This window comes from Haloferax gibbonsii ATCC 33959 (assembly GCF_000336775.1).
Classification (GTDB): domain Archaea; phylum Halobacteriota; class Halobacteria; order Halobacteriales; family Haloferacaceae; genus Haloferax; species Haloferax gibbonsii.
The window spans coordinates 224207-279313 of sequence record NZ_AOLJ01000022.1; the positions used below are offsets into that span (position 1 = coordinate 224207).

A 55107-nucleotide genomic window follows, 5' to 3' on the forward strand; every position below is an offset into this window, starting at 1 on the left:
CGGGCGGGCCATGCAGGTGAGGGCGAACCGCTCTGCCTCCTCGTCGGTCAGCCCGCGGGCGGCGGGCTGGGTGACGTCGCCTTCGAGAATCTCGGCGGAGCAGGCGAGGCACATCCCGACGCGGCAGGAGTACTCCTGTGCGATGCCCTCCTCGATACAGGCCTTGAGGATGGTCTGCTTGTCGGATACGGTGATGGTCTCGCCCGTGCCGACGAACTCGACGGTGTACTCGGTCATACCGCGGCGTATGAGCGACCGCACCAAAACTGTTTATCAAAGTCGCGGCGACCTCGTCGCCGACCGCGCGGTCGGAGCAGGCTGCCGAGCGAGTCGGGAACGCGCGACTCGCGCCCGAGTTCGGGCTACTCCGCGGCTTCGGCGTCCGCGTCCGCGCTCTCGTCAGCGTCGTCTTCTTCGTCCTCGTCGTCCAGCCGGATGGTGAGCACCGGGACCGGCGAGGTGCGGACGACGCGTTCGGTGACGCTCCCGAGGAGGTAGTGGCTCAGCCCCGTGCGCCCGTGGGTACCCATGACGACGAGGTCGATGTCGTGGTCGTCGATGTACTCCCGGATGGAGCGGTAGGCGGTCCCGGTGACGACCTCGGCCTGCACGTCGACACCGGCTTCCTCTGCGGCCTCGCCGACGTGTCGGGTCGCGGCGTCGCCCTCCCGTTCGAGGGCGTCGATGACCACGTCCGCGCCGGCGTCGAGCGAGGTGTAGATGCTGGTGTCGATGACGTACAGCGCGTGAATCCGCGCGTCGTACGTCGTCGCGAGGTCGAGGGCGTGGTCGATGGCGCGTTCGGCGGCCCTGCTTCCGTCGGTCGGGACGAGGATTTCGCTGTACATGATAAATTGTACTTAGTTCGGAACGCGGTTAATACTACTCCTCGTTCCCGTCGTCTCGGAACGACAGGATGGCCTCCTCGCACGCCCGCAGTCCGTCGATTCGCTCGGTCTCCTCGTCGAGTTCGACCGTCTCGACGACCGACCAGCCGGCGTCGTCCTCGTAGGCGGCGGCCTTGACCCACGCCTCGGTGGCGAAAAGCAGGCTGCGGGCGGGGCCGTCGTCCTCGACGGCGACGACGAGGTCGAACGCGTCGGCGCGGTTCAGAGACGTCAGCTCCTGCGGTTCGAGGGGGCGAGCGGGTAGCGACTCGATGAGCGACATATCCGAGTGCTACCGGTCGGCGGGGATGACGCTTTCGAAGGGGCGGGCCGCCGGCCTTCCAAGTCGTAACCTTTCTGCCGTCCGGCGCGCCACGTCATCCCATGATTCCCTCCCGCGTCGGGCGGCGACCCGACCGAACGACGCTCGCCGTCGTCGCGCTCGCCGCCGCGGCGCTCGTCGTCCGCCTCGTCGGACTCGGCGACCGGCCGCTCCACTGGGACGAGGCCCGCGTCGGCTACTGGAGCCTCCGGTCGCTCGAAACCGGCTTCTTCTCGTACCGCCCCGTCGCCGGCGGCCCGCTCGTCTATCACCTCTCGCGGCCGTCGCTCGCTCTCTTCGGCGCGACCGACTTCGCGCTCCGCCTCCCCTTCGCGCTGTTCGGCGCGGCCCTCCCGCTCGCGGCGCTCCTCTTCCGCGGCCGCCTCGCCGCCGACGAGACCGTCGGGTTCGCGGCCGTCCTCGCGGCGAACCCGATTCTCGTCTACTACGGCCGGTTCGCCCGCGGCGACGTGCTCGCGGTCGGCTTCGCGCTCGTCGCCTTCGGCTTCGCGGTCCGTCTCGTCGACGGCGCGGGGCGGCGCAACGCCTACGGACTCGCCGCGGCCGTCGCGCTCGCCGTCGCCTCGTCGGGGCTCGGCGTCGTCGCCCTCGGCTGTCTCGCCGTCGCCGGCCTCTTGGTGTTCGACCACGCGGCGCTTCTCCCGTCGGCGCGACCGGCCGCGATGCGCCTCGGCGAGTACGCCGCCCGACTCCGCGGCGCGGCGACCCCCGCGGCCCGCGCGCTCCTCGTTTTCGTCGGACTCTACGTCTTCGCGTTCGCCCCGCGGGCGGGCGACACCGACGGCGCGGGGCTCTACACGCCGGGGACGATTCTCGGCGCAATCGACGCGGCGCTGTTCGGCTCGGTCCGTCGCTTCGTCGGCGTCCGCGTCGTCGACCGCTACCCGGAGGGAACCCACGAGTATCTCCCGTACTTCGGCGACCTCCTCGGCGCGCTCGCGCTCGCGGCGCTCCCGGTCGTCCTCCTCGGCGCGGCGGTCTTCCTCGTCGACCGCTACACGGCCGGCGGGCCGCGTTCTGAGGTGTCGGCGGCGGTCTACTGGGCCGGCGCGTCGCTGGCGTTCGTCCCCATGCTGACCGAGGTGTCCGCGCCGTGGCTCGGCGTCTACGTCGTCGTCCCGCTCGCGCTCCCGGCGGGTATCGGCCTCGCGGCGCTCGTCCGCTGGGGTCGCAGCGCGTTCGACTCGCGGGACGTGCCCCGCGTCGCGGCCGCGGTCATCGTCCTGCTCGCGCTCGTCGCCCAGACCGGCGCGGTGGCGACGACCGAGGTGTACGGCCCGAGCGACCGCGACACCGAACTCGCGCACTTCGCACAGCCGTCCAGCGAGTTCTCGTCGTTCCGCGACAACCTTTCGGCGTGGGTCGGGCCGACCGACGACGAGGGGCCTGAGGTGCTCTACTACGGCAGTTCGATGTACGTCGCCGACGGCGCGGCCGACTATCCGCCGGTCCCCGACCCGTGGGGCGAACAGCTCCCGATGGCGTGGTACGTCGAGCGAATCGGCGCCGACTCGACGTCGGCGGCGACGCCCGAGGCGCTCGAATCTCGGTCGTCGGTTCCGCCGGTGGTCATCGCGCCCGCCGACGAGCGCGGGACGGTCGCGCCGCTCCTCGACGGCTACGTCGCACACCAGTACGACACCGGCCTCTGGGGCCGGCCGGTCGTGGTGTTCGTGAAAAACTAAAACTGCGTGTCGTCGACGTCGTCAGTCGGTGACGGTGAGCCGGGTCGCGGGTCGGGTCGGCGGGCCGACGCTCAGCGGAAGCCCATCGCTTCGATCTGTTCTTGGTAGCGGTTCCGGATGGTGACTTCCGTCACCTGCGCCACGTCCGCGACCTCGCGCTGGGTCTTCTTCTCGTTGCAGAGAAGCGACGCGGCGTAGATTGCGGCGGCGGCGAAGCCGGTCGGCGACTTCCCGGAGAGAAGCCCCTGCTCGGCGGACACGTCGATGATTTCGGTCGCCTTGGCCTGGACCTCCTCGGAGAGGTCGAGCGCGGAGGCGAACCGCGGGACGAACTGCTTGGGGTCGACGGGCTTGAGTTCGAGGCCGAGTTCCTGGGAGATGTAGCGGTACGTGCGACCGATTTCCTTCTGCGGGACGCGCGACACTTCCGCGACTTCGTCGAGCGAGCGCGGGATGCCTTCCTGACGGCAGGCGGCGTAGAGCGCCGAGGTGGCGACGCCCTCGATGGAGCGCCCCCGAATCAGGTCCTCGTTGAGCGCGCGGCGATAGATGACCGAGGCGACCTCGCGGACCGACCGCGGGACGCCGAGCGCCGAGGCCATGCGGTCGATTTCGCTGAGCGCGAACTGGAGGTTGCGCTCGCCGGCGTCTTTCGTGCGGATGCGCTCTTGCCACTTGCGCAGGCGGTGCATCTGCGACCGCTTCTCGGACGAAAGCGAGCGACCGTAGGCGTCTTTGTCCTTCCAGTCGATGGTCGTCGTCAGCCCCCGGTCGTGCATCGTCTCCGTGATAGGCGCACCGACGCGCGACTTCGACTGCCGCTCGGAGTGGTTGAACGCCCGCCACTCCGGGCCGCGGTCGATCTGTCGCTCGTCGAGGACGAGTCCGCAGTCGTCACACACCAGCTCCCCCTGGTCTGCGTCCGTGACGATCTGGTCAGAGCCACACTCCGGACAGTTGACTTGCTCGTCCTCTTGTGCCGTTGCCTCCTCCTCTCGTTGACGCTGCCGGCTCGGACGTTCCATTAAAAGGTTTCTGGTGGAGCGTGAATTTAAACCTTTGTAACAGAAATATGATACAGGCCGCTGTCTGGCGATTCGACGAGCTCGGATTCGGGCGACTCGGACGCAGCTACTTATACAGTTCCCTGACTAACGGTGAATCGAATGGTCAGACGTGCTACCGCGACACTCGTCGTCGTCGTTCTCGCGGTCCTCGCGGGCTGTCTCGGCGGGGGCGGCGCGGGGGCGGCGACGACGGTCGAATCGACCGCGACAGAGACGGCATCGCCGACGGCGCAGTCGGGGTCGCCGACGACCGCGGCCGCCGAAGGCGACGTGACAGTCGAGGTGGTCGACGTGGTCGACGGCGACACCATCAAGGTCGTCATGCCGGACGGCGCGCGCGAGACGGTTCGGCTCCTCGGCGTCGACACGCCGGAGGTCCACGCCGAGAACACGCCCGACGAGTTCGAGGGCGTCCCCGAGACCGAGGCCGGCCGGACCTGCCTCCGCACGGCGGGCGAGGACGCGAGCGCCTACGCGAAGTCCCGGCTCGCCGACCGGACGGTCGAGCTCCGATACGACGAGAAGGCGGGCGAGCGCGGCTACTACGGCCGGCTCCTCGCGTACGTCGTCGTCGACGGCGCGGAGTTCAACTACGACCTCATCACCGAGGGCCACGCCCGACTCTACGAGAGTTCGTTCGAGGAGCGCGAGCGCTACGAGCGCGCCGAGCGCGACGCCAGAGAGCGCGGGGTCGGCCTCTGGTCCTGCGCGACCGAGGGCGCGGCCGCGGGCGGCGCGGACGCGACCACCGACGACGGCCTCTCCGTCTCGGTCGTCGCCGACGCGCCCGGCAACGACAACGACAACCTGAACGAGGAGTACGTCACGCTCCGGAACGACGGCGACGACCCCGTCGACCTCTCGGGGTGGACCGTCTCCGACGCGGCGGGCGCGACCTACACGTTCGCCGAGGGGACCGAACTCGACCCCGGCGCGTCGCTGACGCTCCACACGGGCTCGGGAACCGACACCGATGAAGACGTCTACTGGGGTCGCGGCGGCGCGGTGTGGAACAACGGCGGCGACACGGTCACGATTCGGGACGCCGCCGGAACCGAAGTGCTCGCGTACGCGTACGAGTAGAGTCGCCGGCTCCGGGCGGAACCACCCCGCGGGGTCAGGGGGAATGGGGGCGGAGCGTGTGCCCCCACAAGCAGTACGGTACCAACGGACATTACTCTCTAGGCTGTCATGTCTGCGCGGCGAACCGCCCTGCCATCGGCGGATTCCACGCATAGGATTACTACTGGGCATTTACAAAGATATATACATAACCAAAGGAAATGTGTGTGCAACATGAGCACGCTCGAATCCTCGTCCGTCGAAGCCGGACTCGTCGCCGGCCGTCCCGCCGACCTGACTCCCGTCGTTCTCGACGCCGCGGGGCTGGAGTCGACCGCCCCGTCGCACCTCCGCGACCTGAAGGCCGGACTCGCCGAGGAGGGCTACCTCCCCGCCGAACTCACCGTCGAAGCCCGCTTCTGCGAGGACGACCCCCTCGCGGTGCAGTCGGAGTCCGACCGCCTCCGCGAGTACGTCCGCGCCGCCGCGTTCCTCGGCGTCGGGCGCGTCGCCGTCGACGTCGCGGAGTGCTGTCGCCCCGACGACGCCGAGTCCGCGCTCGCGGCGCTCGGCGAGCGCGCCCGGCGCGAGGGTGTCGCTTTTGAGCTTCGAGGTTCCATCGACGGCTGATGGCAACCAAGGCCGCGCTGGAGGCGCAGTTGGCGGTGGTCGCCGGCTTCGAGAACCCGAAGGTCTCGCTCGAACAGTACCCGACGCCGCCGGACCTCGCCGCGCATCTCGTCCACCTCGCGGACCTCCGCGGCGACATCGAGGGCGCGACGGTCCTCGATTTGGGCTCCGGAACCGGCATGCTCGGACTCGGCGCGGCGCTCCGCTCGCCCGCCCGCGTCGTCGGCGTCGAACTCGACGACGCGGCGCTCGAAACCGCGACGGACAACGCCCGCCGGGTCGGTGCGAGCGCCCCCATCGACTGGATTCGCGCCGACGCGACCCGCCTGCCGCTCTGTCTCCCCGACGACCGGCAGGTCACGGTGCTCATGAACCCACCGTTCGGCGCGCAGCGGGGCAACGAACACGCCGACCGCGCCTTCCTCGAATCGGTCGCGTCGGTCGCCGACGTGTCCTACTCGGTCCACAACGAGGGGAGCAAGGAGTTCGTCGAGTCGTTCGTCGCCGACGCGGGCGGCGACCTCACCGACGCCTTCCGGGCGACGTTCGACCTCGACCGCCAGTTCGACTTCCACGACGAGGACCGCCGACAGCTCGACGCCGAAGTGTTCAGAATCGAGTGGTGAGGCGACCGTGACCGCGCCGTCGTCAGCGCGCGCGTCGACCGCGGACCCAGACTAATTGTACGTCTCTTTTCGCGCGACTCGGACTTTCGTCCCCCGCGACTCGGCGAAGACGAACGACTTCTCGCGGACGAACCGGATGCCGTCGAGCGTCGTGCTCGCGTTCTCGGTCGGCATCGGTCCTCTGACGGTCCCGCTGTCCGACGACACCTGTATGTCGTAGCCCGTCGCCGTCGGCACGACCGAGATGTTCCGCCGGGCGACGACCGGTTCGGCTCGGACCGGCCCGGTCTCGTAGGCCAGTCGCGCCTCGCCGTCGGCGACGAGGAACACCCGGTAGGCGGTTCCCGCGCCCGAGACGACGTAGCCGTCGCGGACCGCCGTCACCTGGTCGCGCCAGCCGAGGCCGCCGAGCCTGACCGCCGACTCGCCGTCGAACGCCAGCCGACTCGTGGAGACGGCCGTCGTCCAGATACCGCGCCGCTCGCTTCTGACGATGACCCCGGAGGTGTTGGTCGTCGTCGACTCGCCGAACAGTTCGATGTCGAAGACGGCGGTCAGCCCGTTCGGCACGTCCTCGGCGTAGGTCACGTCGTAGTCCCTGACCGAGACGCTCTCGCCCGGCAGGTCGTCGCCGCTCGCGGTGAACGTGTTGTACAGCATCGCCGGCCCCGACAGGGCCGCGACGACGACGAGGAGAACGGCGAGGCCGGCCTGCCAGCGGCGGGCCGAAAACACCGAGTTGTCGGGCGCGTACTCGCGGAGCGGCTTGTCGGAGGCCGCGACGGTCAGCGCGACGATGGTCGCGAGCGCGACGACGAGCGCGAAGCCGACGGCGCGAAACAGCACGTAGGTCTCGCCGCCGCGGTACCAGTACACCGCCCACAGCGACTCGCTCACGGAAAACAGGAGGACGCCGGCGAAGCTCCGGAGGGCGGGCGGGTTCGACCCCTCGCGGCGGTGGCTGAGCCACACGCCGAGGAGGACGCCGAACAGGAAGCCGATGGCGTGGCCCTGAATGGCGATTTGGGACCACCACGGCGTCGAGAAGATGGGGCGGGCCGACGAGACGACTTCGGGCGACAGCATCGCGTTGTAAAACAGGCTGACGACGCGCCCGGAGACGAACGCCAAGATGGTCGCCAGCGGCCGGAAGACGAGCGCGAAGCCGGCGAACGCGAACACGACGCCGGAGAAGCCGACGACCGGGCCGAGCGCGAAGACGGAGGTCAGAAGCCCCACGCCGACGACGGCCGCGGGGAAGACGACGAGCGACCGGACGTAGGGGTTCTCGCGGGCCGACCCGAACGAGGTGGACCCGCGGCGCGTCGGGTAGTGTCCCCACGCGTACTCCGCGACCGGCGCGAGCGTGAGCGTGCCGACGAGGTTGCCGACGAGGTGGCCGGCGCTGGAGTGAGCGAACGCGGCGGTCAGCATCCCGGTCGGGTAGAAGTACGACCACGCCCGGAACGGGATGACGACGGGCCGGTACCACGACGACCAGCCGTCCTGCACGACGAGATAGACGAGGAGGACGCCGCCGACGCTGACGAGCGTTCCGAGCGGGAGGCCGAACAGGAAGCGCCGCCGGAGGGCCGCCGAGAGCCGAGTCGGTCTGTCGACGACGGCGAGCGCGACGGCGGCCGCGAGGAGCGCGAGGAGCGCGGCGAGTCGCTGGAACGGTATCCAGCCCGGTATCTCTAGCATTAGCTACCTGTGTCGTACGAATGGGTGATAAAGAAACCCGCGGAGAACTGCTTGAGAAGTGCTAGCGAGCGACACGAATCCGACGGCGGGAAGCGGCTCAGCGTCGGGCGGTCGGTCGCGGGGCGCGCTGCGGCGGACGGCCGCTCAGATTTTCCCTTCGGCGTCGTCGGCCAGTTCCTCCATGCGCTTGCCGACGCGGCCCGCGCTGGAGAACTCGTCGTCGCTCATCGCGGTCGCGAGGGCGTTCCCCAGCACGAACACGGCGTGTTTGTGCTCGCTTTTCGATTTGTGGACGTGGGAGGGCTCGACGGCGAGCTCGTCGTAGGGGTCGAACAGGCTCGAATCGACGTGGTCGCGGGCCGAGAAGTGGTCCTTGATGATAACCATCTGTTCGTGCAGCTCCAGCAGTTCGTCCTTGTGCATGAGCGTTGGTTAGGCGCGAGGGCGGTTTAAGCGTTATTGGGGGATACTGTCACTCGGCTCAGAAGACGTACTCGTCTTCGTGGCCCATCATTCCGTCGTCTTCGTACGCGCGGTCCTCGTCGGACATCGGACCGCTGGTCTTGTACGCGCGGATACCGGTCGACAGCAGGTCCTCGATGGCCTCGTCGCGGTTGACGAACTCGCCCTGTTCGACGAGTTGGACGATCTGCATCTCCAGGTGTTCCGGCACGGTAATCTCTACTTTGGGCATCTGAACGTCCGTCGCTTTGGAAGGGCCGTATATAACTCTACCGGGGGAATACTCGGGTTTTCCGAAGGTCGTTCCGGCGAACGCGAATCTCCGCTTACGTTCGGTTAGTGCGGCTGCCGCCCCGGTCGCCGACGGGTGTCCGGAGTCGTTAGTGATAGGTGCGTCGGGCCGAAGATTCGACCATGGCCAACGACGTGACCCACCTCTACGAGGAGTTCGGCGACGACCGACTCCCGCCGGGCCAACGCGAGACCCAGCGGTTTCCCGTGCTCTCCAAGAGCGGCACGCCCTCGTGGGACCCGGAGACGTGGTCGTTCGAGGCGTGGGGCGCGGTCGAGACCGAACTGGACCGCTCGTTCGACGAGTTCCGCGACCTCCCCTCCGAGACGCAGGTACAGGACTTCCACTGCGTCACCGGCTGGAGCAAGTTCGACTGCGAGTTCGAGGGCGTCACGTTCCCGACGCTCGCTGACGCGGTCGGCGTCGACGACGACGCGGTCCACGTGATGTTCCACGCCATGGACGGCTACACCACGAACCTGCCTCTCGACCAGTGCATGCGCGACGAGGTCATGTTCGTCTGGGGCTACGACGGCGAGGACCTGCCCGCCGACCACGGCGGCCCCCTCCGGGTCGTCACCCCGCACAAGTACGCCTACAAGGGCGCGAAGTGGGTCTCGGGCGTCGAGTTCCTCACCGAACCCGAACGCGGCTACTGGGAGAAACGCGGCTACTCGAACACGGCGAACCCGTGGAACGAAGAGCGGTACAGCTGAGCTGATTTTCCAGCGTTTTCGGCGGTCGCTTCGCGTCCGAGCCACCAGCGTTGTCGTTCGGTGGACGGATGTGCGCGTCCCGCTGTCTCCCCGGGGCGGCGCGCGGGACAGAAGGGAGAGTTTCAAGCGTCCCCGGTCCTGACCCACGGTCGATGGAACCGTTGCGGACAGACGAGGTGGGGGACCATCTCGTCAGCAGGTCGGTTCGACTGTCTGCGCCGCCCGTCTCGGCGTCGCTCGCGACGATGCGCCGCCCGCGGGCGCTGTGGACCGCCCCCGACGAGCCGACAGTCGTCGGCGGCGGCGTCGCCGTGGCCGTCGAGGCCGACGGCCCCGAGCGACTCGCGCGCGTCCGCGAGACGGCCACGTCGCTGTTCGACGGCGCTGACGTTGACGCCCCCGACGCCGCCCGCCCGCGATTCTTCGGCGGCCTCGCCTTCCACGAGGAGGCGACCGGCCGCGACCCGTGGGCCGACTTCCCGGCCGCGCGCTTCGTCGTCCCCGAGGTGCAGGTCGCCTTCGACGGCGACGACGCGTGGCTCACGGTCACCGCCGTCGGCGCGGACGCCGACCCCGAGGGCGTCGGCGACCGACTCGACGAGGTCCGCGAGACGCTCGAATCGCTCGACGACGCTCCCCCCGAGGGACCGCCGGGCGTCTCGAACCGCCACCGGACGACCTCGGTCGAGGCGTGGCACGAGAGCGTCGACGCCGCGGTCTCTCGCATCCGCGCCGGCGACCTTCAGAAGGTCGTCCTCGCGCAGGCGCTCGAAGTCGAACTCGACCGCCCCGCCGCCGCGCCCGACCTGCTCGCCCGCCTCGGTCGGACGTACCCCGACTGCCACCGCTTCCTCGTCGAACCGAACGGCGGGGCGAGTTTCCTCGGCGCGACGCCCGAGCGACTCGTCTCGCTCCGCGGCCGCGAGGTCGAGACCGGCGCGCTCGCCGGGACGACCGGCCGCGGCGACACCGACGACGAAGACGAGTGGCTGGCGAACGAACTGCTCGGAAGCGAGAAGGACAACCACGAACACGAACTCGTCGCGGAGACGATTCGGGAACAGCTCGCCCCGCTTTCGGCCGAGATTCGCGTCGGCGACCGCGGGATTCGGAAGCTGGCGACCGTCCAGCACCTCTGGACGCCCATCGACGCGACGCTCGAACGCGACGAACACGTCCTTTCTCTCGTGGACGCGCTCCACCCGACGCCCGCGGTCGGCGGCCTCCCGCCGGAGGCCGCCCTCGACGTGATTCGAGACACCGAACCGTTCGACCGCGGCTGGTACGCCGCGCCGGTCGGCTGGTTCGACGCCGACGGCGACGGCAGTTTCGCGGTCGCCCTCCGCTCGGCCATCGTCGAGGAGACGCTGGCGACGCTCTTTGCGGGCGTCGGCCTCGTCGCCGACTCCGACCCCGACGCGGAGTGGGACGAGGTGCAACTGAAGTACCGACCCATCCTCGACGAACTCGAACGCGACGACTGAGTTCGAGGCTGGCGACCGACGCCGACGACCGACTCCGACTCGATTCACCCCGATTTGACGACCCAGACGAGATGACAGCACCGAACCGAAACGCCCTCTGGGCACGGACCTTCGCCGACGAACTGGCACGCACCGGCATCGACGCGGTGTGCATCGCACCCGGCAGTCGCTCGACGCCCCTCACGGAGGCGTTCGACCGCCACGACGACATCGAGACGTTCTCGCACCTCGACGAGCGCTCGGCGGCCTACTTCGCGCTCGGCCGCGCCCGGCGCACGGGCGAGGTGACGCCCGTTCTCTGCACCTCGGGCACCGCCGCGGCCAACTTCCACCCCGCCGTCATCGAGGCGTCGCAGGCCCGCGTGCCGATGCTCGTCCTCACGGCCGACCGACCGCCGGAACTCCGCGACAGCGGGGCCAATCAGACTATCGACCAGGAGAAGCTCTACGGCGACGCCGTCCGCTGGTACAAGGACATGCCCGAACCGGAGGCCACCGACAGGAAACTCCGGAGCCTCCGAACCACCGCCGGCCGCGCGGTCTCCGAGGCAACCGGCGTCGACGCCGGTCCCGTCCACCTCAACTTCCCCTTCAGAAAGCCGCTCGAACCGACGTACGTCGAGGGCGACGTGCCCGCCGACCTCGACCCCGAGGCGCTCGACGGCCGGAGCGGGAGCCGACCCTACGTCAAGACGACCGCGGGCGCGCCGGAACTCTCCGAGGACCACCTCCGAAAGCTCGCCGACGACCTCGCGGTCGACCGCGGACTCATCGTCGCCGGTCCCGCCGACCCGCCCGGATTCAACGCCGAGGCCGTCGCCGCGTTCGCCCACGCGACCGGCTTCCCCGTCGTCGCTGACCCGCTTTCGGGACTCCGCTTCGGCGGCCACACCCGGACGACGACCGTCCTCGGCGGCTACGACGCCTACCTCGACGAGCGCGTCACCGCCGACTGGCCCGACCCCGAAGTCGTCGTCCGCATCGGCGCGTCGCCGACCTCGAAGGCGCTCCGGAAGTACCTCGCGCGCACCGACGCCCGGCAGTACCTCGTCGACCCGACGGGCCGCTGGCGCGAGGCCGAGTTCGGGGCGACCGACCTCGTTGAGGCCGAGCCCTCGGTACTCGCGTGGCGGCTCTCGCAACTCATCCGCAACCGCCCCGACGAGGCGTGGAACGCGCTGTGGTCCGACGCGGAAGACGCCTACTGGAGCCTCGTCGACGACGAGACCGACGCCTTCGAGGGCCGGCTCGCGGCCGACGTGGCCGACCTCGCGCCCGAGCCCGCGACGCTGTTCGTCTCGAACTCCATGCCCGTCCGCGACCTCGACCGCTTCGCGCGACCCTCGACGAAGTCCCGCACGGTCCTCGGGAACCGCGGCGCGTCCGGCATCGACGGTATCGTCTCCTCGGCGCTCGGAGCCGGCTCCGCGGCGACCGACCATCTGACGCTCCTGACCGGCGACCTCGCGTACTACCACGACATGAACGGCCTGCTCGCGCTCGGCCGCCTCGGGGTGGACGCGACCATCGTCCTCGTCAACAACGACGGCGGCGGCATCTTCCACATGCTCCCCATCGAGGGGTACGAGCCGCCCTTCACGGACCAGTTCAAGACGCCCCACGGTCTCGACTTCGCGGCCACGGAGGACCTCTACGACCTCTCGTTCGCGTCGGTCGACCCGGACGACTTCCGCGACGCCTACGCCGAGTCGGTCGCCACCGACGGCACCGACGTCATCGAGGTCCGGACCGACGCCGAGTCCTCTCACCGCGTGCGCGAGCGCATCGCCGAGCGCGCCAGAGAGCGACTGTCCGACTAACCGAACCAGTCGACCGACTGACTTTTCTCCCGCGCTCCGAATCGTGGCGACATGCCCTCCGAACTCTTCCGCCAGTACCGCGGCAGCGTCTACGCCGTCGCCGGGTTCCTCGGCGTTCTCGCGTTCGCCTACGCGACCGTCGTCGCGTACGAACCCCTCGCCGGGGTCTTCGCCGGCGGGACCGTCGTCTTCGGCGTGGTGCTTCTCTCGGACCTCGCCGAGCGCGGCTATCCCCCGGCGCTCGGCCGCTACTGGACGCTCGCGCTCGTCGCGGTCGTGGTCGCCTTTCCCGTCCTCTGGTTCGTCGTCCAGCGGCCCCTGACGGGCCTCGGCCTCGCGCCGCTCGTCGCCGTGGTCGCTTGGGGGCTCGCGCGGTTCAAAGCCGGCGGCTACCCCGAGTCGATGGGCCGCCGCCGGTCGCTCGCGACCGCGTTCGTCGGGACGGGGCTCGTCGCCTACGGCTCCGTGGCCGGAACGACCGCCTTTCTCGTCGGCATCGCGGCCGCGGTACTCGTCGGACTGGCGTCGTGGCTGACGAGTCCGCGCGGCCCGCTTCGAGACTGACTGACCCACTCACTCCGCGTCGGAAGCGTCGGCCGAGACAGCTGACTTCGCCCACGGCCCGACGAGCCGCCCGGCCGCCCAGTAACAGCCGGCGTCGAGGACGACCGACAGGCCGCCGATGACTCCGCCGACGACGCTCGCGGCCGCGACGCCGATGAGCGCGATGAACGCCAGCGAGAGGAGCGGGGCTCCGTTCAGAACCGCGCCGACGAGGACCACTCCGAGGAGGAACGCCGCCCCGATGAGCGCGCCCGCCGCGAACCCGCGGAGGACGAGTCGCCAGAGTCCGCGGAGACCGTTCCGCAGGTCGGCCAGCCCGCCGTCAGCCAGCGCCCGCCGGGTCGCGGCCGCGGTGAGGAGCCACAGGTAGGCGAAGACGGCGACGCCGGGGAGCGTCCCGAAGTTGGCGAGTTCGCCTTCGAGCGCGCCGCTCGCGTGCGCCGCGACGAGTCCGACGAGGCTCAGGGCGACGAGGTTGAACGACGAGACGACCCACGCCTCGAAGCGGCCGGCGGCGGCCTCAGCCATGGGCCAACACCTCCGCGAGCGCGACGAGGACGAGGAGCGCGGCGGCGGTCGCGCCGTAGCTCTTCGCGAGGAGCGAGCGCCCGGCACCCGCCGGATGGTCTCGTCGGACCCTGAGCGCGACGAGCGTCCGGACGAACGACCCGAGGACGAACGCGGTCACCGCGAGGAGCTTCACCGTCAGTATCGTTCCCCAGCGGCCGGACGGGCCGGGCGGACCGAGCGCGCCGAGGTTGCCGACGCCGGTGACGACCATCGCGCCCATCGCCGCCCAGAAGACCCACTCGTAGGTGGTCGCGAGAGGCGACGGGTCGCCGACGGCCCCGGCCGAGCTATCTGCTCTCTTGCTCCCGGAACCGGGCGCTCTGAGCGTCGCCCACGCGAACACTGCGCCACCGAAGACGAGCGCCATCCCGACGATGTGAACGAATCTGACGAGGAGGCTGGTCGCGGCCGACATACGCGAGAGTAGTTCGTCGGCTGACAAATAGTTCCGGGCCGAGCGGGGAACGCGCCGCCACTCGGCCCCACCATCGCCGCAAGCGAATCTTTTTGCGCCGCCCGCGCCGCCACTCGGTATGGTCTCGGAGATTTTCGACCCCGACCGCTGGGAGCCCGTCCCGGGGTCCGACGAGTTCGACGACATCACCTACCACCGCGCCGTCGACGTGCCGGCGGTCCGCATCGCGTTCGACCGCCCCGAGGTCCGGAACGCCTTCCGACCCGGAACCGTGGACGAACTCTACGCCGCGCTCGACGACGCCAGAAAGCGCGCGAACGTCGGGTGCGTCCTCCTGACCGGTAACGGTCCCTCCGAGAAGGACGGCGGCTGGGCGTTCTGTTCCGGCGGCGACCAGTCGGTCCGCGGCGGCTCGGGCTACGAGTACCGCGACGACGACGAGGCCGACGCCTCCGACGACCCGCTCGTCCGCGAGGCGAAGGCCGGTCGCCTGCACATCCTCGAAGTCCAGCGGCTCATCCGCTTCATGCCCAAACCCGTCGTCGCCGTCGTGCCGGGGTGGGCCGTCGGCGGCGGCCACTCCCTGCACGTCGTCTGCGACATGACGCTCGCGTCCGAGGAGCACGCGAAGTTCCTCCAGACCGACCCCGACGTGGCCTCCTTCGACGGCGGCTTCGGCTCCGCGTACCTCGCCAAGCAGGTCGGCCAGAAGAAGGCCCGCGAGGTGTTCTTCATGGGCAAGACCTACTCCGCCGAGGAGGCCGTCGACATGGGCATGGCGAACGAGGCGATTCCCCACGAGGAGCTAGAGGACGTGGCGCTGGAGTGGGCCGACGAGATGACGAAGAAGTCGCCGACGGCCATGCGCATGCTCAAGTACGCCTTCAACATGACCGACGACGGCATGGTCGGCCAGCAGGTGTTCGCCGGCGAGGCGACCCGGCTCGCCTACATGACCGAAGAGGCCCAAGAGGGCCGCGACGCCTTCCTCGAAAAGCGCGAGCCGCGCTTCCGCGACTACCCGTGGCACTACTGAGGGTCTGACGCCGACTCTCGCCGGACGCCGGACCCGCAACCGCGATGCGGTCCCTCCCGTCGGGCCAAGACACGTCGCCTCGCCAATGTTTAGGCCGGCCGAAAAATAGGAACGCTCTTATACATTTAGGTTAGCCTAAACCCCATGGAAGAGAAATCAACCGGGCGGGAGGGACTCACGCGACGCAACTACATTCGGTACGGCGGCACGGCTCTCGGGGCCGGGATGCTCACCGGCTGTACGTCGGACTCGTCGGGGAGCGACGAGACGACCACGGCGGCCGAGACGACGACCGAGGAAGCGACTGAAACGGAGACCGCGACCCAGACGACCGAGGCGGACTCCTCGTACTCGGTGACGATGGAGCCGATGGGCGAGGTCGCGTTCGACTCGGTCCCCGAGTCGTGGGCCGCCTACGACGGCGGCTACGCGGACATGGCCGTCGCGCTCGGCGTCGGCGACGGGCTGACCGGCGTCGGCGGCGCGGGCCGGTACTACACCTACGTCTACGACGAACTCCCCGGCGTGAGCGTCGACCGCGAGCAAATCGAGGCGTACCCCGAGGTCCGGACGAAAGAGGAGTTCTACGAACTCGACAGCGACGTCCACCTCTACGACCCCAACATGCTCGTCAACTGGTTCGACTGGGACCAAGCCGACGTGGACGAAATCGCGGAGAACGTCGCCCCGTTCGTCGGCAACCTCGTCTTCCGCCGGTCGGACGGCTGGCACGACTACCGCTACTACACGCTCTACGAGGCGTTCGAGAAGGTCGCGCAGGTGTTCCAGCGCGAGGACCGCTACGAGGCGTTCGAGGCGTTCCACGACGAGTTCATCGCGGAGATACAGGCGGAACTGCCGCCCGCGGACGAGCGCCCGAACGTCTTTCTCACCTTCGAAGGGACGACCGAACCCGAGACGTTCTCGCCGTACCGCCTCAACGACAAGGGCACGAGCAAAAAGCAGTGGAACGACCTCGGCGTCATCGACGCGCTCTCGGGGACCGACATCGAGAATCTCAGCACGACCAATCGCGGCGAACTCGACTACGAGAACCTCCTCGAAATCGACCCCGACGTGATTCTGGTCCGCGGCCACGAGCGCAAGACGCCCGAGGAGTTCCGCGACACCGTCCTCGCGTACATGGAGGACCACCCCGTCGGCGGCGAACTGGCGGCCGTCCAGAACGGTCGGGTCTACCGCGGCGGCTACCTGTTCCAGGGGCCGATTCACAACCTGTTCCTGACCGAGCGCGCCGCAAAACAGATGTACCCCGACGTGTTCGGCGACGTGACGGACGACGCCGAACTGTTCGACCGCCAGCGCGTCGCGGACATCGTCAACGGGGAGTTCTGAGATGGCGGACGCCGAGCGCTCGGAGGGGACGACGACGGCGACAGCGACCGACCCCGAAGCGGCGGCGTTCGACTACGACGTGGCCATCGTCGGCGGCGGGCCGACGGGCTGCTCGGCGGGCGTCTTCACCGGCCGGTACGGCCTCGACACCGTCGTCTTCGACCGCGGCCGGTCGTCGCTCCAGCGCTGTGCCTATCTGGAGAACTACCTCGGCTTTCCCGGCGGCGTCGACGTCGAGACGTTCTACGAACTCATCCACGACCACGTCGAGGCGGCCGGCTGCGACCTCGTTCCGGAGCTCGTCGAGGCGGTCGAACCCGCCGGCGGCGACGGGAGCGAGACCGCGGACGCCGCCGGGCCGAGCTTCGAGGTCACGACGCAGGACGGCGAGACCGTCACGGCGAGGCGGGTCGTCGCGGCCGCCCGCTACGGCGGCGACTTCCTCGAACCGCTCGGCGACGACGAGATGTTCGTCACCTACGAGTACGACGGCGAGACGCGGACGAAGTTCGACCGCGACTACGCCGACGTCGAGGGCCGGACAGCCATCGACGGCCTGTACGTCGCCGCGCCGGTGAGCGAGGTCAACGTGCAGGCCATCATGTCGGCCGGACAGGGCGCGCGCGTCGGCCGGTCGGTCATCACCGACCACCGCCTCGAACAGGGGTATCCCGAGGACCTCGCGGCCCACTGGGACTGGATACGGCCCGAGGCGGAACTCGCCGACGAGGAGACCGCCCGCGACGACTGGCGCGAGCGGTTCGACAGCCGGGTCCCCGATGACTGCGACCTCCCCGAGGAGCGACTCCACGAACTCCGCGAGGCCGACGTGGAGCGCCAACGCGAGATGTACGTCTCCGAGGAGACAGTCGAAACCCGGGCCAAGCGCGGTCGCGAGCGACTCGCCGACCACCTCGGCGTCGACGCCGATTCCGGTCCCGCCGCCGATTCCGCTTCCGACTCCGAATAGCGAGTCATCGACGACCCCGGTCGGCGACGGCGATGACCACGTCGTCGCCGACACCGGGGGCGCGACCGGCTCGTCAGGACCGACGCGCACGCCGGGGGGCCGTCGTCTCCCACCCACCGCCCCGGCGTCGCGCGCTTTCGGATAGGAACTTACTCACTGCTTCGGCCCTCGTGTGCAGACAATGAGCACGCAGGACATCTCTCGCAGGCGGGCGTGGGTGATGGCGTCGCGGCCGCAGACGCTCCCGGCGGCCGCCGCGCCGGTCGTCGTCGGCACCGCGGTCGCCGTCCACGCCGACCTGTTCGCCCCGCTCCCCGCGCTCGCGGCGCTCGTGGGCGCGCTTCTCATCCAAGTCGGGACCAACTTCGCCAACGACTACTACGACGCGGTGCAGGGCGCGGACACCGAGGCCCGCGAGGGCTTCACCCGCGTCACCGCCGGCGGGCTCATCCCGCCGGCCGAGGTCAAGCGGGCGATGTATCTGACCTTCGCCGCCGCCATCCTCCTCGGCACCTACCTCGTCTACGTCGGCGGCGTGCCCATCCTCGTCATCGGCCTGCTCTCTGTCGCTTCGGGCATCGCCTACACCGGCGGCCCGTACCCCCTCGGCTACCACGGCCTCGGCGACCTGTTCGTCTTCGTCTTCTTCGGCCTCGTCGCCGTCGTCGGAACGTTCTACGTGCAGGCCGCGAGCGTCCTCGCCGCCCCGCTCACGGTCGGAATCCCGGAGGGAACCGTCACGCTCGTCGCCGTCGTCGCCAGCCTCCCAATCGCGGCCATCTCCACGAACATCCTCGTCGTGAACAACGTCCGCGACAAGGAGGAAGACGCGACCACGGGCAAGCGGACCCTCGCGGTCCGGTTCGGCTACGGTTTCGCCCGCGCCGAGTACGTCGCCATGCTCGCGCTCGCCTACGTCGTCCCCGCCTACCTGTGGACCCGCGCGGGCTTCGACTGGTTCGTCCTTCTCCCCATGTTCTCGATGCCCGTCGCGGCCCGCATCGCGCGGACGGTCGTCACCGAGACGAAAGGCGAGAAGCTCAACCCCGCGCTCGAAGACACGGGCAAACTCCTCGCGCTCTACGCCGTCCTCTTCTCGGTCGGCCTCGTCCTCGCGTGACGATGCGCCTCCGCGAGTTCGCCGTCGACCTCGAAACGCCGCTTTCGACCGCCAAGGGCGACATCGAGCGCCGCGAGGGATTCCTCGTCGCGGTCGATGCCGCGGGCGAGACGGGCGTCGGCGAGGCGACGCCGCTTCCGGGCTGGACCGAGTCGCTCGGCGACTGCCGCGACGCGCTCGCCGACCTCGCCGAAGGCGACGCCGCGGCCGACGCCGACTCCGTATCCGCACTCGAAGACGGGACGCTCGCGGACGCGCCCGCCGCGAGACACGCCGTCTCGCTCGCCGTCGCCGACGCCCGCGCTCGCGCCGCCGACCGACCGCTCGCCGCGTCCCTAGCCACCGACTCGCACACCTCGCTTCCGGTGAACGCGACTCTCGGCGACGACGGTCCCGAGGCGACCGTCGAGGCCGCCGAGGCCGCCGTCGAATTGGGGTACGACTGCCTCAAACTGAAGGTCGGCGCGCGGGACCCGACCGACGATGTGGCGCGCCTGCGGGCCGTCCGCGAGGCGGTCGGTCCCGACGTGTCGCTCCGGGCCGACGCGAACGCCGCGTGGGACCGCTGGACCGCGGACCGCTTTCTCGACTCGGTCGAGGAACTGGGCCTCGACCTCGACTACCTCGAACAGCCGCTTCCCGCCGACGAACTCGACGGCCACGCCGTCCTCCGGCGGCTCCACGACACGCCCATCGCGCTCGACGAGTCGCTGGCGGCGGTCCCGCCGCAGCGGGCGCTCGCCTCGAACGCGGCGGACGTGCTCGTCTGCAAGCCGATGGCGCTCGGCGGCCCGGACCGCGTCCGCGACCTCGCGGCTCGCGCCCGCGACGCCGGCGTCGACGTCGTCGTCACGACCACCATCGACGCCGTCGTCGCCCGACTCGGCGCGCTCCACGTCGCGGCGTCGCTTCCCGGCGAACGAGCCCACGGGCTGGCGACCGCCTCGCTCCTCGACGCCGACCTCGCGGCCGACCCGGCTCCCGTGCGCGAGGGCCGGATGCGCGTCCCCGAGGGTCCGGGCCTCGGTATCGACGTGTCCGCGCTGTTCTCCTGAGCCGGTCGGCGACGATTCAACTCTCCACGGTCCAAACGTTTTTCACGGTTCTGCACGTCGAACCGGGGGATGACCGAGGTCGAACTCGACTCCGACGCGGTACGGCTCGCGCTCGACGACGGCGTGGCGACGGTGACGCTGGACGCCCCGGCGGTTCGGAACGCGCTGACGGTCGAAGTCACCGCCGGCGTGCGCGAGGCGCTGGGCTCGCTCCCCGACGAGGCGCGCTGTGTCGTCCTCCGCGGCAGCGACGAGGCGGGCGCGTTCTGCGCCGGCGGCGACGTGAACGCCATGCTGGAGCTACAGGCCGACGCGATGACGCTCCCCGAGGCGGTCGACCACGTCGTCCGCGACACCGCCGACTGCGTGCGCCGCGTCTACGAGTGCGACCTGCCGACGGTCGCGGCCATCGACGGCCCGGCCGTGGGCGCGGGCGGCGCGCTCGCCATCGCCTGCGACCTCCAACTCCTCCGCGAAGACGCCTCCGTCGGCTTCGGCTTCCGCCGGGTCGGCCTCGCGGTCGACTCCGGGCTGTCGTACCTCCTTCCCAGACTCGTCGGGCGCAACGTCGCCATGGAACTCGTCTACACGGGCGAGAAACTCGGCCCCGAGCGGGCGCTGGAACTCGGCGTCGTGAACCGCGTCGCCGACGAGGACGAGTTCGAGGCGGAACTCGACGCCCTCACGGAGCGCATCGCCGGCGGCCCGACGAAGGCGCTCACCGCCTCCAAGCGCCTGCTGCGCCGCCCCGACGACTCCATCGAGGCGGCCATCGAACACGAGGCGTCGGCGCAGGCGGTCATGTTCGGGACCGACGACCACGCCGAGGGCGTGGAGTCGTTCATGAGCCGGCGGGAACCGGAGTTCGAAGGCAAGTAGCCGACTCGGCGGGGGACCGCCACGGGCCGCCCTCGCCCTCGCCTTCGGCGCATTTCGCTGTCGGTGCATACTTGTCGCCGCCCGGCGACGGCGGGAGTATGGTCACCGTCACCGTCTGGAACGAGTACCGACACGAGAAGGAAAACGACGAGGTCGCCGAAATCTACCCCGACGGCATCCACGCGACGATAGCCGAGGGGCTCCGCGAGGCGGGTTACGACGTGCAGACCGCCACGCTGGACGAGCCCGAACACGGCCTCACCGAGTCGGTCCTCGACGACACCGACGTGCTGGCGTGGTGGGGGCACAAGGCCCACGACGAGGTGGACGACGCAATCGTCGACCGCGTGGTCGACCGCGTCCGCGACGGGATGGGCCTGCTCGTCCTCCACTCGGGCCACTACTCCAAGCCGTTCAAGCGCCTGATGGGGACGACCTGCTCGCTGAAGTGGCGCGAGTCGGGCGAGAAAGAGCGCGTCTGGGTCGTCGAGCCCGGCCACCCCATCGCCGACGGACTTCCCGAGTCGTTCGAGGTCCCCCGCGCCGAGATGTACGGCGAGCGGTTCGACATCCCCGCGCCGGACGAACTCGTCTTCACGTCGTGGTTCGAGGGCGGCGAGGTGTTCCGCTCCGGCTGTTGTTACACCCGCGGCAAGGGCCGCGTCTTCTACTTCCGGCCGGGTCACGAGACCTACCCCATCTACGAGCAGGAGGAGGTTCGGACCGTCCTCGACAACGCCGTCGACTGGGCGGCCCCCGGCGACGGTCCCGACCCGTACTTCGGTAACGCGGAGCCCATCGAAGACCTCGACTGAGCCGTCGGTCGCTGAGCGCGGGCGAAGTAATCGGTTTTTCTCGGCTGCGAGAGCGTCACGCGTCCCTGAAGAGGCGTTATTTCCGAGTGACACCTACTGGCACGCACGACCGCGCCGCCCACGCGGCCGGCGGGTCGTGGTGATATCATGAAGGGAATCGATGGGAAAGTCGCGCTCGTCACGGGCGCGGCGTCGGGTATCGGTCGGGCGACCGCGCTCCGGTTCGCCGAGGAGGGCGCGATGGTCGCGCTCTCGGACGTGCAGGTGGACGCCGGCGAGCAGGTCGTCCGGGAGATAGAAAGCGAGGGCGGCGACGCCGCATTCTTCGAGGCCGATAGCTCGAAGGAAAGCGACGTGGCGAGCCTCGTCGACAGGGCGGTAAGCGAGTTCGGCGGCCTCGACTTCGCGCACAACAACGCGGGCATCGAGGGGACGCCGGGCCCCATCGCCGAGATGTCCATCGAGGACTTCCAGCGGGTCATCGACATCAACCTGACCGGCGTGTTCCTCGGCCTGAAGTACGAGATTCCCCGCCTCGTCGAGAACGGCGGGGGCGCCATCGTCAACACGTCTTCCGTGGCGGGACTGACCGGCGGCGCGAACCTCGCGCACTACTACGCCGCCAAACACGGCGTCATCGGGTTGACCCGCTCGGCGGCGCTCGAAGTGGCGGCCGAGAACGTCCGCGTCAACGCGGTCTGTCCGGGCGTCATCGAGACGCCGATGATAGAGCGATTCACCGCCGGCGACGACGAGGCGAGGGCCGGACTGCTCGAAGACGAGCCAATCGGCCGCCTCGGCAAACCAGAGGAGATTGCCAGCGCCGTCGTCTACCTCTGTTCCGACGACGCGTCGTTCGTCACCGGCCACCCGATGGTCGTCGACGGCGGCTACGTCGTCCCGTAGCCGACCCGCGCAGAGCCCCGTTTTTTCGCCGCCGGAGCTCGCCCGCCCGGACGGGGCCGTCCGGAGCGCCGACTATCATAAGTGGGTGCGGTCCGGAGAACGCCCATGGCACAACCGACGAGCGGACAGCGGCGACTCATGTTCGCCCTGTTCGCGTTCGCGGCGCTCGTCTTCCTCCTCGGCATCGTCGTCATCGGCTACCTCGCCGGCGCGTTCTGAAACTCCCGAGGGCACCCGCGACCGTCCCCGCGGCTCGGGACGGCGAACAGCGGCCGGCTCAGCGGGTCGCGTCTTCCGGGTGGTAGGTCTTCCCGCGAGAGCCGTCGGCGGTCATCCGGCGGAGCGTCGCGGCGGCGTTGCTCGCGTCGTAGCCGAACAGCACGTCCTTCGCGTACTCGTCCGCGACCTCGATGGCGTGGATGAGGTCGTCCACGTCCACGTTCACGGCGTACAGTTCGAGCGAGAAGTCGACGTCGTAGGGCTCCAAAAGCGAGACGAAGCCGCGGGCGATGGTTTCGAGCCAGTAGGTCGTCCCGTAGTTGGTGTCGTAGAGCGGGACGACGAACTCGTCGACGTGCGCCGAGAGCGCCTCGATGTCGAGGCCGGCGCGGCGGTAGAGGTGGCCCGGATAGGGGTCGGGATAGAGCGTGAGATACAGGCGACCGGGGACGCGCTCGGCCGCGTCGGCGACGAAGTCGGTGATGACCTCGGCGCGCCACTCGAACCAGGCGTCCTCGTCGTCGGCGTCGCGGCCGCGGTCGACGGCCCACGCCTCGAACTGCGAGGTACACCGGTCACACCGGCAGTACTCGTCGCGCGGGAAGCCGACGTCGTCGAGGCGAACGTCGCCGTTGGCCGCGGCGGCGTCCTCGACGATTTCGAGCAGGCCGGCGCGGTACTTCTCGTTCGTCGGGCAGATGTACGCCCAGTCGAAGTACGTTCGGTCCCGCGTCGCCGGGTTCCCCTCGCCGTCGACGGGGACCAACTCGGGGCTCTCGTTGGCGGCGGCGTTGTCGCCGAAACACGATATCATGTTGACGGCGTTCGACAGCGGTTCGGCCGCCCGGCCGGTGACGTCCTTGACCTCGTAGAAGCCGCGGTCGAACTCCGGCCAGTCGACTTCCTCTTCGTTGCGCGTGACGACCCCGTACATGGCTCCGCCTTCGCGCGGGCGGCGGGTAAGTCGTTCGCTCTCGGCCGTGCACCTCCTCTTCGGGCGTCGTCACTGACCGGCCGCGAGTGAGGCGAACCCGGCCGAACGCGGCCGAGCACGCGAAAACGTGGTTACTCTTCGATTTCGACTTCGACGGTGTCTCCGCTCCCGGAGAACACGGTGTAGAGGACCGCCACGAGCGCCAGTACCAGAACCAGTTTGGCCTTCTTGGACATGCCGAGAACTTCGACCGCACCGCACTAAGTGATTACGACACCGGGGCAACTGCGGCGAGCGATTTAAAAACTGGATGCACGTTCCGACCTGGCGTTAATTAAATGACAGAACGCGCAGAAAAGTTATCTTATCTGAGAGCATTCCGTCACTCGTTCAGTTTCCTTTGCTCCGCCCGATGCAACTCGATACTCCGCTCCGCGTCCTCTCCGCCGACGGCGACCGCGCGATTACCCGCGCCGTCCAGCGGACGGTCTCGAACGCCGTCGTCGAGTCGGCCGAGACGCTCGCCGCCGCTCGCCGCGCCCTCGACGGCGACGACGCGTACGACTGTCTCGTTCTCGGTTCGGCGTTTCCCGACGGTGACGGCGTCTCCCTGCTCCGCGAGATTCGCGCGGCCGGTGACGACCTCCCGGTCGTCTTCCTCGCGCCCGGTGACGCCGACCACTCAGTGACCGAACTGGTCGACTTGGATATCGACGCGTACCTCGCCCGCGAGGAAGTCCTCGCGCGGGCGACGGCGACGGCCGACGACGCCGGTGGTGTCGACGGTGCCGAAGACCCGCTCGACTCGCGAGTCCAGCGACTCGCCCGCGAGCGCCACAGGACGCGGGACGCCCGCGAGACGGCCGAACCGGTCGAGGAGGCAGTCGACACGGAATGGTTCATCGAAGACGCGCTCGACGCCCTCGACGACGTGTTCTACGTCTACGACCGCGAGGGGAAACTCGTCTCGTGGAACGAGCGACTCTCGGAGCTCACCGGTCTGTCGGACGCCGAACTCACCGGCATGTCGGCCGACGCATTCTTCCACGAGGCCGACCGTTCGGCGGTCGAGCGCGCCGTCGAGGAGGTGATGCGGACGGGGACGACCGTCGTCGAAGCCCGGCTCCCGACCGACGACGAGACGCTGTTGTTCCAACTCACCGGCCGCCGGCTCACGGGGCCTGACGGGGAGGTCGTCGGCTTCTGCGGCGTCGGCCGCGACATCACGACCCGCCGGCAGCACGAAGAGCAGCTCGCACAGCAAAACGAGCGACTCGGGGAGTTCGCCCGGGTCCTCTCGCACGACCTCCGAAACCCGCTTTCCATCTCGATGGGCTTTCTCAACCTCGAACGGGAGGCCAACGACTCCGAACATCTCGAACGGGTCGCGACCTCGCTGACCCGCATCAGCGACATCGTCAACGACGTGCTGGCCGCGGCCCGAAGCGGAAGGGCGGTCATCGATTTCGCGCCCGTCTCGCTCGAAGCGGTCGCTCGCCGGGCGTGGAACACGGTCGAGACGGGCGACGCGACGCTCGTCGTCGAGTCCGGCGCGACGGCTCACGCCGACCCCGGTCGGCTCCAGCGGCTGTTCGAGAACCTGTTTCGGAACTCGGTGGAACACGGTTCCACGGGCGGTCGCACCCCGGCGCTGACCGTCCGCGTCACCGCGTCGCCGGCCGACGAGACGTTCGCGGTCGAAGACGACGGCTTCGGCATCGACGCCGCCGTCGCCGCGCGGGTGTTCGAACGCGGTTTCACCACCTCGCCCGAGGGGACGGGCTTCGGTCTCGACATCGTCCGGTCGCTCGCGGAGGCCCACGGCTGGACCGTCTCCGTCGGGTCGGCGGCGACCGGCGGCGCGCGCTTCGAGTTCGACGGCGTCGAGTTCGCCGACGAGGACCACCGCTGTCAGGCGAGCGCCGCGGGAAAAAGGGCGTCGAACGACTCCTAAACCGGTCAGTTCACGTCGAGGTTGGCCGCGACTTCGTCCTCGCGGACGATGGTCTCGCAGTAGTCGCAGCGCACGCCGTCCGAGAGGACCGTAAAGCGGGACCGGATGGGTTCGTCGGCGTTGGAGATGCAGTTCCTGTTCGGACACGAGATGATGCTCGCGACGGCGTCGGGGCGGACGACGCGGTTCTTCTCGACCACGTCGTAGTCGCGGACGATGTTGATGCTCGCGGCGGGCGCGATGAGCGACAGCACGTCCACCTCGGACTGGCTCAGCTCGCGGCCTTCGACCTTCACGATGTCCTTGCGGCCGAGGCGGTCGGAGGGGACGTTCATCCCGACCGAGACCGCCTCCCCGCTGGTGCCGTCGATGCCGAGGATGGCGAGGACGTTGAGCGCCTGTCCCGCGGCGACGTGGTCGATGACGGTGCCGTTTCGAATCTTCGAGACGCGGAGTTGGTGGTCGTCTGTCATCGGTCTTGGGAGAGGAGGATGTCCAACAGCGCCATCCGGACCGGGATGCCGTTGTGGGCCTGTTCGAAGTACGTCGCGTGGTCGGTGTCGTCGATGTCCGGCGAAATCTCGTCCACGCGGGGGAGCGGGTGCATGACAGTGAGGTCGTCCGCCGCCGCCTCCAGCGTCTCCGAGTCGATTTGGTACTGTCCCGCGACCTTTCGGTACTCGTTTTCGTCGGGGAAGCGCTCGCGCTGGATGCGCGTCACGTAGAGCACGTCGAGTTCGGGGAGCACCTCGTCGAGTTCGGTGTGTTCTCTGACCTGCGCGCCCGAGGCGTGGAGGTCGTAGCGGACGTTCCGGGGGAGCCGCAGGCTCTCGGGGCTGATGAAGTGCTGGCTGGCGTCGAAGTTCGTCAGCGCCTCGGCCAGCGAGTGGACCGTCCGCCCGTACTTCAGGTCGCCCATGATGCCGATGGTGAGGTCGTCGAGGCCGGCGTTCTCCCGGATGGTGTAGAGGTCCAGCAAGGTCTGGCTCGGGTGCTGGCCCGCGCCGTCGCCCGCGTTGACGAGCGGTACGTCGACGAACTCGGCGGCCATCGTGGCCGCGCCCTCGCTGGGGTGGCGGAGCACGAGCGCGTCCGCGTAGCCCTCGACCACGCGGACGGTGTCGGCGAGCGTCTCGCCCTTCTTGACCGACGACGACTCGACCGGTCCCATATCGACGGTCTGGCCGCCGAGGCGTTTCATCGCGGAGTCGAAGCTCATCCGAGTTCGCGTGCTCGGCTCGAAGAAACAGAGCCCGAGAACCTTTCCGGCGTGTCGCTGCCGGAACGCGGCCGGGTCGTCGTCGATGTCGGCCGCGCGGTCGAGCACCGCCTCGATGTCCTCCCGCGAGAGGTGCGACGCGGAGATGAGGTGGTCCTGACGCATCGATGAATGACGCGACCTACACCGACTTGAATCCCCCGGCATCGGACGCTCCGCGTGATATTCACCACCATGCACAGAATCGCCGACACCGCCGACCGCGGCGGAAACAGAAACTCGGTCGAAACGGTCGGAACACGCGGCGACGACCGACGCCGACCCGACTCGACCTTACGGCCAGTTCCCGGCGGAGTCGTAGGAGTCGACGACGCGCCGGATGGCGACGACGTAGGCCGCGGTGCGGAAGTTCGGCAGGTCGTGGGTCTCGTAGGCGTCGACGAGCTCCTCGAAGGCGTCGACGATGACGCGCTCCAGTTCGTCGTTGACGCGGTCTTCGGTCCAGTAGAACCGCTGGCGGTTCTGGACCCACTCGAAGTACGAGACGGTGACGCCGCCGGCGTTGGCGAGGATGTCGGGGAAGACGTGGACCTCGCGCTCGGTGAGCACGTCGTCGGCGTCCGGCGTGAGCGGGCCGTTCGCGGCCTCGACGACCACGTCCGCGTTCACGTCGTGGGCGAGTTCGCCGTCGATGGCGTTCTCCAGCGCGGCGGGGACGAGCAGGTCCACGTCGAGGGTGAGAAGCTCCTCGTTGGAGATGGCCTCCGTTCCCTCGTAGTCCGAGACGGTGCCGGTCTCGTTTTTGAACTGCTTGACCGCGCGAGTGTCGAGGCCGTCGGCGTCGTAGATGCCGCCGGAGGAGTCGGAGACGGCGACGACCGACGCGCCGAGGTCGTCGATGAGCTTCGCGGCGACGGAGCCGGCGTTCCCGTAGCCCTGGACGGCGACGGTCGCGCCCTCGATGTCGCGGCCGAGGTAGTCGAACGCCTCGCGGGCGGTGAGCATCGTCGAGCGACCGGTCGCTTCGACGCGGCCCTCGCTTCCGCCGTTCGAGAGCGCCTTCCCCGTGATGACGCCCGGTGCGGTGGTGTTTTCGAGGGTCTCGTAGGTGTCCTTAATCCAGTTCATCTCGCGCTGGCCGGTGTTCACGTCGGGCGCGGGGATGTCGCGGTCCTCCCCGATGAGGGGGCGAAGCTCCTTGGCGAACGACCGGGTGATGCGTTCGAGTTCGGACTCGGAGTACGCCTTGGGGTCGATGACGATGCCGCCCTTGCCGCCGCCGTAGGGGATGTCCACGACGGCGCACTTGTACACCATCCAGCCGGACAGCGCCTTCACCTCGTCGCGGCTGACGTTCGGGTGGTAGCGAATCCCGCCTTTGTACGGGCCGCGGTCGCCGTTGAACTGCGACCGGTAGGCGCGAAACAGTTCGACGTCGCCGTCGTCCATCTCGACGGCGAGGTTCGTTTCGAGGACTCGCTCGGGGTTCTTCAGCCGCTCGATAACGTCGTCGCGCACGTCGAGGTAGGCGGCCGCGTCGTCGATTTGCTCCTGTAGACTCTCGAAGGGATTCGCCTCTTGTGCCATGTCCTAATACGCTCCGGGCATCCGGTTAAGCGTAGCGGGGATTTTAGCATACCACACTATTGAGACACATACTCATTGATAAAAGGTAACAGCTAACGGAGGTTGGACCGACGGGGGGTCGCGCCGGTCCGAGCGCGCTCAGTACGACTCGCCGGCGCGGTCGAGAATGTTCTCGGCCTGTTTGACGAGCGGGGCGTCTATCATCTCGCCGTCGACGCCGAAGACGCCTCGACCCTCGCTGGCGGCCTCGTCGCGGGCGCGGAGCACCTTCTTGGCCCACGCGACGTCCTCGTCGTCGGGCGAGAACGCCTCGTTGATGACGGGGACCTGCGCGGGATGGATGGCGAGTTTCCCGTCGTAGCCGAGTCGTCGACCGAACGCGGCGTCCTCGCGGAGCCCCGCCTCGTCCCGATAGTCGACGTGAAGGGTGTCGATGGCGTCGACGCCGGCGGCCGCGGCCGCGACGACGACGCGCTCGCGGGCGTAGAGCACCTCGGTTCCCTCGTCGGACCGAGTCGCACCCACGTCGGCGGCGAAGTCCTCCGCGCCGAAGACGACGGCGGTCGTGTCGGGCGCGGCCGCGACCTCGGGGGCGGCGAGGACGCCCGCCGCGCTCTCGACGATGGCGATGACGGGACAGTCCGCGCCGGCCTCGCGGGCCGCGACGGCGACGCTCGTCACGTCGTCGGCGCTCGTCGCCTTCGGGACCACGAGCGCGTCCGGCGGGTGGGCGGCGCAGACGGCGGCGATGTCGTCGCGGCCGGCCTCGCCGGGGTTGACGCGGACCGCGACCTCGGCGTCGGGGTCGAAGTCGGGGTCCGACAGGACCGCGGAAACGGACTCCCGAGCCTCGGCTTTCCTGTCGGGCGAGACGGCGTCTTCGAGGTCGAAGACGAGCACGTCCGCGCCCGCGCCGGGGGCTTTCCGCAGCAGTTCGGGTCGGTCGCCGGGGGAAAACAGGACGCTTCGTCGGGGCATGGTGTGTGTATCGGGGGGAGCGGTGAAATATCGACTCGTCGCCGACCCGGCTCAGGGCCAGAGGCCGCGGTGTTCGTGGGCCTCGGAGACGCGTTCGAGCGCGACCATGTAGGCGGCGTCGCGCCACGTCACGTCGTGTTCCTCGACGCGCTCGCGGACGGCGGTCCACGCGCGGAGCATCTCGGTCTCCAGTTCGTCGTGGACGCGTTCGAGCGACCACGAGCGGTGGTTGAGGTCCTGCAGCCACTCGAAGTACGAGACGGTGACGCCGCCGGCGTTGGCGAGGATGTCGGGGACGACCGGAAGCTCGCGCGCCTCGAAGATTTCGCCCGCGGCGGAGGTGGTCGGGCCGTTCGCGCCCTCGACGATGAGGTTCGCCTGCACGTCGCGGGCGTTCTCGGCGGTCAGGACGTTCCCGACGGCCGCCGGGATGAGCACGTCCACGTCGAGTTCGAGCAGTTCCTCGTTCGAGAGTTTCCGCGGCGCGTCGTACTTCATGACCGCCTCGGGCTCTTCCTCGTGGGTCGGCACGTCGCGGGTGTCGAGGCCGTCGGGGTCGTAGATGGCCCCGTTCACGTCGGAGACGGCGACGACGGTCGCGCCCTCGTCGTCGAGGAGGCGCGCTGCGGGCGCGCCGACGGACCCGAACCCTTGGACCGCGACGGTGGTGTCTTCGATGTCCCAGCCGAGGTAGTCGATGGCCTCGCGGGCGATGATGGCGACGGAGCGGCCGGGCGCGGTGTCGCGGCCCTTGCTCCCGCCGACCACAGGCGGCTTCCCCGTCACGACGCCGGGCGTCGTCTCGCCTTCCTGCATCGAGTAGGCGTCCATGAACCACGCCATCGTCTGGGCGTCGGTGCCCATGTCGGGCGCGGGGATGTCCTTCGTGGGGCCGATGAAGGGGCGAAGCTCTTCTGCGAACCGGCGGGTGAGCCGCTCTTTCTCGTCGGTCGAGAGGTCCTTGGGGTCGACGACGATGCCGCCTTTCCCGCCGCCGAACGGGAGGTCCATCACGGCGCACTTCCAGGTCATCCACATCGAGAGCCCGATGCACTCGGCTTCGGTCACGCCGGGGTGGAACCGGAGGCCGCCCTTGTACGGCCCGCGGACGCTGTCGTGCTGGGCGCGGTAGCCGGTGTAGACCGCGGTCGAGCCGTCGTCGCGTTCGAGGGGCACCGAGACGCGGTGGACCTGATTCGGGTGTCGGAGCCGCTCGATGACGCCGGGGTCGACGTCGAGGTGCGCCGCCGCGCGTTCGAGCTGCCGGCGGGCCGTCTCGAGGGCTGTCTCTTCCGTCGGTTCGTCGTCCGTCGCGGTGGATGGTGCTGCGGATGCCATGATGGTTCGTGCCGGGCGGATGCCGGCTGAGCCGGGAGACAGACGCGCTGTCCCGCGCCCGTCGCGGCCGGCGAATCGGCCGCCATCGGGCGCTTTCGCAATCCTCTATTGTGGATAATTATAATGGTTGTTATCTAGTTTCGCTCGGGGCAATAGTTGTCACACCGGAGGGCCGACCGGCACGGTTTTATCACGGTCTATCACACGGTTCACCATGACCGGGCTGTACTACGAGGAGTTCGAGGTCGGTCAGACCATCGAACACGAGAAGCGACGGACCGTCTCGGAGTCGGACAACCAGCGCTTCTGCGACATGACGATGAACCAGCAGCCGCTCCACCTCGACGCCGAGTTCGCGGGCGACTCGCAGTTCGGCGAGCGACTGGTCAACGGTCTCTACACCATGAGCCTCGCGGTCGGTCTCTCGGTTCCCGACACGACAGACGGGACCATCGTGGCGAACCTCAGCTACGACGACGTGTCCCACCCGAACCCGGTGTTCCACGGCGACACGCTCCGCGCGCAGACGACCGTCCTCGACAAGCGCGAGACCTCCGACGGCGAGCGCGGCGTGGTGACGATGAAAGTCGAGATGTTCAATCAGGACGACGACCTGGTCTGCGAGTTCGAGCGGACGGCGCTGTCGCTGAAACGCGAGTTCGCCGCCGACGCGGACGACGCCTGAGCCGGGCCGGGCCGGGTCGGGCTGGGTCGAGCCACGGCGCGTCGCCCCGCGTCTCCGCGACCCACCCGCACCGTTTTCTCCCCGGGGTCGCTAGCCGGGACATGGATTTCGACGGCCTCTCCGCGCGGGCCGCCTCGGCGGCCGACTGGTCCGCTTCGGTCGCCGCCCGCGCCCCGGAGCCGATGACGGTCGCCCGGGTCGGCCTCGGCGCGATGGTGTTCGCCGCGGGCGTCCACAAGCTTCTGGACCCGCTTTCGTGGTCGGCCTACGTCGTCCCGTGGCTCGCGCCGCTGCTCGTCGTCTCGCCGGTGACGTTCATGCTCGCAAACGGCGTCCTCGAAGTCGGGTTCGGCGCGGCCATCGTCGCCGACCGCTACACCGCCCTCGCGAGCGCCGTCGCGGCCGTCTCGCTGTCGGCGACGTGTCTCTACCTCGCGGTCGTCTTCGTCGCGGAGGGCGGCCTGTTCGGCGACGTGCTCGCCCGCGACATCGGGCTCGCGGGGCTCGCGTGGGCCGTCTTGGTCGAGTCGCTCCGGCGGCCTACCCGAACACCGTGACGAGGATGAGCTGGGTGTTCATCAGCCCGGCGACGCCCCACGGAACGGCCACGCCGATGGGAATCGCGCCGCGGTAGCGGCCGGGGAGGACGTGCCACGCGACGACCGCGACCGCGAGGACGACGAGCTTCAGCGAGATGAGCGCGCCCACCGGGCCGAACGCGGGGATGAGCGCGAGGACGACGGGGTTCAGTTCGGCGAGGCCTCGGCCGAGCCCGTAGAGCGTCGTCAACACGTCGAGGACGAACGCCAGCATCGTCACGGTCCAGAGGACGTGCTCGTCGCTTACCGCGTGTGCGAGTGCCGCTCGGGGCGTCTCGGGAAGGGGAACTTCGTGGCTCATGGCGGGCTATCGGCAGGCGACGGCCCCGAAGCCGGGACGTGACAGGTCGGGTGGGACCGAGTGGGACGGAACGGGAGTCGGCCGACGATGAGGTCCGTAGCATCCCGACCGTCCTCAGTACGAGCCGCTTAGGTCAGTTACCGTGAGATTACCCGCCGGAAAAACGGAGCATTAACCGCCGAGGTCGGCTCAGAGAACCGTTCCGTGCTTCTTGTCGGGAAGCGACTTGTCCACGTCGGCGTAGAACTCGAAGCGGGCGACGAGCTCGTCGCGGAGGCTCGACGGCGGGACGATTTCGTCGATGACGACCTCGCTCGCCATCCGGTGGGCGTCGATGTCCTCGCGGTACTCCTCGCGGAGTTCGTCTTCCATCCGCGCCCGCTCTTCGGGGTCGTCGATGTCGGCGAGCTTGTTCGCGTAGACCGCGTTGATGGCGGCTTCCGGACCCATGATGCCGATTTCGCCCGAGGGGAGTGCGATGACGCTCTCCGGGTCGTAGGCGGGGCCGCCCATGGCGTAGATGCCCGCGCCGTAGGCCTTCCGCACGATGACGGTCTGTTTGGGCACCGTCGCCGACGACGTGGCGTAGATGAACTTCTTGCCCTTCTCCAGGATGGCGTCCTTTTCGACCTGCGAGCCGGCCATGAAGCCGGGCGTGTCGCAGAGGTAGAGAAGCGGAATCTCGTAGGCGTCGCAGGTCCAGATGAACTCCGCGGCCTTCTCGGCGGCGTCGGGGAAGATGGCCCCCGACCGCTCGGTCGGCTGGTTGGCGACGATGCCGACCGGCCGGCCGTCGATGCGGGCGAACGCGGTGACGATTTCCTTGCCGTAGTCGGGCTTCAGTTCGAACACGGACTCCGCGTCGACGGCGCGCTCGATGAGGTCGTGGGCGTCGTAGGGGCGGTTCGGCGACTCGGGGATGAGTTCGTCGATGCCGTCGGGCGAGTACCGCGGCGGTTTCGGCTCCGAACGAGGCGGCTTCTCGCCGGCCTTGTCGGGGAGGTAGGTGACGAGCTGCGAGACGAGTTCGCGGGCGTGCGCCTCGTCGCGGGCGACGAGGTCGGCGCTGCCGGACTCCTCGGCGTGCATCCGCGCGCCGCCGAGGTCCTGCATGGATATCTCCTCGCCGGTGACCATCTTCACCATGCGCGGCGAGGCGATGGCCATCGCGGACATCCCCTCGACCATGATGGTGAAGTCGGCGAAGACGGGCGTGTAGGCCGCGCCGGCGATACACGGCCCGTAGAGGACGCATATCTGCGGGACGTACCCCGAGAGCATCGAGTGGTTGTAGTAGTACTTCCCGATGCCCTCGCGGTTGGCGAAGAAGCCGGTCTGCTGGTCGATGCGGCCGCCCGAGGAGTCCATCAGGTAGAGCACCGGCTTGCCGGTCTTGAGCGCCCGCTGTTGCATGCGGAGGAACTTCTCGACGCCGCGGCGGGCCATCGACCCGGCCTTGACGGTGAAGTCGTTGGCCATGAAGTGGAGGTCGCGACCCTCGAACTCGGCGGCACCCGTGAGGAGACCGTCGCCGGGCAGCCGGGTGTTCGGGTCCGCCTCGTCGACCTCGGGGGAGTTCTCGTGCCACGAGTCGAAGTTGGCGAACTTGCCGTCTTCGAACTTCAGTCCCTCCGGGAACCAGCGGTCGAGGCGGTCGCGGACGAACAGTTTGCCGGACTCCGGCAATCGCTGTTTGTACTTCTCGGGGCCGCCGCCGAGGATGTCGGCGATTTCCTCGCGGAGTTTCTCCTCGCGCTCGGTTGGTCCCATGTCGTCGTCGAGCGGGAAGGTGTCCGCGGGCGGTTCGGCGTCCGCGACGGCCTCCTCGCCGTCGCCGACGAAGACGCTCACGTCCGTCCCGAGGTGTCGCGCCAGCGCGCTGGCGATGGCCTCGGCCTCGTCGCCGGTCGCGCCGTCGCCGATTCTGACCTTCATACTCGGTGATGCACCACCGTATTCAAAATGGTTTTCCATGTATGATTTGCCGGTCGGGCGAACGGAGGCCGACGACTATCTGGCCGGAGACCGGTCGCTGTCGACGACGGAGTCCGCGGAAAACGAGTGTGCCCGGTCGTTTCGGTTCGCTCGGGACGGTCGGTGGGGTCGGCGGACTAGTCCCGCCAATAGACGGGTCGGCCGCGCGTCAGTCCAGCGCCGCTTCGAGCTTCGCCACGAGGTCGGTGTTGCCGACGTACATCGGGGTCCGCGCGTGGAGGTCGTCCTTGTCCACGTCGAGGAGCGACTTCGCGCCGTCGGAGGTCGCGCCGCCGGCCGTCTCGATGACGTAGCCGATGGGGTAGCCCTCGAACTGGACGCGGAGTTTGCCCTCGGGGGCGGACTCCAGCGTGGGGTACGCGAAGATGCCGCCGTAGGTGAGAATCTGGTTCACGTCGCCGATCATCGACCCGCCGTAGCGGAGCTTGCGCGAGGCGTCCTGTTCGACCTCGCGGGCGAACGTCTCGAAGTCGTCGGTCCAGTCGGGGACGCGGCCGCCGAAGCCGTAGACCGACCCCTCGTCGGGGAGGGTGACGTCCTCGCGGACGAGTTCGTAGCTCGCGTCGTCGTGGATGACGTACTCGTCGACGGTGCCGTTGCGGGCGACGACCATCGTCATGACGGGGCCGTAGAGGACGTAACCCGCGGCGACGAGGTCGCGGCCGTGGGCCGGCAGCGGGGCCTCGTACACCGCGAAGATGGTCCCCATCGTGTTGTTCGGCTTCAGGTTCGACGAGCCGTCGAGGGGGTCGACCGCGACCGACAGCCGACCGGTTCCCACGTCGACGGACTCGGGGCGCTCTTCGCTGGCGTACTCGCCGACGCCCTCGAGCGCGCCGATGCGCTCGCAGAGGAGGTCGTCGGCGAACACGTCGGCGGCCATCTGCGTCTCGCCGCTCGGGTTCTCGTCCTCGGCGGTGACGCGGCGGCCGGGAAGACCGGTTCGAATCTCGGGCGCGGTGGTCGCGATGACGTCGACCACGCCGTCGATGGTCCGCACGTCGCGGGCGGTGTCGGCGGTGTTGATGTCCGTCGTCGCCATCAGGCCCACCCCTCGGAGCGTCGGCGAGTCGGGCGTGAATCGTCGGCGAGGCGGGAGCGTTCCCCGAGCGTCGTCGGGGCGGGAGATACCGTCTGCGGGGAGTCGACGGCCGTGTCGGAGCCGGGCATCATCTGATTCAAAGTGGTGTAACTACCTATATAAAATCTGCGTCTAATGTGGTTTAGGAGATATTGCCGAATTCGTCCGTTATGGGGTTCGTAACGAAATATTACGGGAAATGATTCTCCGAATGAAAATTACTACTCAGATAGTAAAAATTCGGGACGTGCGGGGCGGGACGCTCACTCCATCGCGTCGCGCGCCTGCGCCTTCCACGCGCTGACGACGGTCGGGTCGATTCGGAGGGCGTCGGCGACGTGTTCCGGGTCCGCGGTGGCGAGTCGCCTGACGGAGCGGACGCCCGCCTCGGCGAGCAGTTCCGCGTCGTCCTCGCCGACGCCCGCGAGCGTCGTCAGCGACTTCGGCTTCGACCGCTCGCGCCACGCCGCCTCGGCCGCGAGCGCGTCTCCCGAGCCGTCGGCTGACGCGTCCGCCGCCTCTGCCCCGCTCGGTGTCCAGTCGCCCGACGTCGTCGGCTCCGAGCGCGCTTCCGCGCCGTCGTCCGATCCCGACGGCGTCCAGTCTCCGTCCCGCGCTGGCCCGTTCGACCCCGCCGCCTCCGTTCCGCTCGGGGTCCAATCGCCGGCGTCGCGCTCGTCGTCACCGGTACCTGCCTCGTCGGTGGCGTCCCAGTCACCCGAACTCGCGGCGACCCACGCGCGCTCGTCGTCGCCCAGCCCGCGAACCTGCGAGGAGCGTCGGTCGAGGTCGTCGCCGGAGTTGAACGACCACGAAAGCGAGTGCCAGCGCCGAATCTTCGCCGCGACGCCGGGGTTCGTCCCGGCGGCGACGAGGTCGCGGTAGCACACCTCGCCGTCGACGATAGCGTCCACGTCGATGTTCGACTCGGCGAGGGATTCGGCCGTCGCCGGGCCGACGTACTTCAGGTCCTGTAGCTCGGTCGGCACGGCGTCGCTCGCGCGTCGACCCCGCGGTCTGAGCAGGTGCGTCAGCGCCTCGTCGGGGTTCGACGGCCCCTCGTCCGCCTCGCTCGCCTCGTCCGCCTCGGTTGCCCGGTTCGTGCCCTCGCCGTCGCTCCGGCGCGCGTCCGAGACGGCTTCCCCTCCGTCCCCGCCCGCGTCGTCTTCGTCGTATCTGCCGGCGTCGTTCACCCCAGTCACCGTTGCATATCCCCATTCTTGCGCCCGACTTGAGTCTTCCCGTGAAAGTCACGAGTCTGTCACTATTCCGAACGCATCGGCAAGTTTTACCTCCCCACCTCGCGCAGAACCGGACATGTACGATACCGAAGATATCGACACGGTGGGCGTCGTCGGCGCGGGAACGATGGGCAACGGCATCGCGCAGGTGGCCGCGATGGCCGGCTACGACGTGGTCATGCGCGACCTCGAAGCGGAGTACGTCGAACGCGGCCTGTCGGCCATCGACGACAGCCTCTCGCGGTTCGTCTCGAAGGAGAAACTGACCGCGGCGGAGGCCGACGCGACCAAGGGGCGCATCTCGGGGACGACCGAGCTCGCGGACCTCGCCGACTGCGACCTCGTGGTCGAGGCGGCCGTCGAGAACATGGACGTGAAACGCGAGGTCTTCGCCGACCTCGACGACATCGTCCCCGAGGGCGTCGTGCTGGCGACCAACACCAGCACGCTCTCTATCACGACCATCGCGGCCGCGACCGAGCGCCCCGAACTCGTCGTCGGCCTCCACTTCATGAACCCCGTCCCGATTATGAAGGGCGTCGAGGTCGTCCGCGGCGAGAAGACCGACGACGAGGTCGTCGCCTTCGCCCACGACTTCTCCGAGGACCTCGGCAAGGAGACGTGGGAGTCCGACGACAAGCCCGGCTTCGTCACCAACCGCATCCTCATGCCGTGGCTCAACGAGGGCATCCGCGCCTACGACGAGGGCGTCGCCTCCAAGGAGGACATCGACCGCGGCATGACCCTCGGCACGAACGTCCCGATGGGCCCGCTCACCCTCGCGGACCACATCGGCCTCGACATCTGTCTGGACGCCTCCGAGACGCTGTTCGAGGAACTCGGCGACCGCTACAAGCCGGCGTACCTGCTCAAGCGAAAGGTCGCGGCGGGCGACCTCGGCAAGAAGACGGGCAAGGGCTTCTACGAGTACGACTAACGGCGCTCTCCGGTCGCCGCCGTCTTCGACGCCGAATCCGAACCGCGGCGATAGCGCATCACACCGGCACCGACCGCTCCCGCGACCAGAAACAGCCCGCCCAGCCCAGCCAGCGCCAGCGCCAACCCTTCGACGGTCTGTGACCCGGCGGCGGCGACGAAGGCGATGAGCGCGCCGAAGAGGAACACGGCGGCGACGAATCCGCCGACGAAGAGGACGAACGACGGCGAGAGGAAGTCGTCTGCGGGCATACGCTCACCTTGACCGCGAGGAGACGAAACTGTTGCCCCGCGAAGGAGAAGGCTATCAAACCTGAAATCCCGCGCGAACCCTTTTATCCCGTCCCGCGTGAAGGTCTCTCAATGATTACGGTCGAGAACCTGCGGAAGACCTACGGCGACTTCCCCGCCGTCGTGGGAAGCGATTTCTCGGTCGAGTCGGGCGAGGTGTTCGGCATCGTCGGCCCCAACGGCGCGGGGAAGACGACGACGCTGAAGATGCTCGCCGGGCTCGTCGAACCGACCGGCGGGTCGGCGTCGGTGCTCGGATACGACCCCGAGGAGCCGGCGATGCGGCGCAAACTCGGCTTTCTCCCCGAGGAGTCACCGCTGTACGAGGACATGACCGCGCGGTCGTACCTCCGATTCTTCGCCGACCTCTACGACGTGCCCCGCGACGTGGCCGACGAGCGAACCGGCGCGGTGCTCGACCGCCTCGACCTCGAATACCGCGACCGCCGGCTCGGCGACATGTCGAAGGGGATGAAGCGCAAGGTCGCCATCGCCCGGTCGCTCGTCAACGACCCCGACCTGCTCATCTACGACGAACCGGCCAGCGGCCTCGACCCCCTGACGACGAACGTCGTCTTGGAGTTCGTCCGCGAGCTCCGCGACGAGGACAAGACCGTCGTCTTCAGCGCGCACAACCTCTTTCACGTCGAGTCCATCTGCGACCGCGTGGTCATCATGAACCGCGGCGAAATCATCGCCCGCGGGACGGTCCCCGAGATTCGCGCGGAACACGGCGAGACGACCTACCGCGTCTTCACGACCGTGCCGCTCCCGGAGACCCTGCCCGCGGACGACGAGGTCGGAGGCGAAGGCGAGGAGCGCCACGTCGCCGTCGTCGACGAGATGGCGGCCGTCGAGTCGCTCCGCGAGGCGGCCGAGGCCGCCGGCGGCCGCGTCGCCGACATCCGAACCGACGAGGCGTCGCTGGAGGACATCTTCCTCCGACTCGCCCGCGAAGCGCCGACGACGAGCGAGGCCGAGGGCGGTCGCGGACGGGCCGCTGGCGGGGAGGGCGTCGCCGGTGAGCACGGACAGCGCGCCCCCGGAGGTAACGGGCAGTCGTGACCGACCTCCGAACGCGACTGGTCGCACACGCCCGGACCGTTCTCCGAATCGCCCGCTGGGAGGTGTCGCGCTCGGCGGGGACGCTCGACCGCCGGACCGCCGTTATCGGACTGGTCGCCGTCCTCGTCGCCGGCGGCATCGCGGCCGGGGCGGCCGGCGGCGGGGTCGCGCTCGACCGCGACCTCTACCGCGTCGGCATCGCCGGCGACAGTCCCTACTACGACGCCGTGGACCAGTCGTCCACGCTCGACCCGCGACCCGTCTCGGACCCGAACGTCGAACTCGTCGTCAGCGAGACGCACATCTCGGTCGCGGACACGCAGACCGGTCGGGCCGCCTACAGCGCGTTCCGCGACGCGGTCCAGTCGTACAACGAGCGACAGATGGCCCGCGAGGAGAACCAGTCCGCGGCGTTCCCGGTCGTCGTCGACCTCCAGTACCGCGAGCGCGCCGCGCTCGTCCCGGCCGGAAGCCGCGTCGACGGCGGCGCAGGTGGGAGCGGTGACGCCGGTACCGGCGGCGGGGGCGGAACCGACGCCGGAACCGGAAGCGGAACCACCGACGGCGACACCGCGGGTGACTCGGCCGCCGACGGACCCGACGCTTCGGACGCCGCCGCGGCCGACGACGGCGGCGTCGACGCCCCGTCGTTCGGCGGGATGGCGAGCCTCTTCGGCGGCGACACCAGCGGGTCGCCGGCGAGCATCAGCCCGCCGTTCCCCTTCGCCTCGCTCGTCCTCGCATTCGCCTTCCTCGTGCCGATGAACTTCGTGATTCAGGCCTACGGGTCGAGCATCCTCAACGAGCGCATCAACCGCCGCGGCGAACTGCTCCTCGTCGCGCCCATCTCGCCGGGCGACATCGTCGCCGGCAAGACGCTCCCGTACCTGCTCGGCACGGTCGCGATAACTATCGCCATCGCGGCCGCGGTCGGCGGCGGCGTCGTCTCGGTGGCGGCGGTCGTCCCCATCGGCCTCCTGTTTCTCGCGTCGACGTTCGTCGGCGCGATGTTCGCCCGCTCGTTCAAGGAACTCACGTTCGTCACGGTGACGGTGTCGGTGTTCCTGACGACGTACACGTTCGTCCCGGCCATCTTCACGAACGTCACGCCCATCGCGCTCATCTCGCCGCTGACGCTCGTCGTCCGCGACCTCGCCGGCGAGTCGATTCCGCTCGGCGAGTTCCTGTTTTCGGTCGGGCCGATTCTCCTCGCCGCGGGCGTGCTGTTCCTCCTCGGCGTCGGCGTCTACCGCGAGGAGGACATGTTCACCCAGCGGCCGGTCCCGCTGAAGTTCCTCGACGCGCTCGACAGTCGCATCTCGCGGGCGCGCTCCGTGGCGACCCTCTCGGCGCTGTCGATTCCGTTCGTCTTCATCGCCGAACTGCTGGCCATCGCGGTGCTGTTCGTCCTCCCGGTGGACCTGACCGTCCCGATGATTCTCCTCGCGGTCGCGGTCATCGAGGAGTTGGCCAAGAGCCTCCACGTCCTCGCCGCCTTCGAGAAGGCGCGCTTTTCCCGGACGCTCCGGTCGTCGCTCGTCCTCGGCGGGCTCTCGGGACTCGGCTTTTTCGTCGGCGAGAAGTTCACCGCCATCGCCCAACTCGCCGGGTTGCAGTCGCTCACGCTCGGGCAGACCGCCTTCGCGCCCTCCGGCGTCGGTATCGGCGACGGGACCGGCGTGAGCGCCCTCGTCGTGCTCGGCCTGTTCCTCGCGCCGCTGGCGCTCCACGCGGTGACCGCCAGCGTGACCGCCTTCGGGGCGAGTCGGGGGCGCTCGGCCTACGGGGTCGCGCTCGCGGGCGCAATCGCGATTCACCTCGTCTACAACCTCCAGGTGGTGAGCGCCCTTGGGTAGCCCGCGACTCGCCATCGCCCGGCGCGAACTCGGCAGTCTCCGCAAGGAAAAGACCATCGTGCTGGCGCTGGCCATCCAGCTGTTCGTCGCGGCGTTCTCGTCGTTCCTCGTCGTCGGGCTCGTCTCGCTGTACGACCCCGGCGCGGCGAGCTATCAGGTCGACGTGGCCGTCACGGGCGACGAGGAGGCCGTCGAGGACCTGCTTCGCGCCGTCGGGACGGAAGACGGACTCAGCGGGCGGCCGTACTCGTCCACGTCGGCCGCGATGACGGCGTTCCAAGAACGGCAGGTCGATGCCGTCTTAGCGGCGTCTACGGGCGAGGACGGCAGGATACGAGTCGCGGCGGTCGCGCCCGACACGGGCGTGGAGACGACGGCGGTCGTCACCCGCCTCCGCGACGCGCTCCGCGAACTGGAGCGCAACGAACGCGCGGAGCGGAGCGCGTTCCTCGCCACGGACCCGCTGTCACTCCCGCCGGCGGCGGATTCGAGCCCGTACTTCGGCTTCACCTACACGGTGCTCGTCCCGCTGTTGCTGTTCCTGCCCGTGTTCATCTCCGGGTCGCTGGTGGTCGACTCGCTCACGGAGGAGGTGGCCCGCGGGACGCTCGAACTCCTGCGGGTCGCGCCCGTGAGCTTCGCGGCCGTCGTCGACGGAAAGCTCCTCGCGGCCGGCGGGCTGGCACCCGTGCAGGCGGTGGCGTGGATGCTCCTCCTCCAACTGAACGGGTCGACCATCGAGAGCGTCCCGTGGCTGTTCGGCATGGTCGCCGGGCTCTCGGCCGTCGTCGTCACGCTCGGCGCGGCGGTGGCGATTACCTCGCCCGACCGCCGGGTCGCCCAACTCCTGTACTCCATCGGCGTGCTCCTCGTCTTCGCGGGCACGTCGCTCCTTCCATTGAGCCCCGCGAACACGGCCGCGCGGCTGGCGCTCGGGACGGCGGGGGTCGGCGCGAAAGTCGCCGTCGCGGGGCTCGTCTTCGTCGGCGTCGTCGCGCTCGTCGGCCTCCGGTTCGTCGTCGACCGGGTGGACCCGAACGAACTCGGCTGAGGCCCCGTCTCTCAGTTCCGCGCTCGGCGTTCCCGCCCGCCCTCCCTGTGACACCGCACCGGAAGTCGTACAAGCCCCGAGTCCGAGAGGCGACACATGGCACTCGGAGGCACCGCGAAGAAGCTCCAGAAGGTCGCAGAGATGGCCGAAGACGTGTACAAGAAGCTCAACGAACTGCGCGAGCAGGTCGTCGAGGTCCGCGAGACGGTCAACGAGACGAAGTCGCGCGTCGACCGACTCGAAGCCGAGAACGCCGAACAGCGGGCGATTCTCGAAGCCATCGCGGAGGAACAGGGCGTCGACCTCGACGCCGCAATCGCGCAGGCGCACATCTCCGAAGCCGAGGAAGGCTCGGCCGGAGACGACACCGAGGCGACCGCCGACGCGTCCGACGCCGATGCCGACGCATCGAGCGACACCACCGACGAAGCGTAATCCGACCGCCCCTCCGTCTCTCTCCGTTCTCTTTCGACATCCCGTCCCCGCCGCAGCCCCGCCGCCAGTCCCGAAGACGACGCTTTGTTTTCGACCGGCGTCAGTCGCTCCGGCCGCGAGTCGCCCGCCGACGAGGGGACGAACCGGGATGAAAACGTTCAGGGCCAGGGGCAACTTTTGCCCACGTATGACCACGCACCGCGACCCCCTCGACTCGGTGCTCGACGCCGTCGGCGAGACGCCGCTCGTCAGAGTCCACGCGTCGCCCGACGAGGTGCCCGTCTACGCGAAGCTCGAATCGTTCAACCCGGGCGCGAGCGTCAAGGACCGCATCGGGACGTACATGCTCGAACGGATGCTCGAATCGGGCGCACTCCCCGAGGGCGGCACCATCGTCGAGCCGACCGCCGGCAACACCGGCATCGGCTTCGCCGTCGCGGCCGGACAGCTCGGCATCCGCGCGGTGTTCGTCGTCCCCGAGCGGTTCAGCGTGGAAAAACAGACGCTCATGCGCGCGCTCGGTGCCGACGTGGTGAACACGCCCACCGAAGACGGGATGGGCGGCGCTATCGACCGCGCGCACAAGCTCGCCGACGAACTCGACGACGCCGTCGTCCCCCAGCAGTTCTCAAACCCGCTCAACCCCGAGGCGCACTACGAGACGACCGCGCCCGAGATTTACGACGCCCTCGACGGCGAGGTCGGCGCGCTCGTCGCCGGCTGCGGCACCGCGGGCACGCTCATGGGGATGGCGCGGTACGGCCGTGAGCACCACGAGGACACGTTCGTCACCGCGGTGGAACCCGAGGGCTCGCTCTACGCCCGGCTCCACGGCCGCGACGTGGCGGAGGCGTCGTACAAGACCGAGGGCATCGGGACGCACGACCCCGCGACGAACGAGCTGTTCGACCCCGAGCTGGTGGACGAAATCGTCCAAATCGCCGACCGCGACACCCACGACGAGATGCAGCGCCTCGCCGCCGAGGAGGGCCACCTCGTCGCGTCGAGCGCCGCCGCCAACTCGCTGGCCGCCGTCGACGTGGCCGAGCGCGCCGCCGCCGGCGACCTCGACCTCCCGTACGACGCCGTCGTCACCGTCTTCCCCGACTCCTCGGAGCGATACCTCTCGAAGGGCGTCTACGGCGACTTCGAGTCGTGGGAAGGGTGAAAACGGCGGTTCAGCGGCCGTCTCAGGCCGACTCGTCGCTCCGCCGTCCGCTCAGGCGAGCCGCGAGTGTTCGACCTTGAAGCACTTGTCCTGGACGAACGAGAGCCCCGCCTCCTCGGCGCGGGCGGCCGCGTCGTCGTCGCTGATGCCGAGTTGGAGCCAGACGGCCGCCACGTCGCCGCGGGCGTCGGCGCGCTCGATCGCGGCATCGACGATGTCGCCCGCTTCCTCGGACGGCCGGAACACGTCCACGAGGTCGATTTTCTCGTCCACGTCGGCGAGCGAGTCGTACGCCGTCTCGCCGAGGATTTCGTCGTGGAAGGGGTTGACCGGAACGACGCGGTAGCCGTGGCGCTGCATGTACGCCGGGACGTCGTGGGCGGGCTTGCCGGGCGTGGCCGAACAGCCGACGACCGCGATGGTCTCGGCGTCGAACAGCCCGCGGATGTCGTCGTCGCTGGTGATGGGCATACCTACGACGTGACCGGCTGCGGATAAAAATCTCGGGCGGCTGTGCGGCGCGGCCGCCGTCCCAGTCCGGAATCGGGGATACGACTTAGTGGTCCGCGATGCGGATGTCCGGCGGCGCGTCCTCGTGAGTCGTGATGATGCCGTCGAAGAGCTGTTTGATGGTGTTCATCGTCCGGTCGTCGTGGGCGTCGGCGTCGATGGTGAACAGGCCGAGGCCGCCGACGCTCTGGATGCGGCCGGTGAACACGTGGAGGAACCGGAAGACGGTCTGGAGGTCGGCGTACATCAGGAGCGTCGACAGCGAGTGGAGCATGATGCGGTTCTCCGGCAGACCGCGGTCCTGGTAGTACTCCTGGAGAATCTCCGAGAGCTTGATTCCGATTCCGGTCATGTCGACCGGCGACGACGTGTATCGGATTCGCTCGTCGTCGCGGACCTCGCCGACGCCCTGCTGTTTCGTGACGCAGTCGACGACCGCGACGGGTTTGCCCTCGTAGTCGAGTCGCTTGCCGAAGTCGTTGAGGATGCGGTCCGCGCCGTCTTTGGTCGTGACGATAACCGCGCCCTCGCCGTTTCGGGTGCCCTCGGCGAGGATGTCGAGCGCCAGCGAGCGCTTGCCGGTCAGCGGCGGCCCGACGAGAAGGAGGTTCGTGCCCGGTTCGACCTCGACGTCGAGGTCAGCGCCTAGCTTATACATGCGGGTACCTCGGTTCGACGGTATCGACTCCGAGGAACGCAATCGCGTGACGCTTCCGCTCGCCGAGGGTCATCGGATAGTACGACCATGCGGTGAGCCGGTAATATTCTTTTTGATTGGCGGATAGAACGCTCCCCGCTCGTCGGCGCGTTCCCCGGAATCCGACCGATTGTTCGTCCGCATACATTTATATGGTTCCTCCAGTCTGCGCCGTCGCCCGTCCGACGATGAAGGCGAACGCCGCTAAAAACATCCCGTATTTGAGTCGGCGCTGCGCCGCGGCCGGGTCGGCGAACGACCGAACCGCGGCCGCGAGCATGACCGCGTCGGCGGGGGCGACGATTCCGAGGTACGCCAGCCCGAACCCGCCCCAGACGAACGGCACCGCGCTCGCGGCGACGGCCACGACCAAGACGACCGCGCCGAGCCACAACGACGCCTTCTCGCCGACGACGATGGGAAGCGTCCGCAGTCCCTCTTCCCTGTCGCCGCCGATGTCCTCCACGTCTTTGACGATTTCGCGGGTCAGCGTCGCCAGCGCGGCGAGTACACAGAGGACGACCGCGCCCAACGGCTCGCCGATGGCCGCGCCGCCGAAGAGGAACGTCGAGCCGGTGAGTGCGGCGACGACGACGTTGCCGACACCCGGGAGACCCTTGAAGAACTCCGTGTACGCGAGGAGCGCGACGAGGTTGACGACGGCGATGGCGATGGCGACGACCGGGAGGACGAACGCCGAGACGACCGCCCCGCCGAACAGCGCGACGCTGAACCACTTCGCCTCGGTCGCGGTCACCGCGCCGCGCGGAATCGGCCGGTCGGGGCGGTTGATGCGGTCGATATCGCGGTCGAAGTAGTCGTTGATGGCGTTGCCCGCGCCCGTGGCGAACACGGTGGCGAGCATCGCCGCGACGACGACGAGCGCGTCGCTCGGGGACGCCCCGGCGACGAACGCCCCGGTGAACGTGAGGACGCCGGCGGCGACGGCGTTTCCCGGTCGGGTGAGTTCGGCGAACCCGCGCGCTCGCGTACCGAGAGACATACCCCGTACTGTTCGGAGGTCGGGTATAAATCGCGCGGAGTCGCCGCCTCGAATCAATCCATTTAAAACAATCCACGACAGACGAAGTCATGTAGGGCGCTTAGCTCAGTCTGGACAGAGTGCTTGGCTTCGGACCAAGTTGCCGTGGGTTCAAATCCTGCAGCGCCCATCCAAAATTTAGGGCCTTCGAGGCCGAAATTAAAAAGCCGCGAGACGGCTCTACGCCGTCGATATCGGCCAAATCGGCGTTTTCTCAAAATCACCGAGAAAATTATTCCCTCAGCTCCCATGCAACGGGTCGCCGCTGTCGGGCGAAATTAGAAGCCAAGAGGGGTGCATGGTAGATGTCTCACGTTCGTCGCGAGAGACATCTATGGCGGTACGTCCGCTACGTCTGCGGCAGCTGCAAAGCCTGGTGTCTCGTCGACCACGCTGAGCGCGCCGCGAAGATGCGCGAGTGCAAAGACTGCGCGCGCATCCCCGCCATCGAGGACGAGATTCGGGACCACCGACTCACCTCGCTCCTGTGGGCGCACCAACTGGCTGCAGAAACCACCGCAAGGACCGGAACAGCGGAGGGCGGGTCCCAGTCCGCCCGAAGCGGCCGGAAGCAGGGGCTTGCCCCTGACCCGGAAGCCGGTCCGCACGAGGCCCGCGGCCGCGGGCCTCGAACGAGTGGCGGTAAGGCCCAGTGCCGTCTGAGCGATTTCATCCGCACAGACGGGGGTTCGCGTGAGTAACGCGGGCACCCGCGCCCCCGGCGCTCATGACTTACCAGCGGCGCGTGCGGTCTCTCGGGGAGATAGATGAGCGTCGGAAAACGCTCATCGTCCGAAATCGCCGGCGTGTGGGACTCTCGGCTCCGCCCAGACCGATGTAAAGATACCTACCTCGTGGATTACCTGGGCGACCTCGGCCTGCTGGCCTACGGGTACGACCCGGCAGACCCGGACGACGACCTCGAACTCCGCGGGCGCGACCGGGACCGCGTACGGCTGGTAAAGCGTATCTCGACCTCACCAGAGGGGATTTACCTGCCGACGCTCGTCTCTGAGTGCGTCAAGGGTCAGTACATCGGGCAATGCGAACGGTTCGACGGGAGCGACCCGGACTACCAGTTCGTCTACCGGTTCCTGAACGACCTCGACGGGCACGACCCCCAGCTCATCGAAAAACGCCAGTCTGACGGCATGACGATGGTCACCCCGACAATTCGCCTACTTGACTTGATATCAGAAGGCATTACTCAAACAACCAGGGAACGCGACGACCTGCTGTACGACCGGCATTTCTGCGAAAACTACCTGAGGACCGCGAATGAGGTCGATGACTGGGGTCGGGACCTGCTGGAAGACTCTTTACATCGGTATCTGAAGCGCATCGAGAACTACCAACTGCTGTTCGACGTCCACTTCTGCGGGCGACGTGGCGGCGACACCACCCGCCGGATGACGAAACAGTACAACACCCGCTTCAACTCCCAGGGACGGCTCCGAAAGACGTGGGCGCGCTACAACAGCGCGCTCGAGCACGCGTACGAGGAGTACGATAACGCCGTCTTGATGACGCTGACGACGGACCCCGGCACGTTCGACGACCCAACTCGACCAGACCCGCGCTCGCTGTACGACGGTATCTCGTCGATAAACCCGAACTTCAATCGGCTCCTCTCGTACTTCGATTCCGATCCGTCGACGAAAGACGACACCAGGAAGGATGGCGTACCCAGCTGGACATCGGCGCTCGACGGCAAGGTGACCGGGCGACCTCGCTACCGGCCACCGTATCTGAAAGCCCTGGAGTTCACCGAGAAGGGCTACGCGCACCTGCACGTGCTGATGTTCGACGTTCCGACCCGCGAGAGCGACGGGATGCCGTTCCTGATAGACAAAGCGGAGCTGGAACGGAAATGGAAGGACTACGGTCAGGGCCAAATTGTCGACCTCTACCCGCTCGTGTTTCGGGACGACCTCGACGACGTTGGGAACTTCGGCACCAAAACGCTCGTCGATGACGACGGCGACCAGTTCGAAGTACCGGTCTCGAAAGGATTCGTGGACTGGTACCGCTACGGCGACCACGACCACAGCGAGGAGTGGATAGCGAAGAATGCGCGGTCTCACGACCTCATCGAGTTCTACGACGACGAGAGCGGCGAGGATAGCGACGAACAGATGCAAAGCCGAACGGCTGGCGCGTACCTCGGAAAGTACCTCTCGGCCACCTTCGGCTCCCTGCTCGAAGCCTCCGAGTCGTTCGAGGACGCGAAAGAGTCGGATTCGTACGCAGACAAGGCGGCGACGTGGAAACTCGGTCTCTACTGGGCGACCGGTAGGCGATTCTGGTCCATCTCGCGAGACATCGAGAAAGCGATAGAAAGGCCCGAACACCTACAGNGAAACTCGGTCTCTACTGGGCGACCGGTAGGCGATTCTGGTCCATCTCGCGAGACATCGAGAAAGCGATAGAAAGGCCCGAACACCTACAGGACCCGGATGTTCGGCACGCCGTTCGGGAATTCTCTATCGACTCTCTACATCTCGCGTGCGATGGCGCGACAGTCGATGACCTCGACCTCGACGACGTTGTGACTCCAGGCGTAGAATCGACGCTCCCGGAGAGTGCCGACTTCTACTGCCACATCGACTACCTGGGCTGCTACGCCTACTGGGACATGCCGACAGCTGACGCGACGGCTGCCAACCTCGAACACGTCGAAGACTACGTTGCGTCGGGAGGTCAGCCCGAATACCCCGATGTTGGCGGAGAGAAACCCCCACCGGTTGCCGACGTGTGGGGCTGACGTAGGCACCTACCCTGTCCGGTGATTCCACTTTCACCCGGTTGGTAGGTACGGCTAGTACCTACTAACAAAATATCTAGGTGTAATGGCGTCTGAACCAATGTCGTTCGACGACTTCGAAGAAACGCAAGTTGAGGACGACTACGACGACGGAGTAGAGGAAATCAAGTTCGAAGTGGACGAGCCGGTCATCGGCGTTATCGTCGACATCGACCGCGACGTGGGACCGAACGAAAACGACGTGATTCACCTCGCCCGCGGCGGCGACCTCGGCGACCGGGTGAAGTTCTGGTCGAACGGCCAGATTCGCCGGACCATCGACAAGAAGGGCCTCTCGAACGGGAGCTGGCTCGCGGTCAAGAAGACCGCCGAGACGCGGACGTACGAACTCGAGAACGACGACGGCTCGACGGAAGAACGCGAGTACCACGTGTTCGACGTGAGGGGCGAGTGATGGCGTCGCGCTACTCGCAGGGTCTCAGCGGCCTCGCGTCGGACTACGCGATGCTGCGGACCATCCCGGCGCTGTTGTCGGTCGTGTTCGTCGCGACCGGCCTGTACGCCTTCGGCGGTATCTCCGACATCACCATCACGTGGCTGTCGAACTACACGCTGACGAGCGAGCACGCGACGCTCGGCGGGATTCTCGTGTACGCTGTTGCGTTCATGTCCAGCGAGACGAAGTCGCTCGAGCACTACGAGCCGTGGGAAATGGCGTTCATCGTGGCGTCGCCCGCTGTCATCCTCGGCTGGCAGTACGTGACCGAACTGAAAGACCTCCTGCTCGGACTGGGCGACCCGCTGGGCGCGCAAGTCGCGTTCCTGATTACGGTCGTCGGCTGGGCGGTCGCCGTGAGGTAACCAGACCATGACCCTTCCTTTCGGCCTCACCAGACTCGAAGCGACTGCGACGCTCGGCTACCTCGCCGCGTGTCTCGGTGCAGCTGCGTTCATCATCACCGGAGGCCTTTGATGCGCGAGTTCGCTCGACGTGGATTCGCGTTCATCTTCGCGTTCCTGCTAGTCACGACCGCGGCGACCGGCCCGGTCGCTGCGGCCTCGACGACGGTCACCGTCGACTACGAGCACTGCGGACCGACTGACCTGCTCGAACAGACGTTTTCGATGTTGCTCGGTGGTGACAAGGAGGCCTGCTTGCAGGGCGGTGTCTCCTACGACGACCTCGAAAACATCACGTCGACCGACGGCTACGCGGCCGGTCTCGCGGTTGATGACTCTGTGGAGTCGTTCAACACGACGCTCGAAAACCGCCTACAGGACACCCGAACGGTCGCCTACTCGAAGGCGAAGATTCAGGTCGTCAACGACATCAACAACGGGACCGCTGAAACGCTCGCCAAAGAGCGCGCGAACGAGACGGTGACGGCGTATTACGCTCAAATTGAGCGCAATATCATCCGTGACTGGAACGCGAAAATGTCGGAACTGGAGTACCTGAACCAGACGGAAACGAACCTCACGTTCCACGAACCGGGAGACAGTATTGAGTACCAAGTTCCCGGCGAGTACGCGAAGAACGCTGACGGGTTCCAGACGGGCGTTCACCAGATGAACTACACGCTCGTTAACGGGACGAACGTCACAATGAAATTCTGGCTCCACCCGCACAACGAGTACGGGGACGGGACCGACGCGAACGCTGCAGTCGGGCTCTTGCCGAAGACCTCGCTCGCGCCGGACCTGTACGCCTACTCGAACGAGCTTCACGGCTGGTCGACCGGTGGTGACTACTACTCTGCGAGTGACGGTCTTGCCGTTCAGTCGCCGTCGACCTCTAACTACACTGGTGTTCTGTACGGTGCCGACTACACCGGCCTGCTCGAAGACCTCGACACCCAACAACAGCAGGTGCAGGCGAACATGGCGCAGGTTGTCGAAGGCTACTACGCTCAGTACACCGCTGGCGATATCGACTCGACGGACCTCGCTCGCCTCGACCCGTCGACTATCGGAGCGGAAGCGTCGACCGAGTTCAACACGACCGGCTACTACTCGTACGCGGCTGTGCAGCTCGCGTCGATTGGCTACTCGGGCGACCTCAACTCCTCGCACACCATCGCGGTCGAAGGACAGAACGGGACGACCATCGTCAACGGGACGATGTTCTACACCGGCGAGGACGCCCCCGCTGGCTGGGACACCGGCTCGACCTACCAGTTCGCGGACTACAACGGGACGTTCTACTTCGCGTACCAGAACGCGAACGACAGCGGGATTTACGACCTCTCGGAGTACGGTGAGAACTTCACTATCGTCGAAGCGTTCAACGTCCAGACCGGCGAGGCCGTCAACACGACCTCGTCCCAGCAGTACGTCTACGAGGACACGAACGCGACCGCGCTCCAGTCGCAACTCGACCAACTGCTTGAACTCCGAGAGTGGTTCGAGCAAGAGGCTGGAACCGCGGGGTCGACCGACGGCGGTCGAAACCCGGCTGGAGGACTGAACACGCAAGTTATCGGCGGCGCGCTGCTGGTCGGCGCGGCGGCGGTGCTGCTCATCCAGCGGGAGGGTAACAAGTAGGATGTTCGTCTTCCTGCTGAAGCAGCTCCCCATCGGGCTCATCCTCGGTGTGGTCATCATCGCCGCTGGGCTCCAGTTCATCGGCGTCGACCTCATCGGGATGGGCTCGGACCTGCTGCTCGACCTGCTCGGCGTGCCCGACTGGTCGGGCGACTGGCTCGGGTCGCTGCTGTAACGCTCGCCAACCTCCCTGCCCCACCCCTACCCGTATGACTCGAATGCACACCATCATACTCGTCAGTTGCATCGCTCTGCTGCTCCCCCTGCCCGGCTCAGTCGTCGCTCAGGAGACCGCGACCGCGTCTGCTCCGACAGAGACGACGACAGCCGCGGCTCCGACCACGGCTTCGGAGTCGTCGAACGAGAACGAGACGACGTACTTCGGCGACGTGGCCGGCGACCCGCTGCTGCGCATCGTCGACGCTGAATACCGCGATGGCACCGCCATCATCACGCTCGAAGCGGACGCCCCGCGGCTGGTGACGGTGACCGCGCCGACCGGCTCGACCTCCGCCGGCGTCGCCTCGGGGAACATCGTCCGTCGCTCCGTTCCGAAAGGACGCTCGACGATTCGCGTCGCGTCGCCCGAACCGCGGGTGACGCTGACGACCTCGACCAGCATCAGAAACGAACAGTACACGGAAATCCGGTTCGAGGACGGCTCGGCGCTCATCGCCGGCCCGTTCACCGGGACGGACGTGCGAGACGCGGCTATCGGCGGCGCGTTCGGCACGTCGTTCGGTGCGCTCCTGATAATCGTCCGGCGGCGCTTCGGCCTTCACCGTGGCATGGAGCGTGTCGCATGAGCGACGACGCCGAAAGCGGAGCTGCGCCTCAGCGGGAAACCCCGGAGGAACCAGAGATGGGCGCGGCCTCGACGACGGTCGCGCCGGACCGCGACGCGGGACGGCTCGTCACGGCGTTCGTGTGGGTGATGCGCTACGGCGTTCACCTCGCCGTGGCTGGCTCGCTGCTGCTCGTGGGTCTCGTGCTCGTCTTCGACGTGCACGTGCCTCGCTCGCTCCAAATCATCGGCCTCACGGCTGGCCTCTCGGCGGTCATCGCCGGGCGCTGGGTCGGCGGGCAGGCCGTCGACCTGATGGGCGGTCCACAGATGATGTGGCTCGTTGACCTCGACCTGCTCGACCGAGACGGCGCGGGTGTCTACACCTGCCCGACGCCGCGGTGGTCCGAGTGGACAGTCGTCGACGGCCAACTGTGGTGGGCGACGCCGAACCTCGCGTTCGGCCGCGGCGTCGACCTCGACGCACGGGAAGTCGCCGGGACGTGGGTCGGCTCGCTGCCGGACCCGGTGCTGGCGCGGGCGCTCGAATACCTCCGGTACAATCGCAAGCAGTTGGAACCGAAGGCCCGGAAGGGCGAATCGCTCGAAATCAACTCCTTCGCTATCGTCCGAGCGGCGGCGGTCAAGACCGTGAAACACGTCGTGCGGACGTTCGAGAAAGGCGCGCTGCCGGACGACGGCGACGCGCTGCACGCAGAGATTGATAGCGTGCTCGAAGACTTCGGCCTGGACGGCTCGGATTCCATCTTCGACGAGGACCCGACCGAGTGGGCACCAGGTGACGGCGACCCGGCACCCGACCCGCTGGCCGACCTCGACCAGCGACGGAAGCAACACGCGGCCAACGGTGAATCAGAATGAGACTCGAACTCGAACTTTCGACGCGCGAACAGTACATAATCGCCCTCTCGCTGTCGGTTGGCATCGTCGCTGGCCTGTGGTTCGGTATCCTGATGATACCGCCGCGGGCGCTCGACGTGCCGATGCGCTTCCTCGACGACGGCGCGGTGGCGGCGTCGTACTACCCAGTGACGAACACGCACCTGTTCATCTCGGCGGCGCTGCCGCTGGCGACCGCGTACCTCGTGCGGAACCACGCGCGGGACGACGAGACGGACGAACTCACGCCTGACCGCTCCGACGGTGACGGAGATGGGCGCGACTCCGCTCACGACCTCGACGGCAGTTCGACCCGTGAGTTCGGCCCGCATCCCCTCGACGGAGGTGAATCCGCGTGACTGACCCGGACACTACCGCTGAGTGCGACTACTGCGGACGGCCGATGTTCCCCCGGAACCCCACGGCGAAGGGACACCTCTGCCGGCGTTGCCTCCATGACATTCAGGTGGGTGACCGGCTGTGACCGACGAACGCCTGCTGACGGCGGCGAAGTTGTACGAACAGGTGCGCGGGCGCATCGACGGCGACCACCGGCTGCTCGACCACGCGGGACTACCGGTCTCGAAGGGCGACCACGCGAACCTGTCGTTCCTGAACTCGCTCGACCTCACCGAGGACGACGAGCTGGCCGACTCGTTCGCCGAGACCTCGCTGGGCAGGCTCGTCGATTCGTCGCTGCGGACCCAAGCCGCGACCCGCGCGGTGCAGTCGTCGCACGCGACCGCGCTCTCGTACCTCGTCGGCGTGACCCAACAAGACCTCGACGCCAGTTCGCTGACGCTGCCGCTTCGGCTCGTCGACGAGCTCGAAAACGGCGGTGGTCTCACGACCATCACTGGTGCGGGGAACCCGAACACGGGGAAGACGAACACGATGTTCCTGCTGAACGGCGACCTCGCGCGGGCGCACTTCGGCGACGACCTGCTGGTCATCTCGAACGTGGGGACGTGGGACGGCGCGGACATCGTGGTGCGGTCGATGTACGACCTGATGGACGTGCTGCTGATCCACCGCGAACGACCGAAGACCGTCACCATCGACGAAGGCTCGACGCACTTCGACGCCCGGACGTTTAGCCGCGAAGTGGCCTCTCAATGGACGCCCGCGATTAAGCGGTTCTCGAAGCTCGGCGTCGAGTCCGTCGGCGTGGTGAGTCACACGGGGAAGGACGTGCATCCCGAACAGAAACGGCTCTCGACGCTGTCGTTCTACAAAGAGGCGCAGGACGAAGTGACGTTCTACCGCGACTGGGACGCCGATTCAGACTCGCCCGCTGGTGAGTTGTTCGGCGGCTCGCTCGTGAACCTCGAACCGACGTTAGAGAAGTACGACCCGGACGACGCCGCGCCGTGGGCGTGGAACCTACCGAGTGATCTGTTCCAGGAACAGTTTGAGGACTGGACAGAGTTCCACGAGTTACTAAGCGAGAGTCACACAGAATGTTGATGCCAACTGTATAGATAGTCGAGATACTCTTCGGGGGGAGGACTGCGTTGTACTACTATTTCGGGACTGTGACGTGTTCACCAACCTGAGCCGTCCGTTACTTTCTTCGCCCGGAGCAACGACTCTGTTGCTAAATGACTGAATACGACGAGGATTTGATTCCGTCACATACTCTTGAATCGAACGGCTGTGAGTGGTCGTATGAAAAGTTTGACTCACGAACTCACCAGTGGACCCGCCCGTTAGACGAAGAGGAGATCGACTGGGATGTTTCAAACGTTGACCTCGTCGGAACCGACATCCCCGTTCGCGTCGTCAGTCTCGAACTCCACGACAAGTGGACGGTACAAGTATTGGAGACCTCAGGACCAGATCACCACCGGCCTGGGTTCACAGAGACAATTTCGTCCGAGTTCGTCTTCTCTACAGACGATCTTCGAGAGGCAGTAGAGACTGTCGAAGAATTTGTCACACGTCTGTCCTAGACCTGGTTTGTATTATCCTGATCAATGCCACTTGTCGGCAGAGATTCTACGACTTTTTTGTATAGGTGGTTTCATACCCTCAAAATGAGAGTCGACGGCTTCCATAATTATCGAGTGGGTAGTCGTGGAAGCTCTGCGAGTGGTTCATATAATTTGCAATAGTATCTTCCAACGACTGCACCAAGCACTCGATGGACGAACACTGGTTGGGAAAGTCACCAGCTAGACAGTGCCGGTTGATGTACTAAATCGTGGAATTTAGTAGTTTGTTTCACTCATCCAAGTGAACTAATGCAACGTTCTCTGGGTCTATATCTTTGATGAACCTCAGTAACCGCTGTACAGCGGATGGATTTTGCTCGATGTTTGCGAAGAAATGGATCATTCCTTGCACAGCTGTATTCTGCTTGTGGTAGTCCCAACGTTCTAATTCAGCTTCCAGAATCTCGTCTGTGACTACCCTAACGTTGGAGTCTTCAAGATCTTTGATCGCTTCTTCGGTGACCTCTTTACACAT

Annotated in this window: 59 protein-coding genes, 1 tRNA gene and 1 pseudogene (2 of these 61 only partly in view); 37 read left to right on the top strand and 24 right to left on the bottom strand. The window is 67.8% G+C overall.

Features of this window, described 5'->3' with window-relative positions:
- The 3 genes from C454_RS14970 to C454_RS14980 all read right to left on the bottom strand — a co-directional run.
- Positions 1-237, bottom strand: partial view of a 2Fe-2S iron-sulfur cluster-binding protein gene (locus tag C454_RS14970; RefSeq protein ID WP_004969999.1) — the 5' portion only. 90 nt of this gene lie to the left of the window's left edge; the window shows 237 of its 327 coding nt (coding positions 1-237); it begins with the start codon at positions 235-237; the stop codon falls past the left edge of the window.
- 125 nt (positions 238-362) lie between these two features.
- Positions 363-848: a universal stress protein gene (locus C454_RS14975; RefSeq protein WP_004977024.1), complete on the bottom strand. Its 486-nt coding sequence runs from the start codon at positions 846-848 to the stop codon at positions 363-365.
- A 34-nt stretch (positions 849-882) separates the two neighbouring features.
- Positions 883-1170, bottom strand: a complete 288-nt coding sequence (locus C454_RS14980; RefSeq protein ID WP_004977025.1) for a hypothetical protein — start codon at positions 1168-1170, stop codon at positions 883-885.
- 101 nt (positions 1171-1271) lie between these two features.
- Here C454_RS14980 and C454_RS14985 point away from each other — a divergent pair, with 101 nt between their 5' ends.
- The gene (locus C454_RS14985; RefSeq protein WP_004977026.1) at positions 1272-2915 is read left to right on the top strand and encodes a flippase activity-associated protein Agl23; all 1644 of its coding nucleotides are present in this window, start codon (positions 1272-1274) and stop codon (positions 2913-2915) included.
- Positions 2916-2986: 71 nt separating this feature from the next.
- Here the strand turns inward: C454_RS14985 and C454_RS14990 are convergent, their stop codons facing one another.
- Complete coding sequence (locus C454_RS14990; RefSeq protein WP_004043457.1) at positions 2987-3940, bottom strand: transcription initiation factor IIB; 954 nt, start codon at positions 3938-3940, stop codon at positions 2987-2989.
- 141 nt (positions 3941-4081) lie between these two features.
- On the opposite strand from C454_RS14990, the gene C454_RS14995 reads away from it, so the two are divergent.
- The 3 genes from C454_RS14995 to C454_RS15005 all read left to right on the top strand — a co-directional run bounded on the left by C454_RS14995 (position 4082) and on the right by C454_RS15005 (position 6300).
- On the top strand, positions 4082-5065 hold the full coding sequence (locus tag C454_RS14995; RefSeq protein ID WP_004977027.1) for a lamin tail domain-containing protein: 984 nt from the start codon (positions 4082-4084) through the stop codon (positions 5063-5065).
- A 213-nt stretch (positions 5066-5278) separates the two neighbouring features.
- Entirely contained in the window at positions 5279-5674 is a 396-nt protein-coding gene (locus C454_RS15000; RefSeq protein WP_004977028.1) for a hypothetical protein, read from the top strand.
- Positions 5674-6300 carry an METTL5 family protein gene (locus C454_RS15005; protein WP_004977029.1) on the top strand — a complete coding sequence of 209 codons (627 nt, stop codon included), beginning with the start codon at positions 5674-5676 and terminating at the stop codon, positions 6298-6300. The genes C454_RS15000 and C454_RS15005 overlap by 1 nt, the downstream gene beginning before the upstream one ends.
- Positions 6301-6351: 51 nt before the next feature.
- On the opposite strand, the gene C454_RS15010 is transcribed toward C454_RS15005, so the two are convergent.
- From C454_RS15010 to C454_RS15020, 3 genes are all read right to left on the bottom strand, one after another.
- Positions 6352-8004: a rhomboid family intramembrane serine protease gene (locus C454_RS15010; RefSeq protein WP_004977031.1), complete on the bottom strand. Its 1653-nt coding sequence runs from the start codon at positions 8002-8004 to the stop codon at positions 6352-6354.
- 144 nt (positions 8005-8148) lie between these two features.
- The gene (locus C454_RS15015; protein ID WP_004977032.1) at positions 8149-8427 is read right to left on the bottom strand and encodes a UPF0058 family protein; all 279 of its coding nucleotides are present in this window, start codon (positions 8425-8427) and stop codon (positions 8149-8151) included.
- Between the two features lie 58 nt (positions 8428-8485).
- Complete coding sequence (locus C454_RS15020; protein WP_004043463.1) at positions 8486-8698, bottom strand: ribbon-helix-helix domain-containing protein; 213 nt, start codon at positions 8696-8698, stop codon at positions 8486-8488.
- 182 nt (positions 8699-8880) lie between these two features.
- Between C454_RS15020 and C454_RS15025 the strand changes: the two genes are divergently transcribed.
- The 4 genes from C454_RS15025 (at position 8881) to C454_RS15040 (ending at position 13342) form a co-directional block, all read left to right on the top strand.
- A complete protein-coding gene (locus C454_RS15025; RefSeq protein WP_004977033.1) occupies positions 8881-9474 on the top strand; it encodes a sulfite oxidase-like oxidoreductase in 594 nt (197 codons plus the stop codon).
- Positions 9475-9626: 152 nt separating this feature from the next.
- Positions 9627-10958, top strand: coding sequence for an isochorismate synthase (locus tag C454_RS15030; RefSeq protein WP_004977034.1), 1332 nt, complete (start codon positions 9627-9629; stop codon positions 10956-10958).
- A gap of 71 nt (positions 10959-11029) precedes the next feature.
- Complete coding sequence (gene menD / locus C454_RS15035; protein WP_004977035.1) at positions 11030-12778, top strand: 2-succinyl-5-enolpyruvyl-6-hydroxy-3-cyclohexene-1-carboxylic-acid synthase; 1749 nt, start codon at positions 11030-11032, stop codon at positions 12776-12778.
- A gap of 51 nt (positions 12779-12829) precedes the next feature.
- Positions 12830-13342 (top strand): hypothetical protein, encoded by a 513-nt coding sequence (locus tag C454_RS15040; protein WP_004977036.1) that lies wholly within the window; start codon positions 12830-12832, stop codon positions 13340-13342.
- A 9-nt stretch (positions 13343-13351) separates the two neighbouring features.
- On the opposite strand, the gene C454_RS15045 is transcribed toward C454_RS15040, so the two are convergent.
- On the bottom strand, positions 13352-13870 hold the full coding sequence (locus C454_RS15045; RefSeq protein ID WP_004977037.1) for a hypothetical protein: 519 nt from the start codon (positions 13868-13870) through the stop codon (positions 13352-13354).
- Positions 13863-14327, bottom strand: a complete 465-nt coding sequence (locus C454_RS15050) for a hypothetical protein (RefSeq protein ID WP_004977038.1) — start codon at positions 14325-14327, stop codon at positions 13863-13865. The genes C454_RS15045 and C454_RS15050 overlap by 8 nt, the downstream gene beginning before the upstream one ends.
- A gap of 118 nt (positions 14328-14445) precedes the next feature.
- On the opposite strand from C454_RS15050, the gene C454_RS15055 reads away from it, so the two are divergent.
- From C454_RS15055 to C454_RS15090, 8 genes are all read left to right on the top strand, one after another.
- Complete coding sequence (locus C454_RS15055; protein WP_004043470.1) at positions 14446-15363, top strand: 1,4-dihydroxy-2-naphthoyl-CoA synthase; 918 nt, start codon at positions 14446-14448, stop codon at positions 15361-15363.
- A gap of 144 nt (positions 15364-15507) precedes the next feature.
- Positions 15508-16719: an ABC transporter substrate-binding protein gene (locus tag C454_RS15060; protein ID WP_004977039.1), complete on the top strand. Its 1212-nt coding sequence runs from the start codon at positions 15508-15510 to the stop codon at positions 16717-16719.
- Between the two features lies 1 nt (position 16720).
- The gene (locus C454_RS15065; protein ID WP_004977040.1) at positions 16721-17689 is read left to right on the top strand and encodes an NAD(P)/FAD-dependent oxidoreductase; all 969 of its coding nucleotides are present in this window, start codon (positions 16721-16723) and stop codon (positions 17687-17689) included.
- A 181-nt stretch (positions 17690-17870) separates the two neighbouring features.
- Positions 17871-18809 carry a 1,4-dihydroxy-2-naphthoate polyprenyltransferase gene (locus C454_RS15070; RefSeq protein ID WP_049905205.1) on the top strand — a complete coding sequence of 313 codons (939 nt, stop codon included), beginning with the start codon at positions 17871-17873 and terminating at the stop codon, positions 18807-18809.
- Between the two features lie 2 nt (positions 18810-18811).
- Positions 18812-19864, top strand: a complete 1053-nt coding sequence (menC, locus tag C454_RS15075; protein WP_004977042.1) for an o-succinylbenzoate synthase — start codon at positions 18812-18814, stop codon at positions 19862-19864.
- 69 nt (positions 19865-19933) lie between these two features.
- Positions 19934-20743: an enoyl-CoA hydratase/isomerase family protein gene (locus tag C454_RS15080; protein ID WP_004977043.1), complete on the top strand. Its 810-nt coding sequence runs from the start codon at positions 19934-19936 to the stop codon at positions 20741-20743.
- Positions 20744-20841: 98 nt separating this feature from the next.
- Positions 20842-21558 carry a ThuA domain-containing protein gene (locus C454_RS15085; RefSeq protein WP_004977044.1) on the top strand — a complete coding sequence of 239 codons (717 nt, stop codon included), beginning with the start codon at positions 20842-20844 and terminating at the stop codon, positions 21556-21558.
- Positions 21559-21705: 147 nt separating this feature from the next.
- Positions 21706-22464 (top strand): glucose 1-dehydrogenase, encoded by a 759-nt coding sequence (locus C454_RS15090; RefSeq protein WP_004977045.1) that lies wholly within the window; start codon positions 21706-21708, stop codon positions 22462-22464.
- 277 nt (positions 22465-22741) lie between these two features.
- Here the strand turns inward: C454_RS15090 and C454_RS15095 are convergent, their stop codons facing one another.
- Complete coding sequence (locus tag C454_RS15095; RefSeq protein WP_004977047.1) at positions 22742-23617, bottom strand: hypothetical protein; 876 nt, start codon at positions 23615-23617, stop codon at positions 22742-22744.
- 412 nt (positions 23618-24029) lie between these two features.
- On the opposite strand from C454_RS15095, the gene C454_RS15100 reads away from it, so the two are divergent.
- Positions 24030-25571 (top strand): ATP-binding response regulator, encoded by a 1542-nt coding sequence (locus C454_RS15100; RefSeq protein ID WP_004977048.1) that lies wholly within the window; start codon positions 24030-24032, stop codon positions 25569-25571.
- Between the two features lie 5 nt (positions 25572-25576).
- Here the strand turns inward: C454_RS15100 and pyrI are convergent, their stop codons facing one another.
- The 5 genes from pyrI to gdhB all read right to left on the bottom strand — a co-directional run bounded on the left by pyrI (position 25577) and on the right by gdhB (position 30693).
- On the bottom strand, positions 25577-26044 hold the full coding sequence (gene pyrI / locus C454_RS15105) for an aspartate carbamoyltransferase regulatory subunit (protein WP_004977049.1): 468 nt from the start codon (positions 26042-26044) through the stop codon (positions 25577-25579).
- A complete protein-coding gene (pyrB, locus tag C454_RS15110) occupies positions 26041-26955 on the bottom strand; it encodes an aspartate carbamoyltransferase (RefSeq protein WP_004977050.1) in 915 nt (304 codons plus the stop codon). The genes pyrI and pyrB overlap by 4 nt, the downstream gene beginning before the upstream one ends.
- A gap of 168 nt (positions 26956-27123) precedes the next feature.
- Positions 27124-28377 (bottom strand): Glu/Leu/Phe/Val family dehydrogenase, encoded by a 1254-nt coding sequence (locus C454_RS15115; RefSeq protein WP_004977051.1) that lies wholly within the window; start codon positions 28375-28377, stop codon positions 27124-27126.
- Positions 28378-28515: 138 nt separating this feature from the next.
- Positions 28516-29355, bottom strand: a complete 840-nt coding sequence (locus C454_RS15120) for an HpcH/HpaI aldolase/citrate lyase family protein (RefSeq protein WP_004977052.1) — start codon at positions 29353-29355, stop codon at positions 28516-28518.
- Positions 29356-29406: 51 nt separating this feature from the next.
- Positions 29407-30693 (bottom strand): glutamate dehydrogenase GdhB, encoded by a 1287-nt coding sequence (gene gdhB, locus C454_RS15125; RefSeq protein ID WP_004977053.1) that lies wholly within the window; start codon positions 30691-30693, stop codon positions 29407-29409.
- A gap of 127 nt (positions 30694-30820) precedes the next feature.
- Between gdhB and C454_RS15130 the strand changes: the two genes are divergently transcribed.
- The gene (locus C454_RS15130) at positions 30821-31378 is read left to right on the top strand and encodes a MaoC family dehydratase (RefSeq protein WP_338072491.1); all 558 of its coding nucleotides are present in this window, start codon (positions 30821-30823) and stop codon (positions 31376-31378) included.
- A gap of 101 nt (positions 31379-31479) precedes the next feature.
- Positions 31480-31935, top strand: a complete 456-nt coding sequence (locus C454_RS15135) for a DoxX family membrane protein (RefSeq protein WP_004977055.1) — start codon at positions 31480-31482, stop codon at positions 31933-31935.
- On the opposite strand, the gene C454_RS15140 is transcribed toward C454_RS15135, so the two are convergent.
- The 4 genes from C454_RS15140 to C454_RS15155 all read right to left on the bottom strand — a co-directional run bounded on the left by C454_RS15140 (position 31919) and on the right by C454_RS15155 (position 36547).
- A complete protein-coding gene (locus tag C454_RS15140) occupies positions 31919-32278 on the bottom strand; it encodes a DUF5658 family protein (RefSeq protein ID WP_004977058.1) in 360 nt (119 codons plus the stop codon). The two genes, C454_RS15135 and C454_RS15140, sit on opposite strands and share 17 nt — an antisense overlap.
- A gap of 189 nt (positions 32279-32467) precedes the next feature.
- Positions 32468-34213, bottom strand: a complete 1746-nt coding sequence (locus tag C454_RS15145; protein ID WP_004977059.1) for an acyl-CoA carboxylase subunit beta — start codon at positions 34211-34213, stop codon at positions 32468-32470.
- Between the two features lie 208 nt (positions 34214-34421).
- Positions 34422-35315, bottom strand: coding sequence for a class 1 fructose-bisphosphatase (locus tag C454_RS15150; protein WP_004977061.1), 894 nt, complete (start codon positions 35313-35315; stop codon positions 34422-34424).
- A 302-nt stretch (positions 35316-35617) separates the two neighbouring features.
- Positions 35618-36547 (bottom strand): helix-hairpin-helix domain-containing protein, encoded by a 930-nt coding sequence (locus C454_RS15155; RefSeq protein ID WP_004977064.1) that lies wholly within the window; start codon positions 36545-36547, stop codon positions 35618-35620.
- 124 nt (positions 36548-36671) lie between these two features.
- On the opposite strand from C454_RS15155, the gene C454_RS15160 reads away from it, so the two are divergent.
- Positions 36672-37532, top strand: coding sequence for a 3-hydroxyacyl-CoA dehydrogenase family protein (locus tag C454_RS15160; protein WP_004977065.1), 861 nt, complete (start codon positions 36672-36674; stop codon positions 37530-37532).
- Here C454_RS15160 and C454_RS15165 read toward each other — a convergent pair.
- Positions 37529-37783, bottom strand: a complete 255-nt coding sequence (locus tag C454_RS15165) for a hypothetical protein (protein ID WP_004977066.1) — start codon at positions 37781-37783, stop codon at positions 37529-37531. The two genes, C454_RS15160 and C454_RS15165, sit on opposite strands and share 4 nt — an antisense overlap.
- A 111-nt stretch (positions 37784-37894) precedes the next feature.
- On the opposite strand from C454_RS15165, the gene C454_RS15170 reads away from it, so the two are divergent.
- From C454_RS15170 to C454_RS15190, 5 genes are all read left to right on the top strand, one after another.
- The gene (locus C454_RS15170; RefSeq protein ID WP_004977067.1) at positions 37895-38887 is read left to right on the top strand and encodes an ABC transporter ATP-binding protein; all 993 of its coding nucleotides are present in this window, start codon (positions 37895-37897) and stop codon (positions 38885-38887) included.
- Positions 38884-40743, top strand: coding sequence for an ABC transporter permease family protein (locus C454_RS15175; protein WP_004977068.1), 1860 nt, complete (start codon positions 38884-38886; stop codon positions 40741-40743). The genes C454_RS15170 and C454_RS15175 overlap by 4 nt, the downstream gene beginning before the upstream one ends.
- Positions 40736-41794: an ABC transporter permease gene (locus C454_RS15180; protein ID WP_004977069.1), complete on the top strand. Its 1059-nt coding sequence runs from the start codon at positions 40736-40738 to the stop codon at positions 41792-41794. Before C454_RS15175 ends, C454_RS15180 begins: the two co-directional genes overlap by 8 nt.
- Before the next feature lie 96 nt (positions 41795-41890).
- Entirely contained in the window at positions 41891-42229 is a 339-nt protein-coding gene (locus C454_RS15185; protein WP_004977070.1) for a DUF5798 family protein, read from the top strand.
- A 187-nt stretch (positions 42230-42416) separates the two neighbouring features.
- Positions 42417-43397 carry a PLP-dependent cysteine synthase family protein gene (locus tag C454_RS15190; protein ID WP_004977071.1) on the top strand — a complete coding sequence of 327 codons (981 nt, stop codon included), beginning with the start codon at positions 42417-42419 and terminating at the stop codon, positions 43395-43397.
- A 51-nt stretch (positions 43398-43448) separates the two neighbouring features.
- Here the strand turns inward: C454_RS15190 and C454_RS15195 are convergent, their stop codons facing one another.
- The 3 genes from C454_RS15195 to C454_RS15205 form a co-directional block, all read right to left on the bottom strand.
- Positions 43449-43868: a CoA-binding protein gene (locus C454_RS15195; protein WP_004977072.1), complete on the bottom strand. Its 420-nt coding sequence runs from the start codon at positions 43866-43868 to the stop codon at positions 43449-43451.
- Positions 43869-43953: 85 nt separating this feature from the next.
- Positions 43954-44565: an RAD55 family ATPase gene (locus C454_RS15200; RefSeq protein ID WP_004977073.1), complete on the bottom strand. Its 612-nt coding sequence runs from the start codon at positions 44563-44565 to the stop codon at positions 43954-43956.
- Positions 44566-44752: 187 nt separating this feature from the next.
- Positions 44753-45607, bottom strand: coding sequence for a geranylgeranylglycerol-phosphate geranylgeranyltransferase (locus C454_RS15205; protein WP_004977074.1), 855 nt, complete (start codon positions 45605-45607; stop codon positions 44753-44755).
- 94 nt (positions 45608-45701) lie between these two features.
- Here C454_RS15205 and C454_RS15210 point away from each other — a divergent pair.
- The 12 genes and pseudogenes from C454_RS15210 to C454_RS21060 all read left to right on the top strand — a co-directional run.
- Positions 45702-45776: transfer RNA gene (locus C454_RS15210), tRNA-Arg, on the top strand.
- Positions 45777-48194: 2418 nt separating this feature from the next.
- Complete coding sequence (locus C454_RS21055; RefSeq protein WP_004977077.1) at positions 48195-48410, top strand: hypothetical protein; 216 nt, start codon at positions 48195-48197, stop codon at positions 48408-48410.
- Between the two features lie 100 nt (positions 48411-48510).
- Positions 48511-48864 carry a hypothetical protein gene (locus C454_RS15225; RefSeq protein ID WP_004977078.1) on the top strand — a complete coding sequence of 118 codons (354 nt, stop codon included), beginning with the start codon at positions 48511-48513 and terminating at the stop codon, positions 48862-48864.
- Complete coding sequence (locus C454_RS15230) at positions 48864-49271, top strand: hypothetical protein (RefSeq protein ID WP_004977079.1); 408 nt, start codon at positions 48864-48866, stop codon at positions 49269-49271. Before C454_RS15225 ends, C454_RS15230 begins: the two co-directional genes overlap by 1 nt.
- A 111-nt stretch (positions 49272-49382) precedes the next feature.
- On the top strand, positions 49383-50954 hold the full coding sequence (locus C454_RS20415) for a hypothetical protein (RefSeq protein ID WP_004977080.1): 1572 nt from the start codon (positions 49383-49385) through the stop codon (positions 50952-50954).
- Between the two features lies 1 nt (position 50955).
- Positions 50956-51129 (top strand): hypothetical protein, encoded by a 174-nt coding sequence (locus C454_RS20825; protein ID WP_004977081.1) that lies wholly within the window; start codon positions 50956-50958, stop codon positions 51127-51129.
- A gap of 43 nt (positions 51130-51172) precedes the next feature.
- Positions 51173-51760: a hypothetical protein gene (locus tag C454_RS15240; protein WP_004977082.1), complete on the top strand. Its 588-nt coding sequence runs from the start codon at positions 51173-51175 to the stop codon at positions 51758-51760.
- Positions 51757-52620 carry a hypothetical protein gene (locus tag C454_RS15245; RefSeq protein ID WP_239639945.1) on the top strand — a complete coding sequence of 288 codons (864 nt, stop codon included), beginning with the start codon at positions 51757-51759 and terminating at the stop codon, positions 52618-52620. Before C454_RS15240 ends, C454_RS15245 begins: the two co-directional genes overlap by 4 nt.
- Positions 52617-52997 (top strand): hypothetical protein, encoded by a 381-nt coding sequence (locus C454_RS15250; protein WP_004977084.1) that lies wholly within the window; start codon positions 52617-52619, stop codon positions 52995-52997. The genes C454_RS15245 and C454_RS15250 overlap by 4 nt, the downstream gene beginning before the upstream one ends.
- A gap of 121 nt (positions 52998-53118) precedes the next feature.
- Positions 53119-54105, top strand: coding sequence for a hypothetical protein (locus C454_RS15255; protein ID WP_004977085.1), 987 nt, complete (start codon positions 53119-53121; stop codon positions 54103-54105).
- Positions 54106-54239: 134 nt separating this feature from the next.
- Positions 54240-54590: a hypothetical protein gene (locus C454_RS15260; RefSeq protein WP_004977086.1), complete on the top strand. Its 351-nt coding sequence runs from the start codon at positions 54240-54242 to the stop codon at positions 54588-54590.
- 63 nt (positions 54591-54653) lie between these two features.
- Positions 54654-54816, top strand: a pseudogene (locus tag C454_RS21060) (IS6 family transposase); the annotation flags it as partial.
- 45 nt (positions 54817-54861) lie between these two features.
- On the opposite strand, the gene C454_RS15265 reads toward C454_RS21060, so the two are convergent.
- On the bottom strand, positions 54862-55107 hold the end of the coding sequence (locus C454_RS15265; RefSeq protein WP_081605241.1) for a restriction endonuclease, SacI family. The gene runs 876 nt beyond the window's last position; the window shows 246 of its 1122 coding nt (coding positions 877-1122); its start codon lies off the right edge, out of view; its stop codon occupies positions 54862-54864.

Bases quoted from the DNA above. Each gene is read 5' to 3' on its own strand.
- C454_RS14975 (WP_004977024.1), bottom strand. From the start codon at position 848: ATGTACAGCGAAATCCTCGTCCCGACCGACGGAAGCAGGGCCGCCGAA.
- C454_RS14980 (WP_004977025.1), bottom strand. From the start codon at position 1,170: ATGTCGCTCATCGAGTCGCTACCCGCTCGCCCCCTCGAACCGCAGGAG.
- C454_RS14985 (WP_004977026.1), top strand. From the start codon at position 1,272: ATGATTCCCTCCCGCGTCGGGCGGCGACCCGACCGAACGACGCTCGCC.
- C454_RS14990 (WP_004043457.1), bottom strand. From the start codon at position 3,940: ATGGAACGTCCGAGCCGGCAGCGTCAACGAGAGGAGGAGGCAACGGCA.
- C454_RS14995 (WP_004977027.1), top strand. From the start codon at position 4,082: ATGGTCAGACGTGCTACCGCGACACTCGTCGTCGTCGTTCTCGCGGTC.
- C454_RS15000 (WP_004977028.1), top strand. From the start codon at position 5,279: ATGAGCACGCTCGAATCCTCGTCCGTCGAAGCCGGACTCGTCGCCGGC.
- C454_RS15005 (WP_004977029.1), top strand. From the start codon at position 5,674: ATGGCAACCAAGGCCGCGCTGGAGGCGCAGTTGGCGGTGGTCGCCGGC.
- C454_RS15010 (WP_004977031.1), bottom strand. From the start codon at position 8,004: ATGCTAGAGATACCGGGCTGGATACCGTTCCAGCGACTCGCCGCGCTC.
- C454_RS15015 (WP_004977032.1), bottom strand. From the start codon at position 8,427: ATGCACAAGGACGAACTGCTGGAGCTGCACGAACAGATGGTTATCATC.
- C454_RS15020 (WP_004043463.1), bottom strand. From the start codon at position 8,698: ATGCCCAAAGTAGAGATTACCGTGCCGGAACACCTGGAGATGCAGATC.
- C454_RS15025 (WP_004977033.1), top strand. From the start codon at position 8,881: ATGGCCAACGACGTGACCCACCTCTACGAGGAGTTCGGCGACGACCGA.
- C454_RS15030 (WP_004977034.1), top strand. From the start codon at position 9,627: ATGGAACCGTTGCGGACAGACGAGGTGGGGGACCATCTCGTCAGCAGG.
- menD (WP_004977035.1), top strand. From the start codon at position 11,030: ATGACAGCACCGAACCGAAACGCCCTCTGGGCACGGACCTTCGCCGAC.
- C454_RS15040 (WP_004977036.1), top strand. From the start codon at position 12,830: ATGCCCTCCGAACTCTTCCGCCAGTACCGCGGCAGCGTCTACGCCGTC.
- C454_RS15045 (WP_004977037.1), bottom strand. From the start codon at position 13,870: ATGGCTGAGGCCGCCGCCGGCCGCTTCGAGGCGTGGGTCGTCTCGTCG.
- C454_RS15050 (WP_004977038.1), bottom strand. From the start codon at position 14,327: ATGTCGGCCGCGACCAGCCTCCTCGTCAGATTCGTTCACATCGTCGGG.
- C454_RS15055 (WP_004043470.1), top strand. From the start codon at position 14,446: ATGGTCTCGGAGATTTTCGACCCCGACCGCTGGGAGCCCGTCCCGGGG.
- C454_RS15060 (WP_004977039.1), top strand. From the start codon at position 15,508: ATGGAAGAGAAATCAACCGGGCGGGAGGGACTCACGCGACGCAACTAC.
- C454_RS15065 (WP_004977040.1), top strand. From the start codon at position 16,721: ATGGCGGACGCCGAGCGCTCGGAGGGGACGACGACGGCGACAGCGACC.
- C454_RS15070 (WP_049905205.1), top strand. From the start codon at position 17,871: ATGAGCACGCAGGACATCTCTCGCAGGCGGGCGTGGGTGATGGCGTCG.
- menC (WP_004977042.1), top strand. From the start codon at position 18,812: ATGCGCCTCCGCGAGTTCGCCGTCGACCTCGAAACGCCGCTTTCGACC.
- C454_RS15080 (WP_004977043.1), top strand. From the start codon at position 19,934: ATGACCGAGGTCGAACTCGACTCCGACGCGGTACGGCTCGCGCTCGAC.
- C454_RS15085 (WP_004977044.1), top strand. From the start codon at position 20,842: ATGGTCACCGTCACCGTCTGGAACGAGTACCGACACGAGAAGGAAAAC.
- C454_RS15090 (WP_004977045.1), top strand. From the start codon at position 21,706: ATGAAGGGAATCGATGGGAAAGTCGCGCTCGTCACGGGCGCGGCGTCG.
- C454_RS15095 (WP_004977047.1), bottom strand. From the start codon at position 23,617: ATGTACGGGGTCGTCACGCGCAACGAAGAGGAAGTCGACTGGCCGGAG.
- C454_RS15100 (WP_004977048.1), top strand. From the start codon at position 24,030: ATGCAACTCGATACTCCGCTCCGCGTCCTCTCCGCCGACGGCGACCGC.
- pyrI (WP_004977049.1), bottom strand. From the start codon at position 26,044: ATGACAGACGACCACCAACTCCGCGTCTCGAAGATTCGAAACGGCACC.
- pyrB (WP_004977050.1), bottom strand. From the start codon at position 26,955: ATGCGTCAGGACCACCTCATCTCCGCGTCGCACCTCTCGCGGGAGGAC.
- C454_RS15115 (WP_004977051.1), bottom strand. From the start codon at position 28,377: ATGGCACAAGAGGCGAATCCCTTCGAGAGTCTACAGGAGCAAATCGAC.
- C454_RS15120 (WP_004977052.1), bottom strand. From the start codon at position 29,355: ATGCCCCGACGAAGCGTCCTGTTTTCCCCCGGCGACCGACCCGAACTG.
- gdhB (WP_004977053.1), bottom strand. From the start codon at position 30,693: ATGGCATCCGCAGCACCATCCACCGCGACGGACGACGAACCGACGGAA.
- C454_RS15135 (WP_004977055.1), top strand. From the start codon at position 31,480: ATGGATTTCGACGGCCTCTCCGCGCGGGCCGCCTCGGCGGCCGACTGG.
- C454_RS15140 (WP_004977058.1), bottom strand. From the start codon at position 32,278: ATGAGCCACGAAGTTCCCCTTCCCGAGACGCCCCGAGCGGCACTCGCA.
- C454_RS15145 (WP_004977059.1), bottom strand. From the start codon at position 34,213: ATGAAGGTCAGAATCGGCGACGGCGCGACCGGCGACGAGGCCGAGGCC.
- C454_RS15150 (WP_004977061.1), bottom strand. From the start codon at position 35,315: ATGGCGACGACGGACATCAACACCGCCGACACCGCCCGCGACGTGCGG.
- C454_RS15160 (WP_004977065.1), top strand. From the start codon at position 36,672: ATGTACGATACCGAAGATATCGACACGGTGGGCGTCGTCGGCGCGGGA.
- C454_RS15165 (WP_004977066.1), bottom strand. From the start codon at position 37,783: ATGCCCGCAGACGACTTCCTCTCGCCGTCGTTCGTCCTCTTCGTCGGC.
- C454_RS15170 (WP_004977067.1), top strand. From the start codon at position 37,895: ATGATTACGGTCGAGAACCTGCGGAAGACCTACGGCGACTTCCCCGCC.
- C454_RS15185 (WP_004977070.1), top strand. From the start codon at position 41,891: ATGGCACTCGGAGGCACCGCGAAGAAGCTCCAGAAGGTCGCAGAGATG.
- C454_RS15190 (WP_004977071.1), top strand. From the start codon at position 42,417: ATGACCACGCACCGCGACCCCCTCGACTCGGTGCTCGACGCCGTCGGC.
- C454_RS15195 (WP_004977072.1), bottom strand. From the start codon at position 43,868: ATGCCCATCACCAGCGACGACGACATCCGCGGGCTGTTCGACGCCGAG.
- C454_RS15200 (WP_004977073.1), bottom strand. From the start codon at position 44,565: ATGTATAAGCTAGGCGCTGACCTCGACGTCGAGGTCGAACCGGGCACG.
- C454_RS15205 (WP_004977074.1), bottom strand. From the start codon at position 45,607: ATGTCTCTCGGTACGCGAGCGCGCGGGTTCGCCGAACTCACCCGACCG.
- C454_RS15225 (WP_004977078.1), top strand. From the start codon at position 48,511: ATGTCGTTCGACGACTTCGAAGAAACGCAAGTTGAGGACGACTACGAC.
- C454_RS15230 (WP_004977079.1), top strand. From the start codon at position 48,864: ATGGCGTCGCGCTACTCGCAGGGTCTCAGCGGCCTCGCGTCGGACTAC.
- C454_RS20415 (WP_004977080.1), top strand. From the start codon at position 49,383: ATGCGCGAGTTCGCTCGACGTGGATTCGCGTTCATCTTCGCGTTCCTG.
- C454_RS20825 (WP_004977081.1), top strand. From the start codon at position 50,956: ATGTTCGTCTTCCTGCTGAAGCAGCTCCCCATCGGGCTCATCCTCGGT.
- C454_RS15240 (WP_004977082.1), top strand. From the start codon at position 51,173: ATGCACACCATCATACTCGTCAGTTGCATCGCTCTGCTGCTCCCCCTG.
- C454_RS15245 (WP_239639945.1), top strand. From the start codon at position 51,757: ATGAGCGACGACGCCGAAAGCGGAGCTGCGCCTCAGCGGGAAACCCCG.
- C454_RS15250 (WP_004977084.1), top strand. From the start codon at position 52,617: ATGAGACTCGAACTCGAACTTTCGACGCGCGAACAGTACATAATCGCC.
- C454_RS15260 (WP_004977086.1), top strand. From the start codon at position 54,240: ATGACTGAATACGACGAGGATTTGATTCCGTCACATACTCTTGAATCG.